Below are 57,671 nucleotides of genomic sequence, written 5' to 3' on the forward strand. Positions count from 1 at the left end.
GAATTTAAGTTGGATACAAAATTGAATTTTAGATAAAAAATTAACTATCATGTCTTCACCCTCTGCTTGTTTCAATATGTATATTGGAGGCGTGTCACTTCTGGCATTATTCAGCCCAAATATACTTTGTCAGGGGTGCTGAACTGTCAGCAACCCCATGACATTCAGTCAGGTCAATTTAGCTCAACCAAAAAAAATATTCCGACTTTTAGAGGCTGCTACAGCGTAAACGCCCAATTAACCCCACATACCCGATGAATTAATCTTTTGTCATAGTGTGTTTTCTTCTGATAAAGGAAAAAACACCATGACACTGACTGAAAAACAACAACATTGGATAACCGTTATCGCAGCCCAGAAACAAAGTGGGATGACCGTGACAGCCTATTGTCAGCACCATGAGATTAACCTGGCCACATTTTACTATTGGGCAAAAAAACTTCGTCAACAGCAGGCGCCTCAACGCCTACATCCTGTGGTGGTTGACGAACATGCCGAGGCTGAGCAGACCGTCACGCTCTTTTTACCCGGCGGACTTCGGGCTGAGTTGCCGGTTGAGTTATCCACCGCACAGATACGCCACTGGATTGAGGCGCTACAATGATACCCGTCAGTACCCTTTATCTGGTTTCCGGTCAGACCGACAACTGCTTGGCATACGTGACTTCCCCCTGAAAACTGGGGCCAAATGCCACATCCCGGACCAGCCGGCTACGTAATGAGCTGAGTGCACATAATCGGACAATCGGGTATTCCGTTGTTTTTGTCGCACTGTATTAATCCGGCCAAAATGGTGGTCAAGCTCGTCTGTATCGGCGGTTCTGAACTGTGTCCCATCGACAGCATACAGCCTTAAACCGTGCCAGATATCGTGACTGTCTTCCTGCTTAACCCAGTGCGAGGCCGTAATGTCAAACAGTTTAGCTAAGGGTTCGTGAGTCAGTCTCTGACGCGCCTGAGGGATTGCGCTGGGCGCGACGGTTTCACCGGCACTATTTTGTACACTGAGATCCAATTTCGTGACCACTTCGGTGATGGAATGGTCACGAAAAAAGCCCATGGCAACGACAAGCCAAACCACGAGTTCAGCCGGTAACTTACGTCGTCGAACGCTGAATTTTTGTGTGGATTCTAGATTCTGTCGTCATGAAACATTCAGCCAAAGAACAAGACAACGAATTTGTACTGCGGCAAGAAAAGATGCGCGATTTTTTGCATAGCGCGTCGCGATACCCCGCCAGCGCTTAAGATGAAGAAACGCATTTTCAACTAAATGACGGAGTCGATAGAGTTCACGGTCGTATTCTCTGGCAACCTTTCGATTTTTCCGACTGGGGATCTGAACTTGCATGCCTTGTTGTGCCGCTTTTTCTACTATTGCGTTGCTATCATAGCCTCTATCTGCCAAGAGGTGCTCGGCATCAAATCCGTCAATCAAGGCCTCAGCTTGTGAACAATCCGCTGTGGTACCGCTTGTAATAACAACTCTGACCGGCATACCATGCGCATCCACGGCCAAATGTATCTTTGTATTGAGCCCCCTTTTGTGAGTCCCATCGCCTGATTACCGCCTTTTGCTCCCGCGGCATCGGGATGCACTTTAATATGGCTAGCATCAATCATTAACCACTCGAAATCAGGGGCATTCACTAACTGTTCGAGCAGTTTTTCCCATATCCCTTTATCTCTCCAGCGGCAAAACCGACGATGGGTATTTTTCCAGTCACCATAATCAGGGGGCAAATCCCGCCAGGGAGCGCCTGTCCGTAAAATCCAAAATACCCCATTGATAAAACGGCGATTATCTTCAGCAACACGTCCCCAAGCGCCCTGACGTCCAGGTAGATGAGGTTCAAGCAGAACCCAAATATGATCTGAAATATCGTGACGGCGGTGTGCAGGTATACTCATGGTTAATCAGCTCTTTTGATGGAAGAAGAAATATTATCGCATATCGCACAATTTACCTCATGACGATACTGTCTAGGGCCTGTTCAATCCATTCAAGCGGTATAGATTGCTGAAACGTCGATAATGACTTAGGTGCAGCAAATGTCTCCATATCGAGTAACCAATGATTAAGCAAAAAATACCCTCATGACCTAATAGTGATGAGGGTATTTTGAATTAACCTGAGGATCAGTCAATTGCTCTAAGCAGGTAATCCCTTAACTGAATGGTGTTACGCTTTATCGTGACTTTTGTCAGGTGGGTATTGTCTGGCGAAGAGCGGCGCCTACCATCAAAAGGCCTGATCCGGAGTATGACGAAAAAATGGCAAAAATCACCGAAGCCTTAGCCAACGCATCAGAGCAACAGCTTGTTTTTTATGAAGACGAAGTCGATATCGATCTGAATCCTAAAATCGGGGTAGACTGGTGTCTAAAAGGACAACAAAAACGCGTGATGACGCCGGGGAAAAACCAAAAGCACTACCTTGCAGGCTGCCTTGATGCCCGAACAGGTCAAGTGACCTATATCGGTGGTATAAAGAAAAACGCTGATTTATTTATCAACATGTTAGAGAAAATTAATCGTCAGTATCGTCAAGCCAAAAGTATCACGTTGATTTTGGATAATTATGGTATTCACAAAAGCCATAAAGTCAGGGAATGGCTAAAACAAAATCCTCAATTTAACCTGTTATTTTTACCGGTTTATTCACCATGGCTAAATAAGATTGAACGCCTGTGGCAATCCTTGCATGAAACCGTCACCCGAAATCATTGCTGTCAGTATATGTGGCAACTCTTAGCGTGCGTTGAAGAATTTATGATTGCATTTTCATTAGGGCAACAACCGGGAATGAAAAAAATGAGTGTATCGTTATTATGAAAGCTTATTTATTACCTAAACAAGATGTCAATATTGGCCGAATCGCTCTTTGAGGGCATCTATAAAGCAACGAATCTTCGCAACTGGGCGTTGGGTGGATGGTGTTAGAACGTGCATGGGACGCGCTGGGGTCTGATAATCCGTTAAGATTTGAGCTAAGCGACCACTATTGATTTCATTTTGTAATATATCTCTTGGACCAAGAGTAATTCCATAGCCTTCAATAGCTGCATGTAATAGTGCTTTCCAATCGTTAGAACGAAATCTTCCCTGTGGTTTCACTTCTTCCGCTTGACCCTCTTTGATAAATATCCATCTGCAAGGCATAGAAACTGTCCAAATACCGTAAATCAGGCACGAGTGCATGGACAATTCAGACGGTGAATTAGGTGTCCCGAATCGATTTAGGTAGTCCTGGGACGCGCAGGCTATCAATTGGTATGGCCTTAATCGATGAGCAATCAAGGAACTGTCCTCCAATTCCCCGATTCGAATCGTAACTTCATACCCTTCTTGTATCGGGTCAACTATGCGATCGCTTAATGTAAGCTCGATTTCTGTGTCAGTGTAACGTCCAAGATAGTCTGTGATAAAAGGTGTTAGTGATATTGAACCGAATGTCACCGGAGCATTAACTTTTAAAATACCTGATGGTGTAGATTTTAAATCATGGACAAGAGAGTCTGCCATCTCAACTTCCGCAAGAATTAACTGACATTGAGCATAATAGCGTTGACCTATATCGGTTAAATGCTGGCGACGAGTCGTTCTGTTGAGCAATGTCACTCCCAATCTCGATTCTAACCAAGCAATGTGTTTTGACACCATCTGTGCTGACATATTTAAAACCTCTGAGGTTGCTGTGAAAGAGCCTAGCTCAGCAGCTTTTACAAATACGGCCATACTGGTGAGTCGATCCATCATTCACTCCTGTTTGTTGATTAATATTGTGGGAAATGACGATTTATCTATTATTTGTTGTTTATTATGCTCCTTTCACACACAAAAGTGAAAGGAGAAGAACATGAAAATAGGTATCGTTGGGGCTGGTTTTGTGGGTAGAGCAATCGCTAAACTTGCACTAAGCGCAGGGCATGAAGTGATGCTAAGTAATTCGCGGTCCCCCAATACACTATTCAGTTTAAAACCGATGATAGGTTGTGAGATTGGTTCTCCGGAAGATGCAGCAAGTTTCGGTGATGTCGTCGTATTGGCTATACCTATGTCAGCGATTAATGACTTGCCTGCCAAGGCATTGCAATATAAGCAAGTCATTGATGCAATGAATTATTATCCTGAACGAGATGGGATCATTGAAGAGCTCGAATCGAACACATTAACCACGAGCGAACTCATCTCTCGGGTTATTCCAACTTCACATATAACAAAGGCATTTAATGCTATTCCGATGACGGAATTAGAGCAGGATGGTTTACCTAAGGGTGAAAATAATCGACGAGCTTTACCTTTTGCTGGTAATGATGAAAAAGGAAAGAAAATTGTTACTCAGTTATATGAGGAGTTCGGTTTTGATCCGCTTGATGTTGGTTCGTTATCTGAAAGCTGGAAGTTTGAAAGAGGGCGTCCCGTTTACTGTGTACGCATGAATAAAACAACGTTAGAAGAAGCTATTAAAAATACAATGCGTTAACATCTGGCCAAGTAATTATTGCTTGTTAATTCACCACAGTTTGGTACAGAAATGATTCAGCCAGAAATGGCTGAATCAAAGTGGATTTACCCCTATATTTACATACACTTTTTATCAATTAATCCATTATTGGTTCGACACAGTAGGTATTCTCATGGCGACCCCGGTAATTGTGCATCATTACTTTTAAGTAGTAGAGCAGATTGTCGACATGACGGTGAATAATGGGGAATTCGAAACACCGCTCAAGTCCTGAAAGTCGCCACAGCCACCGTCATGAAAACGTTAAAAACCTCACGTCCCGAAACGTAACGACACTATCCCTGAATGGAAATAATATTCAAATTATCTGTGAAATAGATAAGCAATGGTCGTTTATGGTCTTGCTTAAATTGAGTGGAATAAGTTCTATTATTACGTTTTGTCATTTTACAACTCAATAATGGGATTATATTCCGTTATTAAAGTATCTTGTTTAATTAAAGTAGATCAGAGTACATCGTGCTATTTTTAATGGACAAAACTATTAAGCTATGACCAATAGAAACCAAACAGGCTTCTATTATCGAAATCATTACACTCAACGAAATTGATCGTGATGCTCACAACTGTTGTTGACTTTACTATCCCAAACTTTCATTAGTTGCGTAATGGATGACTCGAGAACACTCAGAGGAACTCCATCCCTAGCTAAAGTTGAAAATCCTGACAGGAAGCTGTCAAACATTGCAGCCATTACGGCTGGGTCCTTTTCACTTGTCAATTCACCGTTGTCTATAGCTCGCTGAATGCAGGCAGCGAATCCTTGCCGTACTTGTCCTCTGGCATCAGCCAACAGTTTTTGGATATGGTCATGCTCCGGTGAGCAAACGCTCGCTGACAGTACCAACAAACATCCAGGAGGATGGCTACATTCTGTCTGCATTTTTGCTGAGCGACGTAGAGTTAACTCAATAGCCTCTTTGGGAGAAAGCGTTTGATCCCAAAGGCTCATTCTTACTTGTCCATACGTATCGGTATAACGGATTACCACCTCTTTAAATAATGCCTCTTTGGAACCAAAGGCCGCATAGAAACTGGGAGCGGAGATACCACCCATCCCAGCTTTGAGTAGGCTTAGAGACGTTGATTCATAGCCATACTCCCAGAACAATAACATTGCTTGATTGATTGCTTCATCACGATCGAAAGTACGGGGGCGACCCATCTTAGCCATAACCATTTCCTTATTAAAAATAAACTTAAATACTATTCAATATAAAAATCATTGACAAGATAGCTTCATCATCATTACATTTTATATCAATTGGTATATAAATAATAAGGAGCCGCTTTGATGCACGAAAACACCTCTACATTTCCAGGAACAGAAAGTGAACGCCTGCCAATTCCTGGATTACCTGCACTAATGACGACGGGTTTTGCGAGCCACAGGAGCACATACCTTCCAGTCATTGAGATTTACTTGTAAATGACCTTTCATCTTTAACCATTATAGGAGTTTTAATCATGAGCTCACTCGCAGGAAAAGTCGCTCTCGTCACCGGTGGTAGCCGCGGTATTGGTGCCGCCATTGCGCGCATGCTAGCCGCACATGGTGCAGACGTTGCCATTACCTACAGTGCTTCCAAAGACAAAGCAGAGGCTGTCGCGACAGAGATTCGCGCACTTGGCCAACGTGCCGAAATCATCGCCGCCGATGCGTCCGATGCCACCCAAGTTATCGCCGCCGTGGACACAACCATCGCCAGGCTCGGGCAACTTAATATTCTGGTCAACAATGCTGGCAATTTCCTGACTGGAACCATCGATCAGCTCACGATTGACGATTTCGAGCGCACCATATCGGTCAATCTACGGGCCGTATTCGCGGCCATGATGCAAGCAGTCAAATATTTGCCCGATGGCGGACGCATCATCTCTCTAGGGAGCTGCCTCGCCCCACGTGCGGGGCGAGCCGGTATCAGCCTGTATGCCACTAGTAAATCTGCTTTGGTCGGTTTGACTAAGAGTGTCGCGCATGACTTGGGTAAACGCGGCATCACAGTCAACCTGCTCCAGCCGGGTCCAATCGACACCGATATGAACCCAGCCGATGGGCCGGGCGCGCCTTCAAATTTGGCCAAATTGGCTCTGCCTGCCTACGGCCAACCCGAAGACATTGCCGCTACCGTACTCTACTTAGCTAGCGACAGCGGACGTTATATCACCGGTGCAGTGATCGACGTGGACGGCGGTTTCAACGCTTGAATCGATCCAATCCAAACGGAAGAATACCATAATGAAGAAATCCGATACTGGCATGCGCCGTTGGTTCCTACTCCTCACTGTCTGCCTAACTGGCATCTTGACACCACTCTGTTTTACCGGTCCGGCAGTAGTATTACCATCGATTCAGCAGATATTGGGCGGTACACCTAATCAGCTTAGCTGGGTGATGAACGGCTATATCCTGACCTATGGCAGCCTGATGATGGCAGGGGGAAGTCTGGCTGACACTTATGGGCGCAAGCGGATCTGGTTGCTCGGGCTGACGCTATTCATCGTAGTCACATTTATCATTCCCTACGCGCCGTCAGTACTGTGGATAGGTGTGTTGCGTCTGTTCCAAGGCGCAGCGGGAGCCGTAGCATGTGCTGGGGGTATTTCAACCCTAGCTCAAGTCTTCCACGGCTCAACTCGCACCCGTGCATTCAGTATCCTCGGTACATGCTTCGGTGTTGCTCTGGCTTTTGGCCCATTGGCCGCAGGTTGGTTGGTTGATACTGCGGGTTGGCGCTGGGTATTTTTGGCAACCGCACTGCTCAGTATCATTAGCCTGATTTTGGCACTCTTCACCGCTGACGAGTCACGCGACCCACAGGCTAGGGGTTTAGACTGGCCTGGAGCAATTAGTTTCACCGGCTTCCTGACACTGCTGACTTACGGGCTGCTACGTGTACCGGAGCACGGTTGGAGAGATACTGGCGTAGTGGCGTCTCTGGTGGCAACCATGATATTGTTCGTCGCCTTTATCATTATAGAGAAACGACAGACTCGCCCTATGCTCGATCTATCGTTGTTCGCTAACACCCGCTTTGTAGGCGTACAACTGCTAGGTGCTTCGCCCGCGTTTTTCTATATCACGCTGATTGTGATCCTGCCAGCACGTTTCATCAGCGTAGATGGTTACAGCGCACTGGAAGCTGGACAAATTATGATCGCTTTATCAGCGCCGCTGCTGGTGGTACCTTTCATCGCTGGAGTGCTGGCTCGTTGGATATCGGCGGGTGTATTGTCGGGTATTGGCCTGTTGATCCTGGCACTGGGCTTGGCTCTATTGGGTCATAACCTAGCCGGAGGTGCTGCTAATGGCGTATTACACTGGCCAATGCTGCTGATCGGCGTAGGCATCGGCTTACCGTGGGGTCTGATGGACAGCCTCGCGGTCAGCGTGGTGGAGAAGGAACGAGCGGGTATGGCCACAGGCATCTTCAATGCGATCCGTGTATCGGCTGATGGTTTAGCACTGGCTGTATTTGGTGTGTTATTGGTGATATTGATCCAGTCTGGTTTATCCGACATCGCTTCCAACACAACATTGGGTCAAGCAGCCAGCCGTGCTGCTATTGGCGACTTGGCTGGTGCCAACACCTTGCTACCTGGATTAGAGGACGCGGTGCTACGCAGCTACGATGCAGCGTTTCGCACTACCTTGTTCATTCTATCAGGAGCTTCCGTGCTGACGGCGTTGATGATCTTGGCTCTGCTAGGCCGGGTCAATGGGCATAACGAAGGTGTGCCCGCTTAGGCAAGTCATGGTTGATGCAACTGTCTTTGTCTACTCGCTAAAAGAATTTTCCAATTTGAAATCGAGAAATCCCACCTTTATAACATGAGAAAGGCCGTGCAAATTTGCGCGGCCTTAAATTTAGAGTATGAATTTGAGCAATTTATTCATCAACCTGAACATGGATATCAACTCCTCCGTCAGGGGCAGTGATTGAACCAGACCAATTTACACACGCAGGGCTATGACCATGCATTGCCACTTCAGCTTCCGCTAACCCAGAGTACCAAATCTAGTTCGGGAAGGATGCGACGATACAGTGCGGTGTATTCTTCATCGCGTTGCTCGCTTTCACCCACACCCGGCAAATCAACAATCATCAGGCTGTGATTGCCATTACGGAGGCGAAAACGCAGCACGTCCCGGGTACAGGCCTCAACATTGCTGATAGGTGTAACTTCTCCCTGGAAGAGAGCATTGCAGAGACTACTTTTACCCGCACCGGTTTTACCCATGATGCCGATTACCGGTTCGTACTGCGTAAGGCAATGAAGACGTTCAAGGATGAGGCTGCGCAGGGTATGAGGCAGCGAAGCCAGCGGTTGTTCAAAGGCCTGAAGGCCGTCAGATTTTTGCATAGGGAGATCTCAGCGTGAAAAACAAAAAGCCCCGCGATCCGGTAAGGGATGCGGGGGATTCGCGGAGATAATATCTGTCTGAAATTATTTGGAGTGCTAGCCAAATACCAATGGCTTCGATTGTGACGATTTTAGAATGCCTAGCTGACAGATTGCTCTGTACAAAAAATGGACGTCACTAGTTCATCCCTCGACATATGCTCATACTGAATAGCGGACATCATCTTACTGAACGGAGACCCTCTATTATGCTTCGTCTGTAGAATAACCTTCCCGTCAGTATGAGCATGTCTATCGTTAATGCCTCTATCTGGTCCGGACAGAAGGCTTCGAAGCGAAGCCCCTCTTCTTTTCAGATGAGACACCGAATAAGGTCCTCAAAGTCTGCGGATGAAAGATTTCTGAAGTCGTAACTCATATAGCGACTCCGTCCGCAATATTTGGGTTACTAGCACTCGAAGCTATCTGATGGATATGAATACGCTTGTGAATATGTTGGTGATTCACGTAATACCTGTGCAAATTGCGCGTCTTGTTGGACCGATAATGAAAACCACGCTCCCCCCACATAAGCCATACCAATACCTTACTGGATTGCATCAAGTAGCGGTCAAGTAGATCACGACGTAGATAGCTGACAGAGCCACTGACGTCCGAACCATATTCGCCAACTTTGCGGTAAAGTGATGCCACACCTGCAGCATCATGCAAATCCCATTTGTTTGCACGGTACCTGAGATTCAAAGCCTCACAAAGTTGCTTTGAGGGCAGGCTCGCACCGCTGCTTTGGTTCTCCACGCTATGGTAACTCTCCCAGTTGTAGTCCTGCACGGTGATATCTACCGCAACGCCACTGCCTGACCATCTGTCTGCGGACACCAAATTTTCATCGCTATCATCCTCTTGTTCATTTGCGACTAGCAGCCCCGGAATCGACGAGAAAGGCATCTCACCCGCATAGGTGTAATAGTAGCCAGGAGCATCAGGGATGGCGCTATTGCCAGGGTATTCAAGATTAGTGAACAACCTACATAGATTGTCAACTTCTTGGCTATCTACGAATACTCCTCGCAGGAAAGTGAAAATCTGTCGGTCATCCGAGGTAGCATTTTGCTCAATAAAACCGTCAAGAAGGATCCACGGTCCTGCCATACCATCAACTTCTGTGAGTTCAAGGATGCTTAGATAGTCAGATTGCGGACCTCTTACAATCCAATCGCCAGCATCTGTCAACTGATCGTTGAATAAGGCCGGTAGTGGCAAATCAATGCTCTCAGCCTCTAGTGGGAACGTTGGATCGATATCTGCATCTGATGGGCGAGAGCTGCGGTCCTCGGAAAGAAGACCTTGCGCGTATCGTATTCCCCACATCTCGAAGTAAGCTATCCAGCTGTACTTTTTCCCATATCGATCGATTTTGTGTTTGTCTTCTCCCATGCGGGGGCCGGAGTTCATTTGCCGGTCAACGGCTTCGAACTGCTCGGGATCATATCCAAGCATCAACATTCGCGAAACAATTGCCGACAGCACCCGTTGATATTCTGGGTTGCTATCATCGTAGTTCCAGCGATCTGGAATTAGTCTCCCTATCGTGTAGTTGCCGAAGTCCATTTGAATCGCTGCGTCTTTTGCACGTTCGATCACTGCCAAGTCGTAATGCGGCAAGACATCAAACGGATTAGGCAAATGGCTAAACGGAGGAAGCAGGTGCTTTGCCTCGTCCTCAGACAAGCAAGCCGGATCAACCATCCTTGCGATGGCAATGGTTCCCAGGCAGTACTGCTGATATAGGGCATGCCAAGTAGGATGTGACCCGCCAGGTGCGAACATCGATTCATAAATCTCACGAGCAACTTGGGGTAGTGCTTCACGCATCTCCACAGCATTCATATCCGACCAAGTGGTCAAAGCCGCACCGTAGGCTGCGGCGAACATTCTCTCGGTGACATATTGGTCTGAAACGGCAATCGACTCGACAGCCAGCCCGAAAAACTCTCTTGGCCGCTTGACTGCGAATTCATACAAGGTCTTGGTGGCCAAGTCGCGCAGGCTTCTGATCGTTGACGTCAACGTCCACATCACCCATCGTGCCCGACGAGTATCTCGCTCGTCTAGAACACTCGATTTCCATCGGGACGACAGGAAATTAAAGTCATCTTCAATTTCCTTAGGTCTCTCTCTAACCCACTCAGACCAGAACAGGTCTCGCTGCGTATTTGGCATGGCCAAGAGCACGCCATGTGTGAAATCCATGTCAAACGGATGCGCTCTTGCTGCCCTGGTGCTACGAAGTCTCTTGAAAGCTAATCGTGCAAACGGCTTTGATTCCTGCATCGCGCATGCAAACTGTTCAACCGTTTCTCGACTGATGTGACGTGGGTCTGATTGCGCCGTCAACAACAGGGCGTTCATGATTAGATTCTCGTCTAGCAAGTCTTGCCAAAGCGAGCGGCGGCCACGATGTTGCGGATACAGGCCAACCAGAGCCCGAAATACATCATAGGCAAAAGTGTGCGACCCAGACTCACGGAATTGAAACTGCGCGAGTCCCTCGTTGCTTTGCAGCCAATGCACCAAGTCAAGTTTAGCAAGCAGGTGATGCGCTATCATATGTCCGGCCATCAGGTCGTATGAAAACGCGATGCCCTGGACGCCTTCTCCAGAAGTCGTTCGAACGAGTACGCCTTCGGACTCCAGCGCGCGAATGATGCTGACGTCCCAACGGCCTACGTCTCCAACTGCCGCCCGTGCCGTTTGGAACTTCACGCTTCTCGCGTTGCCATCCCAAAGGAGCCCCGCTATCGTCAGTAGTACATCTTGCACCTCTTCCTGATAGATACGATGCGCCGCCGGTGAAAGCTCAGCAATTCGTGCAGCGACCTTGTCGAAGTGAGCATCGAATAGGCTTGTAAGCGAACTGGGCAGCGCCTCCACCCCGACAAGGTGCTGGCGCCGAGGGTTCGCCACCTCACAGAAGATTTTCAGCGTCAATGGGTGCTGCAAGAACTCGATTGGTAGATCCGCGTCAGTGGCATCGATCCTGTAGTACTCAAAGTACTTCTCAATGGCCTGCTGCGGGGCTTCTTGGAATCCGTTGTGCTCAACTAGAGAAAAGTCCTCTGGCAGGCACATCGGCGCGAACTCATTACGTAGAGTGACAACCAGCAGAACATAAGGAAAGCCCTCCAGAAACTCCTGCGCTCGGGCGAGTTCATCTCTCCAGTTTCTTGGGTCTTCTGCTTCATTCAGACCGTCAATGACTATAGGGATGCGCTTGCCCGCGCGTTGACCTGCCGCATCAACGGCCTCAACCAATCGGTCGAAGCTTTCCGCAGGTCTCCCAGATATTTTGAAAGCAGACACAAGATCGTCAAGACCCTGGCCTGCGTGAAGGTTCTTGCCCAGTAGCAAGATACCACCGGGGAAATCTCCATCTGGCTCCGTCACCTTAACGGCAAGCTCGGATTTTCCTTCTCCTGCAGCTGCAAGAACGGCTACGGCTCGAACGCTGATCGATTGTTCCAGACTGAGCATCACCGATGAAAGTGCATGGATATCCGCAACCAGATTTGCGGTTAACGGTGCTCCATCTGAACGAGCCCCTCGCAACTTCGAGAGTAGCCTGTCATAGCGCACCGGTTGAGGAGGATTAGCAGCCAGCATATTTTTTATGGCGTCGAAGTCACCGCTGCCGAGTGCTGTGTGCAGGTCATCTAACAGATCAGCCGATTCGTTGGCTCTAGCCAAGAGTGAGTCAACTTCGACTTTGAGTTCAGCTTTGAGTTGACCTGTTAATGAAACAATATCCGAGCAATTTATCTTAAGGGAACTGGCGAGCGTCTCTAACGATTTCCATACACTTTGGGCACCCAAATGCCTAAGAACCTTCTCCTCGGCTGCAACGGCAACATGAACTTCTGGTTGGTAACGGCGTTTGAACGGAGCCGCAGCGAGCTTATGCTGCTCAGCAAGTAGCGCTGGTGTCAGAACAAGCTCACCGAAGTAAGTCTCTCGAAATAGAGCTCCAGGTCCGACGAGAAGTTCCTCTATATCCTCAGCAGTCAGCAGCTCCAACTTAAGTTCAGGGAAACTATCTTTCTCCAGTGCGAAAAACCACTCTTGGTCATCTTTTGTCAGGGTGTGGCGTGTCCAAAGTTTCCAATTAGTTACACCTGGGACATATTTGCGCGTCTTCTCGATACCCTCGACGATTATCTTGCGGCGTTGGGCTCCCAAACCTTGTCCATTTGCCAGTTCATACCATTTGCATTGCCAGCCAATCCAGCGCGGTGGTGTTCCGAGAGCACAAGATTCGGTCAACTCAAGGTGGAATTCTACGCCTGGCTGGTTTGCGAGTTGCTTGAAGCGCCCGAAACATCCGTAATGTCGACGCACCAAAGCACGGCAAAGCTTCTCAAAATTTTCATCTGCTGCACCGGGTAGGTTGCTGAATACATCCCAATTTGCTTCAGGCATCGGCATTCCCCTATTAGTTTGCGTCGTCGGAATCGGACGGATAGTCATGCGCTGAGAAAACTTCAACCTTTGCCCCAGCTTCGATAAACAGTTTCACGAACGCGGATACCTCTGCCTCATCAGTCGTTATTGTTATTCTATCTCCTTCACGACTTAGATGATGATCCGACACGAATTGGCCAAGATCAGTTGGTCCTAAAGTGTTGAGTTTTAAACTGCAAAGTAACGAGAGCATCTCGTCTGAAAACCGTTGATTCTTTGGCTCATCAAAAGAGATGGAGTAACAATCATCTTTCTCAGCTTGAGTTCTGAGCTTGCTAATATCCTTCTCGACCTTCTCTGCATCTTGCTCTAGCTTGAATTTTCCGATGAGAACTAAGTTCATCGAATGCTCAGAACCATATCCGCTCCAAATTTTCATTACTGTACCCCTTATTTAATATCTAAGGTATTTCGAAGTCGCTTAAGCGCTGACAGAACACCGGTTTCGCCAATATCCATACCTGTGGTTGAATAAGAATTCATACGCAATATGCCGGAAGCCTCTATGTGCGCGTAGGCTCGAAGGCCAGTCTCATTAGGAAGAGGATCGCATATGGGTAGTCCTGACGCTCCCACCTCACTTACTGCAAGTCGAACCTCTCCTCTATAGTTGGAGACCCAGTTCTTAAGCTCTCGGCCGACCACTTCATCCATACTTGCGACCGCGTTAGTTGCTTGCTGAGGCAACAACAGCAATTCACTAGCTCCAAACTGTTGCGCCAGCTCAGTTACTGCATCAAGCTCAAAGACTGTACGTTCGTTTATCACGACGTTGATTCCAAAGGACGACAATGTTGCAATTGATTCAATTCCCTTAAGTAAGTTGGTAAACGGTTTTCCGCGCAGTTTTTCATAGGTACGGCCTGTCCCGTCAACGCTAATACGCGCGAAGTGAATCGAACCTTTGAGGTGTTTAACTAATTGTTGCGACAAACGGTGACCATGAGTCGTGAATGTCACGGCAAGCTGAGTTTCCCCCGCAGCCCGTTTGCATATTTCGACGAAATCTGGATGGAGAGTTGGTTCCCCTCCGCCAAATCCGATGCCGAGGCATCCTTCAGTATCCAACTCCTTCAACCAGTCAAGAACTTGGTTAGTATGCAGCAATGCCTTGTGCTTGGGTGCAAAACAATGCGTACAGTGGAGATCACAAAGGTTGGTGAGTGCCACTGAAACTTGACGGGGAGACATCGACCAAACCGTCTCCTGAGGGTGCAGTTCGTCTAAGAGGACATTCAGACCTGTATTTCGATCGAAGAAATGCACTCCGTTTGGCCCGATTCTGGACTTCATAACACAAAGTTCCCCGCTGACTAAAATCCACAAAAGTAATAGTATTTAACATCATAGCGAGAAATCCTTTTAAAAGGATTGCGTAAGGTCCACTTTTCGCTCTCGCAGACCTTCAGCGTCACGCGCTTATCTGCTGTATGCCAGAAGCAGGCATGGTTAATACTAGAGTTTCTTAATCACTGGCCAGCTTAAGTGACACGAATAATCCTCTATAGCCAATACCGGCAAACTTAACGAGCAAAATACAGACAGTGTGTTCCTCGCATATGCCACAAAATTGGGGGTAGATCAAGAAACGAGCAGGTAAAACAGTAAGGTAGGAATCCCTGTTTAGATCCTTGTTCATTGAGAGCGTAATATATTTTTTGCGCTGTAGATTTTCTTCATGGATGTCTTTTGTGATCACGCTGCAGATGAAGAAAATAAGAATTAAGGAGCAGATCCGTGACCAGAATTTGCAAAGCCGAGATCCAGAATTTCCGAACTATCCGCTTATTGAGCTGGCAACCTTAACCAAGCCTCAACTGCCTGATTGGCCCAGGAGACAGCGGTAAGACCACTATTCTCGATGCGATTGACCTTTGCCTTGGTGCCCGCCGCAATATCAGTTTCGCCGATACTGATTTTTATGGGCTGGATGTCACCCAGCCCATCAGCATCACGCTGACACTTGGCTCGTTGCCCGATGCTCTGATGCGCTTAGATTCGTACGGAAATTATTTACAGGCCTTCAACCGCGCAAACGGGTTGGTCACCGAAGAACCTGAACAGGGTCTGGAAACGGTTCTTTGCTTACGTTTGGCGGTGGATAGCGAGCTGGAGCCTGTCTGGTCGTTGGTATCACAGCGCGCTCAGGCACAAGGGCAGGAGCGCAATATTGCCTGGAAGGATCGGTTGCTGTTAGCCCCAGCCCGGCTCGGGGCTTATGCTAGTTCCAACCTGTCATGGACACGCGGTTCTGTACTCAATCGCCTGACAGCGGAGCGGCCAAATCTTGGTGCTGAATTGGCCAATGCGGCACGCCAGGTCCGAAATGGTTTCGGAGATCAGGCCGGTGTACAGCTGGCAGCAACACTGCAAATTGTGACCCAGAAAGCCAATGAACTTGGCGTGCCTGTAGGTGGTGGCACCCAGGCATTGCTGGACGCGCACGCCGTATCGATCGGAGACGGAGCCATTGCGCTACACGATGCTACAGGGGTGCCCTTGCGCTCACTGGGAACAGGCTCATCCCGTCTACTGGTCGCAGGTATGCAGCGTGCAGCAGCGCAGCAGGCGTCTGTCGTTCTGGTCGACGAAGAAAAGAGCTCACTGGAGAGCTATCTTACCTCATGCCATTGCGAATAAGTTGGCAGCGTCCGCACTTAACAGTATTCCCGTTGCTCAACTTAGGGCGACTTTTGAAGCTCCGGATTGTGAGCGTTTATTAGGTTGTGTCCCTTAATTATATAATCTCCGGTAAAAGAGCCGAATGCAGCCTAATTTCACCATGGACAGGTCGTTCCGCGCTGTCTTTTCATAACGTGTTGCGATACGCCGATTTCCTTTGAGAAAGCCAAAACAACGTTCGACAACATTCCCGTTATGATAAGCCTGTTTATCAAATTGAACACGACCATCACTATTTCCTTTTTCATTGATTTTATAAGGAATAATGCTCTTTATTCTCAATTTTCGCAGGTAGCCGCGGAATTTTCCTTCCGAATAACCTTTATCTGTCAATACGGCTTTGCCACGCCGTTTCATAAAGCCATTTTTGCGTTGTACGCCAATGCCGTCGAGCAAGGGGATTGCAGTTTGGCTTTCATGGGCTTGGCCCGCCGTCAACATCAGGTTGATGTGGGAACCCTTTTCCGTCAGTAGCCAAGTGGATTTTGGTGCCATAACCACCGCGTGAGCGACCCAACGCATGATCCGCAGCGATATCGGGATGTTTTTTTTCGCCCCGGCGGCGTCTTTACTGGCTCGCACGTTGCTGCCATCCAGACAAATTTCAGACCAGTCTATCAAGCCTTTTTCATCCAAAATGGACAGTAATCGGTTAAAGATCTTGTTGATAATGCCTGATTTTGACCAACGGTTAAATCGGTTATAAACCGTTTTCCAGGGACCGTAGCGGTCAGGCAAATCGCGCCAGGGCGCACCTGAACATAAACCAGAACATCCCATTCATCCCACGACGGTGTTCAACATGTGGACGTCCTGCCTGCGCTGAACGGACAGGCGGTAAACAAGGTTCTATCACTCTCCAGGCGTCATCAGAAATGTCGTAGCGTGCCATCTTTTTGTCCCAGTATTAAAATCAACTGGATAATAATACTATCAATTTATATTAAGGGGCACAGCCTAGCGCTATCAGTCGCGTCCCTTTAAGAGAATAACTTCAGAGTGATTTCTACGCTTTATCAAGTTGTTATGTTTCTCATGACCCCAGGTGTGCTGCGGGTTTCGCTGTTGTGAGTGGAGTTATTATCCGTATTGATTAGTCGGTATATGTAATATATACCAATCGTCATTGAAGATGCTTGATTTTTTATCCTAATCCGATCATGCTTGCGACCATGAAAATTCATCTGACACCAGAACAAAAACGCGCCCTTGAATTGATGCATGACACCACTCGAGACAGTCGAGTCTGTGATCGCATCAAGGCCGTGCTTTTGGCTTCAGAGGGCTGGACAGCTCAGATGATTGCACAGGCTCTACGTATTCATGAGAGTACGGTAAGCCGTCACCTAAAAGATTTTATCGCACAGGAAAAGCTCACGCCGGAAAATGGTGGCTCGGAAAGCCATCTCTCTGCCGAACAAACTGCCGCTCTGATTGATTATTTGACGACAAATTTGATGCATACGACCACCCAAATTGTGGCCTATGTCCAAGTGCGTTGGCAGGTTTCTTTCAGTGTGGCTGGCATGACGAAATGGCTTCACCGCCAGGGTTTCAGCTACAAAAAACCCAAGGGCGTGCCGCATAAATTCGATGCAGATAAACAGCAACAATTTATTGATGACTACCAATCGCTGAAAAGTAGAGCGGGTCAGAATGAGCCGATCTTATTTATTGATGCGGTGCATCCTTCCCAGTCCACAACGCTCAGTTATGGCTGGATGAAAGCCGGAGAAAATCAGGTAAAAGTCGTCGAAACCACTGGTAGTCGTACTCGTCTCAATATTCTGGGTGCCCTCAATTTACAACGCATTGAAGACACGGTGATCCGTGAATATCCGAGTATCAATGCTGAAAACATCGCGTATTTTTTCGGGGTGCTCAGGGAAACTTACCCGCTTTCGCAAAAAATCCATCTTATTCTGGATGGTGCGGGTTACCACCGCGCCGAGTTGGTGAAAGAGATGGCGTATGTCCTAAATATTGAGTTGCATTACCTCCCGCCTTATAGCCCAAACCTCAATCCGATAGAGCGATTGTGGAAGTATATGAATGAGCAAGTGCGTAACAATGTTTATTTTCCGGATACGAAAACATTTCGTGAAACCCTTCGTCACTTTTTTCATGTCACTTTGCCAGAAAAAGCAAAAGAATTGACGACTCGACTGACTGATAATTTCCAGATTTTAAAACCATCATCTTGAAGTGAGATTGGTATATAATGTAATGGCAATTATAATAAAAAATAGAGTAACTCTTTTTACAGATGCCAGAGTTTCATAAGCTAACCATTTTATCCAAGCAGTAAAATCGTCGGAAGTTTCATTTTTTATTAATGTAAAGCTTTTGAGTAGGGTAATTTGCTCTGTAAATGTAAACAGTTTAATGATTGATTTCCTAATTTTTTTGTCATGAGTTAATCGCATAGCTATCCCAAATTTATCAGATTAAATCGTAATTTGTTTTTAATTCAGCATAATAAATAGCGTTTCAAAATGATAGGAGTATTCCTTACCCCGCGCGGAGCGCGGGGTAAGGAACGCCAACATCTGATACTCTCAGTATTATGAAAACCTATTTATAATAGAATGAATAGTAGTAGTTACTCAAGTATCACAATTAGATGAACTTAAAAACAGGATTTGGTCACGCATTAAATCCATTGATTAGCATACTGACCTCATTTCATCCCTGTGGGGCATCAAGAGATTTATTCGTCTTGTTTTTAAATAAAACTTATTAAGAATTGATAGAAAATAAATTAATGTTAAGTTATCGCTTTTTTTGCAGTGTCTCTATATCGCGACAATGATGTTTTTGGGTGTGTCAAAAAAGAGACACTTAATTCATTGATATAATTTATAAAATTTTTTTCTATAGTGAAGTGTCATAAATAGGCGACACTAATGTTTATTAAATTATGAATAAATACCGATAAGAAAATGCAATAAGTCTATATTTTTATTTATTTTCAATAATATCAATTGGTTAAAAATTACTTTTCAAATTGGCATGTAATATGCATAATACAGAGCAGTTGCTCATTCAACTTTGTTATGTCGGCCCGCAATTGGGTGGAAACATGCCACATAAGCCTCAGAATGATGCCAAAGTAAGGTGCCTACCGTCCAACTTAATGATACTCGCCTTCGGGCCTTATCAAACACAGGGCGACACGTGGAGTGAGGCACCGCCTACATGTTCACATGAAGGATCCTCACTGGCGGGATGGTAAAAAAAAGTTACTGTCCCGCCGTCATTATGGCAACCCACCGTGTTTATGTATGCATCCGCATCGCTTTCAATGACTGATTGTTTCAATTATCCGCCGTTTTCAACTATTATTCTGACCATTTTCAATAAAAGAAAAGTCACTGTAGCATCAATGTCATTACAGGTTATGAGATGATTTCTTTGAAAAAATGGCGTTTATTTCCACGCTCATTGCGCCAGTTGGTTGTTATGGCTTTCTGGTTAGTATTATTGCCACTATTAGTTTTGGCTTATCAGGCTTATCAAAGTCTTGATCAGCTTAGTACCCAAGCTGCTGAGATTAATCGTTCAACGCTGGTGGATGCCCGCCGTAGCGAAGCGATGGTTGGCGTTGCCCTTGAGATGGAACGTAGTTACCGTCAATACTGTGTATTAGGCGATAGTCGGCTAGAAAAACTTTATCAACGCCAATATCGGCAGTATATGAATATGCTTGGTAATCAGATGGCGATGTTAGCTAATACAGAGTATACGAAGAAATTCAATGAATTACTGTCGGGCTTGAGCCAAATCTCTTGTAGTAATGGGGCGCCAGAAGCAACTTCATCTAAATTACTTGAAGAATTCTCCAGGGCTAATAATCTTTTGGTACAGGAAACCCGTAATATTATTTTTAGCCGTGGCGAACAACTGCAAAAAGACATTGCCGATAAAGGACAATTTTTCGGTTGGCAGAGCCTTATTTTATTCTTGTTAAGTGCCTTCTTGGTAACCTTGTTTACGCGTATGATCATTGGGCCAGTAAAAGGCATTGAGCGGATGATCAATCGGCTTGGAGAAGGGCAATCATTGGAAAATCAGATTGATTCCTTTAAAGGACCACGGGAATTACGATCATTGGCCCAACGCATTATTTGGCTGAGTGAGCGTTTATCTTGGCTTGAGTCTCAGCGCCATGAGTTTTTACGCCATATTTCCCATGAACTGAAAACCCCTTTGGCAAGTATGCGTGAAGGAACGGAGTTATTGGCTGACGAAATTGCAGGGCCTCTGACGGCAGACCAAAGAGAAGTTGTCAGTATCTTGGATAGCAGTAGCAGGCATTTACAGCAGCTCATTGAGCAATTATTGGAATATAACCGCAAATTAGCCGATGGCGCTGCCGAACATCAGATTGTTTCTCTAAAAGAAATTGTGGATAGTGTCGTACTTTCACATCAATTGCCGGCACGGGCAAAAAATATTTATACGGAAATTCAATTGGATATGGATTATTGTTGGGCGGAGCCTGGCTTATTAACACGAGTGATTGATAATCTCTATTCCAATGCAGTGCACTATGGCGCTGAATCCGGTAACATTTGGATTTCGAGTCGGCAAGTGGGGAAAAACCTTCAAATTGACATTGCCAATACAGGAACGCCCATCCCAGAGTTAGAGAAAAGTATGATCTTTGAGCCATTTTACCAAGGAAAACTTCAGCGAAAAGGTGCCGTTAAAGGAAGTGGTCTTGGCTTGAGCATCGCGCAAGATTGCATTAAACAAATGCAGGGGGAGCTTTGCCTGGTAGAATCCGAATTTGCTGATGTATGTTTTCGAATTGAACTGCCATTAACCGCAGAGAATGACTAAATAATATGTATAACAGGTTTACTTACCGCTTTATGACGGAGACGGAACAGCAAAATATTGTGGCTAACCCAATGAAAAAAACGGCTATCAGGCCATCTATCTTGGCACGTGCTCCGACCCTGCGCTTACGGACCATATTGCTATTGTTCGTTCCCTATTTGCTGGCAGGATGCGTTAAAACGAGTGGCTCAGACAATTTGACAACCCTGGCACAGTCTATCTTGCCAGAGCAGAGTGTCACGGATTATCGTCTTAAGGATTGTGATTCAATCTGGGACATCGCGAAGCCAGCGGCGATGGAAAACGGGCTTTATTGGTTGAGGTTTATTGATTGCACGGATCGATTGTCTTCGGCAGAAGCGCGTGAGACGGCGAAACGTTTTACCTCAGAGACGCCGACTGATTGGCATCAAGTGCTTAAGCAAAGTATTTTAATTGGCAGGGCGACTTCTGTATTAGCTGAACGCCGTAAAACGGTGGAAAACTTTAATCGGTATAGTGCACAATTTCCTATCGTTTTGCGGCCATTATTCCAATTGTGGCGTGAGCAGCAATATCTGAAAATTAATCTTGCTGAAGAAAGAGCCAAATTTCAGCGCTTCCAGTTTGACAGTGATAATAAAATTGATCGTCTGAAAGAAACACGAGCACGTTTAGAATATGAGCTTCATTTAATGTCCCGCAAACTAGAAAATCTGACTGATATTGAACGCCAACTTTCCTCCCGTAAACAAGAACAAAGTAGTGTTGTTACTCCTAACGCGAACCCTTCATCGGATAATAAAGCAGAACCGAAAGACAAACCCGCAACAAACGCGAAAGCCAATCCTTTAGAAGAAAAATCAGAAGAAAAAGGAGCCGAATAATAATGACAATTCGCAATTCCGCCCATCTTCTTTTAGTTGATGATGATCCTGGCTTGCTCAAACTATTGGGAATGCGTTTGACCAGTGAAGGCTTTCGTGTCATGACCGCAGAGAGTGGTCATGAAGCGTTACGCATACTGGCGAGAGAAAAAGTAGATTTAGTGATCAGTGACTTACGCATGGATGAAATGGATGGCATGGCACTGTTTGCCGAGATTCAGAAACAGCACCCCGGTATGCCTGTCATTATTCTGACTGCACATGGCTCTATTCCTGATGCGGTGGCAGCAACGCAGCAAGGTGTATTTAGTTTTCTGACCAAGCCTGTTGATCGTGACGCACTTTATAAAGCTATTGATAATGCGCTGGAACTATCAACGCCAGCCATCGATGGACAATGGTGCGAGAAAATCGTCACCCGAAGCCCTTTAATGTTGCGTTTATTGGAACAGGCAAAGATGGTGGCTCAATCCGGTGTGAGTGTTCTGATTAACGGGCAAAGTGGAACCGGTAAAGAGGTATTGGCTCAGGCTATTCATCGGGCAAGTCCCAGAGTGAAGAAGCCTTTTATTGCTATTAACTGTGGTGCCTTACCTGAGCAATTACTTGAATCTGAATTATTTGGTCATGCCAAAGGCGCGTTTACGGGGGCCGTCAGTAGCCGGGAAGGGCTATTTTTAGCGGCGCAGGGAGGAACATTGTTCCTTGATGAGATTGGCGATATGCCGATGGCGTTGCAAGTTAAGCTTTTGCGAGTGCTACAGGAGCGTAAGATTCGCCCATTGGGGAGTAATCGGGATATCGACATTGATGTCAGAATTATTTCTGCCACTCACCGTGACCTGCCTAAGGCCATGCAGTGTAATGAGTTTCGGGAAGATCTCTACTATCGATTGAACGTTGTTAATTTGAAAATTCCTGCCTTGAACGAACGCGCAGAAGATATTCCTCTATTGGCTAATCATCTGTTACGTGACGCTGCCAAACGCCATAAACCTTTTGTTCGCAGTTTTTCCACCACGGCTATGAAATGCCTGATGGCAGCAAGTTGGCCGGGCAATGTTCGTCAATTAGTTAATGTCATCGAACAGTGTGTGGCATTGACGATGGCGCCGGTCATTAGTGATGCTCTGGTCACTCAGGCATTGGAAGGGGAAAATACGGCATTGCCGACATTCGTGGAAGCCCGTGGGCAGTTTGAACTGAATTACCTGCGTAAATTGTTGCAGATAACCAAAGGTAATGTGACCCATGCTGCCCGTATGGCAGGGCGTAACCGGACAGAATTTTATAAATTGCTGGCACGCCACGCGCTGGATGCTAACGATTTTAAGGAATAACTTTTCTGCTACCCCAGAAATTTTTACACTGAATAGAAATGAATTGCTTTGCTGCTGAAACTCAGTAAAGCAGATAGATGATTTATGGCCCAGGAGAGCCGCATTCTATGAGTCGTACTCTTAAAATTGCTCTTGCCCAGTTAAATTGGTTGGTAGGAGACATTGAAGGCAACAGCGAACGTATGTTGCAGACAGTTCAGGAGCAGCAGGCAAAAGGCGCTGATCTGATCATGTTTTCTGAGCTGGCGCTGTCTGGCTATTTTCCTGAAGATTTGTTATTCCGCTCTGATTTACATCAGCGTTGTTGTGAACAATTGGTACGTTTGCAACAAGCAAGCGCTCAGGTTGGTATTTTGGTGGGGCATCCGTGGCAACAGGATGGCAAACTCTATAACGCGCTTTCCCTGTTTTGGCGAGGGAAAATTGAGGCACGTTACTTCAAACAGTTACTGCCAAATTATGGCGTTTTTGATGAAGAGCGTTATTTCAAAGCGGGGGATCAACACTGTGTTATACCATTCAAGGGTTATAACCTCGGTTTATTGATTTGTGAAGATTTGTGGTTTGACGCTCCAATTGATGCCTTGAAACAGGCGGGGGCAGACATCATCTTGTCGATTAACGCCTCTCCTTTTAATCGTGAAAAACCGAATATCCGCAGTACATTAATGAAGTCCCACTGCCAGCGTACTCATTTGCCAATTATCTATCTTAATCAGGTGGGTGGGCAAGATCAGCTTATCTTTGATGGCTGTTCTAAGGTCTTTGATGCCAATGGTGAAATAACCCATCGCATGGCGGCATTTGAGGAACAGATTGAGCAATGTTGTTTCAATGAGATGAACATTGAACCAATGGCAAATCCTATCCCTCAATTACCCCCTCTGGCGCAAATTTATAAGGCGCTGGTGCTGTCCGTACGTGATTATGTGCAAAAAAACGGTTTTAAAGGCGCTTTGCTTGGTTTATCAGGTGGGATTGATTCAGGGTTGACATTGGCGATTGCTGTGGATGCTTTGGGCAAAGATCACGTGCAGGCGGTCATGATGCCATTCCGCTATACCTCAGAAATGAGTATTCACGATGCCAGAGAACAAGCAGAGTTGCTGGGGGTTGAATTTGATGTTGTCTCCATCGAACCCATGTTTGATGCATTTATGGCACAGCTTGAACCGATGTTCGCGGGAACAGAAAAAGATACGACAGAAGAGAATTTGCAGGCACGTTGCCGCGCAGTCATTTTGATGGCAATGTCTAATAAACGCCGCCGTTTGGTATTGACCACCAGCAACAAAAGTGAATCGGCAGTAGGGTACTCGACCCTGTACGGCGATATGGCAGGTGGCTTTAATGCTTTGAAAGATGTCCCTAAAACAATGGTATTTGCATTGGCTAAATATCGTAATACCGTATCCCCAGCTATTCCTCAGCGTGTGATTGATCGTCCACCGTCAGCGGAGTTGTCACCCAATCAACTGGATCAGGACAGCCTTCCTCCCTATGACATTTTGGATGCGATCCTCGAAGGGTATGTTGAAAAAGATAAATCAGTGGCTGATCTGGTATCTGAAGGTTTTGATGAAGCCATTGTGCGTAAGGTGATCCGACTGGTTGATATCAATGAATATAAACGTCGTCAGGCACCTATTGGTCCACGCATTACGCAGCGTGATTTTGGTAAAGATCGGCGCTACCCGATTACTTCTGGTTTCGGGCGTAACAACTGGTAATTACAGGAAAACTTCATGAAAAAGATTGATGCAATTATCAAACCTTTCAAGCTGGATGATGTGCGTGAAGCTCTGGCAGAAGTGGGTATCACGGGTATGACCGTGACAGAAGTGAAAGGGTTTGGCCGTCAGAAAGGGCATACTGAACTGTATCGCGGCGCAGAATATATGGTGGATTTTTTGCCAAAGGTAAAAATAGAAATTGTCGTACCGGATGATATTGTTGATACCTGCGTCGAAACAATCATGCAGGTTGCACAAACAGGCAAAATTGGCGATGGCAAAATTTTTGTTTTCGATGTTGCCCGTGTTGTGCGTATCCGTACTGGTGAGCAGGACGAAGAAGCGATTTAATCAAGTCACTAAAATCACCTGAAAAAAGTGATAACGGGAATATTATCGGTTAGCCCACCCCCCAATGGGAGATGATGTGCGGGGGAGCCGGTTTTCAATCCGTTATCACTTATCTTGTTCTTGTATTGTACAGAACTTATTATTTCTTATCTGCTACGATACGATCACGAACGTGTTGAGCACGTTCCTGTGAAGGTGGGTGTGAATCAAACATGCTGGTTTCACCACTGCCCAGTTTAGCCAGTTTCTCGAAGCTGGTTGCTAGACCTTCAGTTTTGATATTGCGTTTTTTCATCAGATCATAAGAGAAGTCATCAGCCTGACTTTCCTGATGCTGCGAGAACTGCGAGTTGATCAGTTTTTCACCCAGTGCTGCAAGCTGAGAATCGCTCAGTTGTGCGGCGACCCCACCGGCTGATGCAGCTGCGGTACGTGCAGCCACTGTAGCATAAGCAACCTGCATTGCTTTACGGGTGTGGCCTAGTGCAACGTGACCCATTTCATGACCCAGAACGCCTTCGACTTCATTGTTGTTCATCATGTCCATCAGGCCGCTGTATACACGCACACAACCGTTAGCCATTGCCCATGCATTCACATCCTTAGTCAGATAAACTTTATAGTTAACCGATGTACCGTTAACTTCACTACCTAATGCTTTGGCGATTTTGTTCAGACGCTTAGTGTATTGGCTGGATGCCGGTGCAATTTTATTCTGTGCATCCATATCCTTACATGCTTGGTCAGATAACTGTTTGACATCAGAATCACTTAGTGTTGCCGCTTGGAATAATTGCATTCCAGAGTGAGCCAGCATTCCCTGATCAATATTCTTACAACCTGTCAGAATTGCAGCAGAAACAGCTACTGCAACAAGAGCTTTAATTTTCATAATATTGTTTTTCCTTTGTAATACATGCAACTATAGTTTTTTAAAAGCGTTAAAAGACTATGAGTTTTGCTAAAAATAACAATAGGAATAAACTCTAATATTTATGATTATGTGAGTGCAGTAACATTTTTAAAAAATAATCAAATCATAAGTAGAATAATTTAGTTTATACGCATTAAACTTCAAGTTGTAATTTACAACACGCTATGAAACCGGATTTCCCCCGCTTAGCAGAGAGAAATCACACGCATCTTGAAATTAGATTGGTATAAATTACTTTTAACGCGATGCTCGACTTTAACATCCTTATAACGTTGGCTTGTTGAAGCCAGTCGCGTTGACTTTTACCTTGTTTAAAATTGGCAAAAATACCCAACGTGTGAGAAAGCAGTTTTCTGGCAATTCGATTACCCAAATGCCACAAATCCCGCGCCCAGCACTTCTCGATAGCAAATTGCCCGGCGAGTTGACCAATCACGGTTTCAATTAAACGGCGTTTGTCATTAATACGCTTTCTGATTTCCCTGGGGATCGGATTATCCATATTGGCACGCACCGGCGTAATCATCTCAATGCCCTGCTTTTTCATTTCCTGTTTAAAACTCAACGCCTAAATACCCTTTATCGCCCAGCAAATAGCCTTTTATCGGACGCGACAAATCCCAGGCCGCTTCACGCTCACTGACGCTCGCAGGTGTTAACGTGAGCCCCGTGACTACGCCGGTTTCATCTATCATCAGATGCCCCTTAAAGCCGTAGTATGTTTCGTTCTTGGCGGCACAATATCCATAATCCGCTTGCCCTTTAAAGGGTTGGCGCTGCCTTTCGCTTTTTTGAATCCCACAGACGGGCAGGGGAAATCCGTCGATAATATGCACCGGTCTGTCGAGCGCGCCCAATAACGTCGCCAGCTGCTCTTGCAGCTTTTGTTTGACAACCCAAAGATTTGCCGCCTGTTTAGCAAAATTGGCGCGTGAGCCCAGTCCCGGAAACCACTCGCGCCAGTGGTCAAAAAAGTATTTCCAAATCCCTTTATCTGTTGAAAACCCTAAGAATTCACCAATCACTTCCATCGTGATGACTTCGGCATCGCTCATCTTAGGTGGCTTGCCCCCGGCTTCGTAATCGTGTGCCTTGCTGTAACGCCGTTAAATTATCGTCTACCCACAAAACACCCAAATGATAAAATCTTGCTGTGACATAGCCTTTTGTTCCTTTATTTCTCTATTTTTGGCGATTTAAAGTTATAAAGGAGCGGCTATGTCATTTCAACTCACTATGTCATCTCATCTAGAAAGTCGAGCATCGCGTAAAGTTAGTAGTAACAGCCCGACAAAACCAATAAATGCTTACTACTACCACATAGAACACTTACTACTACGGTTAGAGGTGCATGATGCCAAAAAAGATAACGCCGCTTTCCCCTACAACGGTATCTAATGCCAAAGCCAAACTTGATAGCAAAACGGGTAAGCCCAAAGATACGATCTATCGTGATGGGGATAATCTAGAACTCCTCGTAAAAGCATCAGGCATTAAGCTCTGGTATTTCCGATACTACAAACCACTCACCCAAAAGCGCACCATGATTGCGTTCGGTGAATACCCCTCTATTAAGCTGGCAGATGCGCGCCGACTCAAAGACGAAGCAAAAGCGCTACTGGCTAACAATATTGATCCGGTTGACCAGCGTAAACAGCAAGCAGCGGCAATACAGGAAGAGAACAGCAACACCTTAAAGAATATTGCTATTCGCTGGTTCGAGGTGAAGAAAACTACAGTTAGTGAGGATTACGCCAAAGACATCTGGCGCTCACTGGAAAAAGATATATTCCCTAAACTCGGTGATGTACCGATATCAAGCCTCAAAGCGCCTATGCTGGTGGAAGTGCTCAAGCCGATTGAAGCACGGGGCAATCTGGAAACGATTAAACGCCTGACGCAAAGAACCGTGGAGATCATCGACTACGCCATGAACTTAGGCGTTATTGATGCCAATCCTTTTACCACTGTCAGCAAAGCCTTTCCTAAGCCAAAGAAAAAGCATAACCCGACCATTCGACCCGAAGAACTCCCCGGATTAATGCAAGCACTCTCCATTGCAAAGGTAGAACGGCAAACCCGTTTAGTTATTGAGTGGCAACTATTAACCGCTATGCGCCCGGGGGAAGCGGTAAAAGCTCGTTGGTCTGAAATAGACTTTGATAACAGACTCTGGAATGCGCCCGCGGAAACGATGAAGATGGATCGCCCTCACACAGTGCCTTTATGCCAACCGGCTTTAGATATTCTTGAAGTGATGAAGCCTATCAGCGGGCATAGAGAATTTGTCTTTCCCCACAGATCTACCCCCAATACGCACATGAGTAGCCAGACGGCAAATATGGCACTAAAGCGCATGGGATACCAAGATATCCTCACTGCTCATGGTATCCGCTCAATCATCAGCACAGCATTAAATGAACAAGGCTTTATGCCCGATGCTATAGAAGCTGTGTTGGCTCATGGGGGAAAAGAACTCTGTCCGGGCAGCGTATAACAGAGCCACCTATTTAGAACAGCGCAGGGTTATGATGGACTGGTGGGGGCTGTATGTAAAAGGTGCAGCAATGGGTGATTTAACAGTAGCTGGAAGCGTCAAAGGATTACGTGTCGTAGGAAGTGATTATGTCGGATGAGCTTTTTATTATTGAGAATGTCAACGCAGCACTCGATTACTACAATATGGGGCGAGGGATGGAGGACGGGCTATATCCTCACTCCCCGGCTTATTGGTGTGCTGGCCAAGTTGCTAACTTAACCGATGCTGAACGAGAAGCATCATTATCCAGATTAGACATATGGGATATGCTATATGGGCCTGTTAGCTATATAAAAGAACTGTGTCAGCCCGGTAGCGATGTTTGGCGTTACTTTATAGTCGATACATCTATAAACAGTACCAAGAATGACTTACTGGTCAGTGCGTGTGCTATATGGGGATGGGGGTTAACCGAGGACTCTAATAGTGTATCATGCTATTTAGCAGCCTCTAACCTCGTCTTTGCAATCTTGGCTCAAGAGCAATATGACAACGAGATTATTAACGACTTTGAAAACCTAGACATTAAATATAAGCGCAGAAAAGCAGCAAAAGCGAGACATGACAACTACTATGGCCCACTTAAAATTTCGATTAGAAAATGGGCACAAGAAACTATCAATACTACAAGTAGAAACATAACTAAAGCCGCGCTAGCTACCGCCGCGGACTCTTGTTACCGCGATTGGATAAAAGAAAATCCACCAGCAACCCCAGCTTATAATAGGCTGCACCCTTTAAATAATAACGGACAACGATTGAATGAACCAACATACCGTACTATTTACGGATGGGTAAAAACGCTACTCGACAAATAGAAGAGCCAGTAAAAAGAAATAAGCCGGATTGCTCCGGCTCTTTTATTACTCAAATAGCTTTTCTTCATCTATTCGGTAAAATCTACGCTGGTCTGGATACCCAAGTGGGGCACGTTTCTTAGGATTATAAACAGTGCGTGATTTACCGTTCTTGCCTGTCTCCTCCGTTACCCCAATAAGCACTCCTTTCTTGTGTAACGCGGCAATTGTTATATCAAAATTACAGCCATCCAGCGCACGATCTTTCAATGCGTCTGACGTAATCCAATAAATACGGGATAGAGGGGTATCATCAGCAGATACTGATTCGTTGCTGAAATCAGCCAAGCCAACACTCTTCCCATTGGACAAAGTAATATACCCATCGGATATAGGCATACTCCCAGTGTCATTAGAGGAAGAACGAAAGCGCGATTCACTATATGTACTGAGATATGAACGCAACCGCTCAATGCCGTTTACCGCTTCCAAATCGCCAGTAGTCCCCCTATCATCTATATAGGCGTTGAAGCACTCACCTACGCAGCGTAGCGATTCCTCGGTATCCCATCCAGTAATACCCCATTCCGTCGCTAGCTCTCCCGCAGCAGCACATAGAGCAAACCGCTCTAATACTCGGTCTAACTGTGCTCCTGCATCGTCTGGCCTATAGCTTGACTTAAACTCAGTGATTAACTCTCGCAAGCGATCAACCAACTCCGAACGGGTAGAAGCGGTAAGCTTTTCAAGCCATGAGATACCGGCACAACCATAATATTTCGTTGTTAAAGCATTCAGCGAATCAGCAAATTCTTTTGCTGTGCCTGAACCGTGGAGGGTATCAAAAACGCCATTTTCATCGCTTACTATTGCTGGGATATCCACAAACCGTGCTTGCTGACCAGCGGCAACTCTCTCACCCGAAGCCTTAAGATAACTCTCGAAAGCGTCTTCACTGGATGCCAGTACCAGAGTCCGCCATTGTAGCGTCTCACGCAAAGTAACATCCTTTGTGCCTCGTGCCTTTCCCTGCCCAAGAGCCAGCATATAAGCAATCTGCCCCACCAGCTTAGGGTTAACGCTTTTCAGTTCATCCAGGATTAACGGCAGGTCATTATGAGCTGTGGCCAATACCTCGATCCCGACTAAAGTGGTATTGCAACTATGAGAATAACCGCCTGTCGTTGCACCGCTACCCCATACAGAGGCGGCGATATGCTGAGCGGTACTCTTACCTTTGGTTGATGCCCCTTTCAGGCTGAATACCCCGCCATCAACGCCCAATACATTGAGCAAAGGCGCAGCAAAAGCAACGCAGAGAGAAAATACTAACCGGGTATTACCGGCGCATTTCGTGCTGATATTTTTCTGCCATTCTTCAAGAGAACCAGACTGCGTTAATTGACTGCTTTCACTCTTTTTACGCCCGGATAATTGGTACATCACTTTGCTGGTGGAACTACCTATCGTACTTTCTGGCAATACAAACAAGTGATCATTAAACCAGCCCGTTGAAGTGGCTAAGGTTATGCGCTCCCTTGCCGTTGAGATATTAAGATATTCCAATAGACCACGGCTCATATTGGTACTGATATATAACCCCAACTTAGACAAAGTAGGGATAATATCACTACTGGATTTATGTAATTGCTCATCCGGTACAATGAATTGCTTAGTTTCCCGATCCCGGTCTTTAAATGAAATCAGCTTTCCCCAGTTATCGCTATACATATCACGAGTTAATCCCAGCACTGAGAACGGTGCAGATATCTTCCGGGCTACAATGTTTTTTGCCTTCCCTTTTCCCTCTTCAACATTCTTCATTAGACCGTCCTCGGTCATATAAAAACCGTGCTTTTCTAATTCTAAATAAGGTCGAAGAATTTGGGGGTTTTCCCACCCAAGCGAGGCAGCGTGCGAAAATATCCATTTATAACTGGTGAGATCAGCACGGGAAGTATCCCAAGTTGATTCAAAGTGAACAGCATCAAATGCCGCTCCACCCGCCTCAGACCATTCCAGCGCCAATTGGTATGCATTGTCTTCATAGGGTGTGTTTTTCAAACTACCAAGAGCAGCGATTACCCTTTGCCAATTTTGTCTGCCTCCCTCTGATATTGCCAACATCGCAGGGGAAAACAGAGCAGCCTGTAAATCATCTAATGTATGTTCGTCTATCTCATACCAGCGGTCTAAATCAGAGTCACTATCATAGTGTTGTCTTACAGGCCCGGGAGGTGTCTTCGACACAAGCGGAGTCATAGCAAGATAGTTCGCTACGTCTGCCAGCTCACCGTCTAAATGGTGGATAATGGCATCAGTCACATCCTCCCCGGTTTTGGTTTTCCGGCGTACAGCATTCACTATGGGTAAATAGCATTGTTGTTCGGCACGATAGACAGATTCATCCCACCCAATGACAGGCTTCCACTCGCTGATCAAATCCTCTTCGGCGATTTGTTGAATGGCTGTTTCTATTTTACTGGCTATCATCTGGCAAACATGAATGCCCTCAGTGCGATCTACCTCCGAATTTAGGAGTATTACAAAACGACAACGCGGAGCATCTTCGGTATAATTGAAAGTCGTATAAAGCACACCTTTGAACGTCTTTTTTAAGTAACTGACCATCGCATCAAATGTTTGGGGGCTGTCAAAACTATCGCAGTCAAACGATACAAAGCGGCGTTTAGCCGCTAATGCTGAAAGCCTCCAATTTTTTATACCCTGAAACTTCTCAGGGTATTTTTCTTTCGGGGTATTGCCTCTTGGGTGTTCCCCCTGTTCCATTGCTGCACAAAAATATTGTTTCTTTTTAGCTGTCGCAGTATCAGTTATTAATTGCTCAATGAACTGATCTGCATTTTCGGCACATCGTTGTTCAGGGGTAATATCGTATACATCCCGTCCACGGGAATAATAAATTTTATCGGCCATTATTACGGTTTCCTTTCTTTCTGTTCTCCCGGCGTTCTATGGCAGCAGCACGACGGCATAGAGCACGGTTAACATAATTCTCAGCAACAAGTACCAATTCATCGTAATTTCGCGGATTAACTAAATCGGGAATGCGTGTGTTACTTTTAATGGAATAGCTGCGTTGCATAACAGCGATGTGATCATTTTGAGAGCGCAGATGTCTATTGTTAGCCATATTATCTATTCTCCTGTCCACGGGTATTAAGACGAGACTCAATATATTTATTAACCTCACTTGCTGCCCAACCAATGCGCCGTAATCCCAATTTCACGGACTTAGGGAATTCAGGTGTTCTTTTTAAAAACTCATGGAAGCCACTATCGGATTTATAGTGCAGCGCCGCTTTCACTTCTTTTTTAGTCAGCATCGATTCACTAATACTCATTACGTATTCTCCTGCGTTAAACGGCCATAAACGAAAATAAACGCGAGAAAAATAGCCATTAACGAAATAACAAAGAAGCCCTTTACACGTGCAGGCTGTAATAAGAAATACACTCTGCATATGCAGGCTGTAATAGCGAAACATAGAAAGCCAATACGTAGGAAATTACATATTGGCTATTATTCCGGGGAGGGGATATATTTATCCCTGCCTTAATTTATATACGGCATCTTTTATCGTTCGCGTTTATTTCCGATACAGCTCGTTAGCGTCCCCCTTTCTTTTTCTGCTTACGCTTACATTTCTTCGATTTGGTTCCGATATGTTTTGAGCCGCCACTAAATTTAATCGCGTTTGAGGATTTAAATACCTGACTGTAGGGGGCATTTCTGGTCGCATTCTTCGTGAGCTTACGGCTGCGTGATTTGCTTACGTTTTCCTCAAACACCGTCAGTATCGGAACAACTCTTGGTTCTCGAAAATCTTCGCCAAAATCAATTTCTTTAGCTGTATTTATCGCTTCCTCGGCATTACCGTTCTGCTCATTCATAGCATCGTTAACTGTCTCAGAGACAACGCTGGTGGATTTAGATTTGTTCATCAGTGCATCACCCTCGGCTTGTTGCCCGCCATCTGCGGTAAGCCCTCTTCAATAAAGCCGCGATGCAGATCGAACATGACTTCTCGACCAAAATCAGACAGCGCCGCGCCTTGACCAGGGAACCCCGTTAGCATTTGCCAATAGAAACTGACAGCGTTCTTTAACCCTTTCTCGTGGCCAAATCGCTCAATCAACGCACCTTCAATATTGTTCTCCAGTGCTGAGCATTCAGTAGATAAGAATAATGGAAGTATTACCGGGGAATTTTTCAGCTTAAAAATGGCGTTGCTGTTGTGTTTTTCCCTTTGTTCCAGAATCCAAACATGCGCCACCAGCCAACGAAAGAAACGAATATCACCGACCGCTTGCCCTTCGGGGTGTGTGGTTAGCCATGCCATCATTAGCTCTAAAGCGACATCGGTTTGGTAGTCCCATTCGCCACCATTAACCCGGTCTAAAATAGAAGTCGCAGGCAGAGAAGCCACTATCATCTCAGGCCTGTTTTCCTCGGACTGGCTGTACAGCGTCACAATGCCGTTTTCGATAACCGTTCTGTAATCACGCATATTGCACCTCATTAGCCTGGTTAACGTGGGGTTCAGTCTCAGCCGTCCAGTAAGCGCGCTTGCCCTCTTCGGTATGCAGTTGTAACAGTTGCTGGGCGTACTCCAGTAAATCGGCTTCGATATCCCTTGCTTCGGGGTCTAGGCGCAAATACTCCACGGCTTTAAGGAATGCGGCCACTGGCTCTAACACATCAGCGGGGTGAGCATAGATAGTTGTTAAGGAACGATCAGACATGGCGCACCTCCTGTACTGGCAGGCGACCAGCAAAGAGCAGGACGAAATCACGGGAAAGCGTAGAACGGGCATTGTGCTCGTCAGGGGCAATAGTCTCTACACGGCTGGGTATAGCGTTTAAATCTGCGCGCTTGACGCTCAGAAACACGAATTTGAAATGAGTGGGGGTAGGGATAGTCGCCATAGTTGCGATCTCCTTGATGTAATATAAGGAGTCACCACCAGAGTTCTCACACTCGGAAAGGGCGGTGACACTAGCAGAGGTGAGAATACTGGACATCAAGGAAACCAGCCTACCTTTCGGTAGCTCCGCTAGCGGCACCATTGAATACGTATAGGCGAATACCGCCTCAAATGAAAGGTGCTGCGATGCAGTGACACAAAAAAAGACGCTAGGCGCGTCATGTGTCGCCAAGATGTTAATCAGGTTCTCACGCCTGACACCAGATTTTGCTGGTGCGCAGTCAATATAGCCAATGTTGGATAACAAAGTAAAGAGACAATGATCACTATTTTTGTGATGGCTCTCTCTTATAGCGCTAAAAAACTCAATAGGTTGCGTAGTGTTGCACGTTGTCATTACTTGGCCTCCATGCGCTGCGCTAACCATTTCTGAGATAAGCCCATTAACTTGTCTTTACGGGTAGAGTAGTCCATGCCTAGCTCAATCAGCGTTGTGTTGGTCTGCTCCAGATAGGAAAGGTGCTCAAGCTGTAATTCGCTCATTGCATCACGAGGATTGCCAATAATGCTATGCTGCTGCGCCCACTGTTTGGCAGTCATGCCCGCCAATACAATACGGTTCAGCATGTTTGATTCATTGGTGTAATGACGTGGCAATGTGGTTTTGCCCTGCTCCATACGCGCCATTTCCAACGCTGCACACATCGGCTTGTGGTAGCTTTGTGCCTTTAAGCGTGCTTTCAGCTCACTACGTAGTTCTTTAGTCACTACTGGAGCAACTTTGTGTAACGCTTCCTCGCACTTGATAAAGTACTGGCGGATTAAGCGCCCTTGGTCGGTACGCTCAACCATTGCCAGCTCTTTCGCCATGTTAATAGTGACGTGATAGTCTTTTGTTAATTGTTGTCTGGATTTTGCGCTGTCCGAATTTGGATAGCGCAAATTTTCGACGACAGAATAATCTTGATTCTCAATAAAACTGTATTGGTTAATCCTGTCACCAATCCAGGCAGCGAAAGCACGCTTAACACCTAATGCCTCATGTAATGCTTTTGCACTCGCGCCATTAATTAATTGACCGTTAATCGTGCCTTGAATAACCGGTAACATTTCAGCGAAAGATAGTTCGCTAGTATCGTGCTGGCTGAATTTAGAGCGAGTTTGTCCGGTGGCATTTAAGCCACTTTTTAAATGTTCCACGTTTATGACTCCGTTATTTGGTAGGGTACGGTGATAAAAGTACTTCGGCTTGCGATGTTAGACATGCCCTTAGATCCACCAGCAAAGATAAGCCTGTGAGTTGCCGGGCAATGGATACAATATTAGCCATTACGCGCTGCCTCCAAGCGTTCATCTAAACGAGCGGCAATAATGCGCTGGTTAATCCACGCATCAACTTCACTTTCGATAAACGCAGAAGCGCGAGCGCCGGTCTTTATTTGCTTGGGGAACTTCCCTTCGGAAATGTATTTGTACACCGTGGACTTGCCTAAACCAGTACGGCGACATACTTCGGGTAATCTGATAAGAGAGTGTTTCATAAATAATAGCCTTTCTCGGTTGTTAGTAATTGGTATTGGAGGAACGAGAGAAAGACTAAGGCATTTGAATTTGGAATATTCGAATGTTCCGGGAATATTCCAAATATTCCAAAAAAGTAAGATGAGGGACTATTTATCATTCACCATTTTGATATCCACGCTTTCAAGAAATGGCGTTATCTCGATAGCTGCTTCACGTAAGTAGTCTTGTATTTTTCTTCCATCTAAGTGAGCTACGCCACGATCTCGCAAATCTTGGCGTATTCCACTATCGGGGTTATCTAATTCTCGGCGGGGGTATTCAGCGGTATCAGAGTCATACGCTGCGTAAAGTACCGCCTTTGTAAACCGGGCGAGAGTATTAAACTTCTTGGCGGATATTTTGTTATCTTTTAATTGTGACTCCGGTTTATTTTTTTTCGTTGGTTTATTTTCAGATAAGGGGATATTGTGAATAATCGCGTATAGCTTCTCTAACTCAAAACGCGGAATAACAGGCTCTGGCATGGGGAACGTTGCTGATTCAATGTATTCTGTGCCCTGATTTTCATCATATGCAGCGCCAGATTTCTTTTTTTTATTCTTGTTCTTACTGCTCGCATAAAGCTCTGTAGCATCGTCAATCATGTAACGACGATAACTACGCATCTTGCTTTTTTTTCCTGCTTTTTCCTTGTTTATTTCTCCGGTTGATAAATCGATACCACTCAGAACGGCTGTATTCCACTCCGAATCGCCAAAGCGTACAGCAAGGTATTTATGTTTTTCGGCTTCTCCAAAATGTAAGCTGAATAAGTACCCTAGACCTTCTTTAAACCATAGATCCCGTATATCGTCTGTAAGTCTATACCTACCTATAACCCCCTCTTTAAACCATAGTTCAAGGTGTTTTGCTGTTACTTTAAAGGGTGGTTCGGTTGCGTTGAGTAAGTCTAACGCAACGCTCATGGGGGGATTTTCAAATACACATGCCAGAGGTTTTGGTTTTGGATCTTTCATCACGCCCGCCTTATAAACGTTATGCCTTAACAATGGAGGTGATGAGGCAGGCGGTAAGGCGTACCGCTTTTCTCTCCGTCGAGATAGCCCCATCGAATAACATTGTGCTATAGCTGGTGGATTTTGTCCAAAGTCTAATCGTGCTGTTTTGGAACAATTAAGCGTAATCAAATGGTTATGATTAGGTGGGATATATAAATTGTTGATTGATATTAACTTCCTGCATTGGAGGAAGTTGACCGGGTAGTGTATCTAACTCGTTGAATTGACTTAATTCCGGTGGGTAGCCGGAATCACTTTGCTGGTGGAGCCGTTCGCGCGGGTTATCGGGCAAGGGATAGGCTTTTTACCGTTGAGCGTTTAATGCTGAACTGGACAAATTCGCCCTGTTACCGTGGAAGCCATAGATTAGGTCTATTTCTAATGGCTCGTCCAAAACCTCCAGGCAACCTAAGATAAAACTTTCAGCCACTAGCATACGCTTTCTGACTTCGCTTTCACTGAGCTTGAACTTGCGACCAATTGCGCGTTTAGACATGCCGCTAACATAGTGGTGCTCGATAAAATCGCATTCCTGAGCCATACCCACATTACGCAGCTTGGCAACGCAGCCATCTATAATCATGCCGTCCTCGTCACTGCACGATAATTTGTTGTTGCTGGTATAAGTCACCGCGTCTTTAAACCCGGCTGATACCGACTTCCACCCAATGTTAACCCTGCCTTGCACTACCCACCCGCCCCAGTGCGTTAATATCTTCGGTATATCTCTGTGCATGATTTTTTATCCGCCCCGAACGTACTAGTTAGAAAGTACAGTTTAGCATTGGCAGTCGATAGAGGGAACGTGATAAATAGATGGTACAACTTTTGGACTATCCTGATTTTAAAGGGTTTTTACTTACTATCAGCTTTATGATGTGATCCAAAGTTGGATAATAATGATTTCAAAGGGTTTTTCAATTCTAGCGAATCGCGAGAATTAAGCCTTATCAAGAAGTTACAGGGAAGTGCTCACTTGATTGGCTAACGGGCAAGAGATGACGCAAATCTGCGTCATTAAAAGAATCAAAGAGTTATCTATAACCAAGATGATCGGTTTTTCGATCATCAATATAACTACCTGATTCAACTTAATTATACCGATTCGTTAGAATCAAAAGCCCCTTGCTCTTAACTGGCGAGATATTGGTAAGCAGTGCTACTTGCAATATTTTACCAGTTTAACCACCTTGCATGGCTTCTGCTTTAAGATGCAAATTTTTACACGTTGCCTAACTCGTTGATATTACCCGTAAAGCATATTTGCGCTACAGGTAACTGTTTGATTCTAATCATGATGTAGGTTTTGAATCATGGTCAAGACGTTGATCATCAATGTTATCTCAAAAAGACTTGAAGTATAGCCGTCCAGTACCGCCCACCGCCTCTTCGCTCTTCTCGTCAACACCATTACAAACAAAAACCAGCGCACCGTTAAAACCTAGATACCTATACCGCTCCAAAATATCGATGCCAGTAACCAATGGCACCCCCAAGACAATTGGTTCACTATTAGGGTGCATGATATCTAATATCCAACCTGCAATTTCCCTGTACTGTATTTTCATCCGGTATTCTATGCCGCCTAGCTGAATATCAAACAATTGGTTTTCATTCAATAAAGGGATCTCAACAACGCTCATTTTCAACCTCCTGTGATTCTCTTGCTAGCCCTGGTCAACGCTCCGCCGAATAATTTATCTGCTGCGTCAAACCCCTCTTGTAACAAACTCTTATTAGTGTCGACTGTTATTGGCGTCACCCTTCCACGGTCAACCGCTGGTCTTATATCTAACGGTGCTTTCATTGATACCCGTGGAACTTTCACACCCTCGACCGTTGCAATATCGACAATAATCACTTCGCGCAAGGTCAACGTGACCATAAGCACATTCTCAGAGGTCTTATCCGTCTTGACCTCAATTGCCCTGATCAGCATGTTTCTGTACCGCCGTTTGCCCGTGATGACGTCGAACGGCTCCTTAGAGGCTCTGAGTTTGAGCAATTGCTCATAAACTTCTTTAGGGTTTTTACCCAATATTTCTTCGGTATCAAAATCAAATATCTTAGTAGGCGTATCAAAACCATCAATCAATGAACCACCACCGGCAAAGCCAATTTCCATTGTCACTTCTGCGGGCTTGTCATAAGCATGATCGCTAATAGCCGCGCCATACTGTACCGGGTGCTCGGTAATTTCAGTTGCGTCAATGTGCTTTTCCGATATCACCACACTCGGCACTATCAGCCCTATTTTTCGGGTATTTTGAAAGAATAACGTTGATAAAATATCCATCGGTTATCCTACCTGTTTAAAAGTTTATGTTGATAAAATATACCAAAGTAACCCAATAAGACCACAAAGTTTGGGTAAATGGAAATTTTCACGATGCCTTTAATACCAAGCCATAACAAGTAAGCAAGCACTCACAAATCTAATTAATAATCTAAAACTACATAAAAATACAGAATAAAAAAGCAGCAGTCAGATCGGGTTATTAACACGTGGTGTTGTGGAGGGGAAAACGGGATAGCAAGGCGGGTGGGGTAATCGCGATAAATAACCGTTTCATTTTAATCATGGTCAATGTTAGCCGTTCTGCTTGTAGTATTTCACCCTCAAAGACAGGCTTGATAAACTATCCCCTCACCTTTTTATAAACTAAATAGTATCGATTACAAACTATGCAAAACGGACTTGTTAAATTAGCGGCTGACACCCGAACAGTATTTGAAAAAGAGCACCAGAAAATAAATGATATGGGCATTCCTTTCTTTTATAGCTTCCCGATTAATTCTTGTCAGGGGGCTTCTGTATTCCTCGGTATGGTAGCTCAACAATTTTTCCCCAATGCCGATATTAAAATTGTATTAGGCAGTGATAGGAAAAAGAGAGAGCATCATTACTGGTTAGAAATTGACAAGAAAGTTTATGACCTGACAGTAGACCAATTTATATCTTGGATGGACGAGCAATATAATTGCCCTGACAAACCTATCTACGCTGAAAAGAAACATCCACTGGCAAGGTACTTTTTCTATAAACAACATTTTTCTCCAGTGAGCGCATACGCTATTTTCTGTACTCAATACGCAAAGAATACTAAGTCGGCAATTATTGCCTATGACTTTATGAGAGCAGAACTAAGAAAGCTGGGCTGGGATTAAGCCGGGGAGCTGAATATATAAGGCGGAACTCCGCCTTAACTCTTTGATTAATTTTAATTGCTTCGTTTCGGAGGAATCAACGGCCGTGCCCGTAACTCAAATCTGAGGTACGGTTAACTACATGATTCTGCTTATGATCCAAAAGTTACACCATCTTTGAGAGCAAAGCACGTTGCCGAACGGTTCAATGAAGCTATGCGCCTGTAAGGAAGCGAGCCCCCATCATTCAAAATTTTTCACTTAGCTATACATAAAACTACAGAAAAATATTAACGATTCCGAAACCACATCAAACTACGGGATTGGAAAGCCAGCCTTTATAGAAATATTTCCGCTCCAGAGCTAAGCAGAAATTACTGCTTTGACCTAAGCGAAGATCCCCACTCAGCTCTACCGACAAATTTGGCGTTAGCCATACACGTATTTACAATAGCCAAAAAGATGTTGCTCATTTCCGGGGAAAGCTTTATTAAAGGGACGGGACACATAAAATAGATACTGTCCCGCCCTTGTCCCGTTAGTTTACTGAATATGAATTATTAAAATAAGCATAACTATATAATATATATAATATTTTTATATTTATATAAATAAGTAAGGGACACAGGGACACAGGGACACAGGGACAGCGGGACACATAAAAATACTGTATTATAAATATGAACATACATCGCTACCCCCTCCTCGGTTAAAAAGCACTCACAAATATTTTTGGTAGTAAGTTTGGTAGTAACAAACCAATACAAAAATAATAAATACCTTATTTATTAACCAGTTATATAACCAGTTCAAATTCCGCCAGCCGGTGATTACCAGAGTCATCCGATGAAGTCCTAAGAGCCCGCACGGCGCAAGCCCTGCGGGCTTTTTTGTGCCCTCAATTTGTCCCGCGAAGTCCGAAGAGAACTAATTAAATCCGAACCTTTTAGGCCCATTGATAGGCCCAACGAAAAGCTCTATTGTTTTCGTTGGGCCTAAACGCATGGAGACTCCCCATGGCAAGAAAAACCAAGCCGTTAACCGATACGGAAATCAAAGCCGCCAAACCTAAAGATGCCGATTATCAGCTGTATGACGGCGACGGGCTTACTCTGCTAATCAAATCCAGCGGTAGTAAGCTCTGGCAGTTCCGTTACTATCGGCCTCTGACCAAGCAGCGAACCAAACAAAGCTTCGGAGCCTATCCTGCCGTCTCGCTTTCTGATGCGCGTAAACTCAGAGCTGAATCTCGAGTTTTATTGGCAAAAGACATTGATCCTCAGGAACATCAGAAGGAACAGGTGAGGAATTCTCAAGAGGCCAAAACTAACACTTTCCTGTTAGTTGCCGAACGTTGGTGGAATGTGAAGAAAGCCAGCGTGACGGAGGACTATGCCGACGATATCTGGCGCTCGCTTGAAAGAGATGTTTTTCCAGCAATCGGTGATATCAGTGTCACTGAGATTAAGGCTCATACTCTGGTTAAAGCAGTGCAGCCGGTTCAGGCCAGAGGTGCATTAGAGACTGTTCGCCGCCTTTGTCAGCGTATTAACGAAGTCATGATTTATGCGCAGAACACAGGCCTGATTGATGCTGTTCCTAGTGTAAACATCGGAAAAGCTTTCGAGAAACCGCAGAAGAAAAACATGCCTAGTATCCGCCCGGATCAACTTCCACAATTAATGCAAACTATGCGTACGGCTAGCATCAGTCTGTCTACGCGGTGCTTGTTCATGTGGCAACTTCTCACCATCACTCGCCCTGCCGAAGCTGCTGAGGCTCGATGGGATGAGATCGATTTTGATGCCAGAGAATGGAAAATTCCTGCAGCTCGAATGAAGATGAACCGGGACCATACGGTTCCACTCTCCGATGAGGCTCTCTCTATTCTGGAAATGATGAAGTCACCCAATGGTGGCCGAGAATTTATCTTTCCCAGCCGCATTAAGCCTGCCCAGCCGATGAACAGCCAGACAGTGAATGCAGCCCTTAAGCGTGCTAGCTTAGGAGGCGTTCTCGTATCACACGGTTTACGTTCTATCGCCAGTACGGCACTCAATGAGGAAGGATTTCCGCCTGATGTCATTGAAGCAGCACTGGCTCATGTAGACAAAAATGAGGTACGTCGCGCTTATAACCGCAGTGATTACCTTGAGCAACGTCGTCCTATGATGCAATGGTGGGCTAATTTTGTTAGCAAGGCCGACAGCGGGAGCATTGTTGAAACTGGGAAAACGGGGTTAAAACTTGTGGACTGAATTTTGAGCTGAACTGGTGTTCTCCCAGCAAAGTTGCATTGGTTCAAACCTGTCCTGGAGGAATCGTAGATAGATCGCAATCGAATCTGACAGTCTGGTTTGTGCCAGGAGCGGACGTTAGTAAATCCGCACTGTATCGACGGTAAGGGAGCAGATCAGCACATTACCCTTGGCATTGTCCTGTACTGCTTTGAAGGGGGCTGTTTGGTTGAATTAAAAATACGAACTAAAACCAACAAGAGTCGGAAAAAATTTCAAAATGCTGCTTATGGATAATAGTCATCTTAAAAAGGTATGGGAAAAGAGACTAAAATCAGAAAAACTTCTGTTTTACATTGACTTAAAGTTATCATCTCCGCTATTAGTCCTCAATCCAAGTTGAAAAACGTTTAGCCAGGAGTTCCCGTGAACGAGCATCTCTCTCATATGGATGTACTTACCTTGTTTGAAGAAATGGACGAGCAGGCTGATGGAATAACGCTTGAATGCTCATTTGATGACATAGCAAAGAGCAACGCATTGGTTGTCACTGAGTTTGTCAATTTTGAGCGTGACAGCACAGTAGCTTTACTCGCCAGCCTTCTTACTCTCCCGGCACACCAATCTCAGTGTTTGCGCTTCGAACTCCTGGCGAGCCTTGCACTAATTCACTGCAAAGGTCAGCAGATAGCAAATATCGATGACGTGAAACGCTGGTATGTAGCTATTGGGGAGTCGAGTAGTATCGTTGGAGAAGATCCTGCTGAGGACGTCTTCGTCGCCCTTGTTGATAATAAAAAAGGTGATTACCGTGTGCTAGAGGGGGTTTGGGAGGCAGCAGGTTTTTATACACAATTAATGGTCGAAATTGTATCCGACATGCCGGATACGCACCGCTATCGCTCGCTGAAACTCGCTATACAGGCAATTCTCCGTCTCTCAGATGCCATTTGTGCTCGCTCTGGCCTTCATCGTTTTCAGGAAGGCGCAGACGAATTCCCTGACTCTCTTGACACCGCTGGTCTTGATGAGAAAACGCTCTGTTCAAGGGTAACGTTGTCCGAGCGTTCTCTTCGAGCTGAGGGGATCAAACTCGCTGACTTAGCACCTTTCATTCTTGAACCCTCTCATATAAGCACGCTTGGAAATCAGGTCCCTGGGGAGGGAATGCTTGAACAACGGCCATTGCTCCGCACACGCGATGGTATTGTGGTTGTACTTCCTACCGCCATGACCATTGCAATTCGCCAGGCAGTGATAACATTTGCAAAGCGCACAGAAGAATTGAGCGAGCTAGACAAAGCGTTAGCTAACGTCTATAGCCGTACCTTCTCCGAGATGCCAGTCTTCGGCAATGGCAGAAGGTTAAGAAGACTGACATGGCAGAAGTACAAAATGAGCCGAACAACGATGGTAACCTCCGTCGTGGATGCTGGTCATTTGATGGTACTTCAGTTCGTCTTGCCTTCCATACAGCAATACGCCGATACCAGTTTCAACAACTTGCTACAGCTTGATGAGGAGACCACGCAATTTCTAGATAACTCTGTTGAACAAATTACAGTTGACCTCGCCAAACAACCCGGCTTTCAGCGTGGCATAGTCGTGCGCGTAGAATGTGGGTGGGGGGCGGGTCTTGTGGGTGTGCCTCCCCAACTGCCAGATGGTTGGCAATTTGAATGGATGTCTGGTGCGGACTTTGTCCGGTTCGGGGCATTACCCGATATGTCACCAATTGCCTTCTGGCGTGTGCAAGACGCAGTCGAAACGATCAGGCAAGCTGGTGTTCGGTTCATCAATATGAGCGGAACTCTCAATCTTCTTGGGTGGATACGCGCCAATGATGGCCATATGGTTCCTCATGGCCAGTTACCAGATGACCGTATCACGCCGGAACACCCGCTAATGTTAATGATTCCCACGAATTTACTCCGTGATATACGAATAGCGGCAGACACAGGATATGACCGGCATCGCATTAGTGACAACAATGGTAAATGGCATCGAGTGATGAGGCCTTCGGCAGAAGATTTCTTTCCCACCGAGCGTGAGAGCAAGTGCTACGCATCAATTGATGATCTTGAAGCGCAACGGCTGACCTGTGTATATGAGGGGCAGGGTAATCTTTGGGTAACGCTCGAAGCCCCAGAAATGGAAGATTGGATGCTCCTCGTTGAGCTTGCCAAAATGGTTCGAACATGGATTGGGCGGATTGGCGAGGCACTGGAGGTCTTGAGTAAACAACCAATAAAAAAATCATTAAAGGTGTATCTGCATTTTGATGGTAACGACAATATCGACCGATTTGATGGTGAGAAATTTCCTGATGATATGAATACATTTTGGCGACTTGAACGAATCCATGAGCATGGGGCGATTCGCGTGGTTCTTCAAGATGGGTATCTTGCAGGTTTTCGTCTACCGGATAACCGTGCAGAACGAGCTCTGGTGCGCGCACTCGGTACGGCGTTTGCCACACTTCTTCGGATGAAAGAGCCAGTGGACAAAGGAGTCGCTGTTGAGCAGATAGCGGTGCCCAATGACAGAGCGCGCAGCTTCCACATAATGCAGGCATATGACTTCAACCAGTATTTAGGCCGTTCACTAACTAAACGCCTTTTAGCTATTGAAGATATCGACTCAGCCGCAGCCCGAATTGAGCTAGCATGGCGTGCTGTTTCGGCAGATGCACCATCACGATATCAGGGTAAAAAGGCAGTTGGAAAGCTCCTTAATGATGTGGTTGATGTGCTGATCCAAGACTTACAAAGCGAACTTTCAAGATTTGACCGTAAACAGACAGTAATGCGATTACTTGAAAACGTTGTAAAGGCACGTTGTGAAGAGGCGTACTGGCGTAGTACTGCAGCAGCGGTCCTTGGCTTGCATGCAGGAGAAGAGGCTGTCGAAGAGATGATAGCTCAAGAAATGAGTCGTTATGCGGGCGCAGCGTTAACTTCCCGGCTAATCATTGAACTGGCCATCTGTGTGTGCCCGACAAGCGGCGGAATTGAACCTTCTGATATGGCACTCAGCAAACTTCTTGCACGGGCATCACTGCTTTTTCGCATAGGTGGTATGTCAGATGCCGTACGTTTCGGTGCTTTGCCTGCTGATATTCGCATCTCCCCCTTAGGTGATCTCCTCTTTCGCGATGAACTCGGCAAAATGGTGCTTGAACCGATGCTTTCAAAAGTTACTAACGAACGGTTTGAGGAACAAGCGGCACAATTCGAGCAACACTATGTGAAAACTGCCGGAGGGGATGATGAGAATAACAAACAAGATAGTGTTGCGGCTGAAACGACCGAGGACGAAACCGATATTTTCCTTGCATTCTGGAAAGCAGAAATGGGCTTTACTCTCGATGATGGAATGCGATTTATCCAGTTCCTTGAGTCCATCGGAATAGAGCAAGAATCAGCGATCTTCGAGATGAGAAGAAGCCAATTAGCGGATGCTGCTAAATCGGCTGGGCTCGCAGATGAAATTATTGATGCGTTCCTCAACCAGTTTATCCTCAGCGCGCGTCCGAAATGGGATGTGGTGCCCGATGGATTTGACCTTTCTGATATATATCCCTGGAGGTTTGGCCGACGCCTTTCAGTTGCTGTACGTCCCTTGTTACAGATTGAAGAGAGTCACGATCCACTAATTGTTATCGCACCAGGACTCTTGAACCTGTCCCTTAAATACGTTTTCGATGGTGCATACACTGGGCAATTTAAGCGTGACTTCTTTCGCACAGAGGGCATGAGAGACACTTGGTTAGGTGGAGCGCGGGAAGGACACACATTCGAAAAAACTTTGGAGAGAGAACTTCGTGAAACAGGCTGGACAGTTCGACGTGGCATAGGCTTCCCTGAAATTCTTCGCAGGAATCTACCCGGTGATCCGGGGGATATTGATCTTCTTGCCTGGCGCTCAGACCGCAATCAAATTCTCGTTATCGAATGTAAGGACCTCTCACTTGCTCGTAATTACTCAGAAGTTGCCTCGCAACTATCTGAATATCAAGGTGATGACATAAAGGGCAAACCAGATAAACTCAAGAAACACCTCAAACGCGTATTACTAGCCAAAGAAAACATCGATAATTTTGCCCAGTTCACTTCGATAGCGAATCCCGAGATTGTATCGTGGCTCGTTTTAAGTGGAGCATCTCCTATTGCCTATGCTCAATCCAAGATTGAGGCTTTAGCAGGAACTAATGTTGGCCGCCCAAGTGATCTTCTGAACTTTTGATACAAATGCTGTGCGATAAGACGCCCTGGCAACTGAGTTAATCGTTCCTACTACTGATAGTTTTAAATCAAGGATGATTTTACATACTCAAAATGATTTTTTTTTGCACTGAGAGGAAAACAGACAAAATTGCTGAATTCACGGCGGTCAGCGCGTTCAAAAAAATAAATCCCGTTTTCGATTTCAAGGGGTATAAAAAATCATGGCACAAATTACTCATTATGGAGGGGGAACTCCGGGAGGTATAGATACTTTCAGAGGCACAGTGTGCCCCCACCTTAAACGGTTGCCAGCAGATGTGGAGCTGCCCGCGTAGCCAGTGGTGATGAATTGCCAGCGCTGGACAGAATAATCTGAACGTCCAGGCGAGCGATTGCATCGACACTGGCATGGCGTCAATGAAAGTTCGCTCTGTGCCAAAAGCCGAAGTTGATGGCCATAATCATTGACTAAAGCATTCCCAGAAGTGAATTCACTGGTATCATCGTCTAACTGGTCAAGACACCAGATACTAAATAACTTTTTGAAATCTGGAAATGCGGGATTGTGCTAACTTAAGCGCTTTTCTATATAGCCGAGTGGTGTAGGCTCACCAGCCCTGCCAGAACGCTTGTGTTCTTCCCGTAACTGGCTTTTAAGGGATTCTATAGCCCGAGTGATGGCTTTCTCATCATCTTTCTGAAAGCATGTCGGCATATCTGGCTCATCTGGCACATGGGACTGAGCAAACCTAAGATCAGTGCGTAGAGCGAATACTCGGTTATAGTTTTCCAGATAATTAGATATCACGGCAAGCGATCGACGAAGCATATAGCGTGATATCCGTGAATCATATTTCTCTTCAGCTTTTTGCTGCAGAGCCCCAAACTCTTTTTCAGTTAAATCATGAGGTAATTTCATAATAATATCTTTAAGTAAATTTTATTAGATAATGGGTAACAAGCAGCTACCCATGCAATCAGGCGTACAGGCTCCCATGCAGGAATCTATTATCCCTGCACATATACAGGTCTGATTATTAAGCTGGCTTATACCAATAATCGGTATATTGGTATAAGGGTATTTACCAGTAATGATATATACGCAATTAACTTGAAGATGCAGGTTTTAGGATTTGGAAATTATCAGTCAACAGGGTAATAAGCTCACTGGCTTTTTTTGGCAACGTGACATGAAAAAAATGATGAAGGGTTTCACGGAAGGTTTTGGCATCCGGGAAATAGACGTTATTTCGCACTTGTTCGTTCACGTATTTCCCATTCGCTCAATAGGATTGAGATTCGGGCTATAAGGCGGTAGATAGTGCAACTCAATATTTAACACTTCGGCAAAAAATTGAACTATTTCAGAACGGTGATAACCCGCACCATCCAGAACAAGGTGGATTTTTTGTGAAAGCGGGTAAGTTTTCCGAATTTCGCCGAAAAACAGGACGACATTTTTCGCATTAATCGTCGGATATTCACGAATAATGGTGTCTTCAATTCGTTGCAAATTGAGTGCCCCCATGATGTTAAGCCGGGTACGACTGCCGGCTGTCTCTTATACACAACTTTGTATCCTGCTGTTTTATATGAATTATTTTAAACTTATAGAGACAGCATTGGAAAATATTTCCTTTAAAATCAGTTGGGTATATTCTACAAATTGCGGTCATTTGCTCGTAATTTGAGATGTGACTAAAAGACAGGGTACGACTGCCGGTGGTTTTGACTATTTTAACCTGCCTCCCTGCCGCGCTTCATCCAGCCGGAACTTAATTTTGTGGACTGGGGTAGGATGCACGGCATCAATAAACAAAATCGGCTCATTTTTTTGGCCACAGGTGTCCTTTCAGCGCGTTGTAGGTCTTAATAAATTGTTGCTGTCTATCTTCATCGAATTTATGAGGCGTCCCCATCGGCTTTTTGTCGCTGAACCCCTGACGGTGAAGCCATTTCGTCATCCCGGCCACCGTAAAAGCAACCTGCCAGCGAGTCCAGACATAAGCCACAATTTGCGCGGTGGTATGCATCAAATTTATCGTCAGATGTTCAACTAACGCTGTTGTTTGTTCGGCAGATAAACGGCTTTCAGAACCGCCGTTTTCAGGAGACAGTTTTTCCTCAGCGAAGTAATCCTTCAGATGGCGGCTGACCGTGCCTTCATGGATACGCAGGGCTTGCGCAATCATCTGGCAGTCCAGCCCTCCGACGCCAACAGGACAGCCTTGATGCGATCACGTACACGCCCATCACGGGTCGTATCATGCATCAATTCGAGGGCTTCTTTTTGAGTATCCTGTCAGCGTAATTTTCATGGTAATATTGATCTGATGAGAATCAAAAATCAAGCATCTTCAATTACGATGGGTATAGATGGTTCCCTCCAAAGCACATTGGATCAATTACCTTTTCTTTATCTACTTAGCCTCCTCCTTTTGGGCAATATTAAATCAAGCTAAAAACATCGGATGCAGTTATGCTATAGGGATAAAACTGTTTTTTTTTGCTTTCACCAACAGAATATTTTTCGAACCTAGTTCAGAGCATCACTCTAGTCAACCGATAAATAAAAAAAGAAAAAAAATCCATATCGAGAAAGACACTAAACTCAGAAAATTAATTATAAAAACATTTACATTTAAAGAACAATTAACTTTAATTAGACATTTCTCATTTGAAAGAGAAAAAACTGATGGGGATTTTCTTGCTTGGATAATGAAAACATCCGATGATTCTTTTTCATCATTAAGAGCAATGTTAATCTGTATGTTTATTGTTTTTATAGCCACCGTAATACAACATCCTGATGCATTATATTATATTGTTATTGTTTTCTTGATATTTATGTTACCTATTAGTATTTTGATTTTTATATTTTCCAACTATTATTTTACAGGTTATAAACTTATTACATGCGTAAAATTATCTTACTTTCAAATTAAGATAAAAACCCTTTGAAACTATAGGCCATTTTTATAGTGGCCTATTTTAAAATTTTCAAATGCTATTCCTTAGGCCATTATTCACGCACTCAACTTGACGCTAATTATCCGACATTCCGCACCGCATTCGTAATTTATTGTTTTAATTAAAAATAAAAATATGCATGAAATTCATGCAATCATTTAAAAATCAGTATATTACAGGCATAGCTGCGGAATGACGAATTATAACTCACATTGAAAGTAAAAAACCGCCTTCATAGAAGGCGGTTTTTTACTTCTTTACGATATCTAAATAGTTTTTCTATATACATAAAGGCCCTGATGCATTTTCAGGGCCTTTGCCATTAACCTAATTGTTTGCGTGCATTACGGAAAATGCGCATCCACGGACTATCTTCTCCCCATTTTTTAGGATGCCAGGAGTTGCTAACAGTGCGGAATACCCTTTCAGGATGAGGCATCATCACGGTGACTCTTCCGTCAAGGCTGGTCACAGAAGTAATGCCGTTCACAGAACCATTCGGGTTTGCCGGATAGTTTTCTGTCACTGAACCGTAGTTATCCACAAAACGCAATGCGACTTGCTGATGCTTTTCAAGCTCCATCAAACTCAGGTCGTTTCTAAACTCCACCTGCCCTTCACCATGAGCCACGGCGATCGGCAAGCGAGAACCTGCCATATCTTTCAGGAACAATGAAGGGCTGTTTGCCACTTCCACTAAGCTAAAGCGGGCTTCATAGCGTTCTGAACGGTTACGGACAAAGCGCGGCCAGTGTTCTGTGCCAGGGATCAACTCATGCAGGTTAGATATCATCTGACATCCGTTACATACGCCAAGAGCTAGGGTATCCGGCCTTGCGAAGAAATTCGCAAAATCATCACGTACCCGTGAATTAAACAGAATGGATTTTGCCCAACCTTCACCCGCACCAAGCACATCTCCATATGAGAAGCCACCACAAGCAACCAATGTTTGGAATTGATCTAATGTGATCCGCCCCTCCAATAAGTCACTCATATGAACATCCACCGCCTCAAAGCCTGCCCGGTGGAATGCCGCCGCCATCTCAACATGGGAGTTAACGCCCTGCTCACGCAATACAGCAACGCGCGGACGCACTTGTTTTGCAATATAACAAGCAGCAATATCTTCCGCAGGATTGAAGGTTAACTCCACATTCAAGCCCGGATCATTCACATCTTGTTTTGCCTGATGTTCTTGATCTGCGCACTCTGGATTATCACGCAGACGCTGCATTTGCCACGTTGTTTCTGCCCACCATAAGCGCAATGTGCTGCGTTTCTGACGATAAACGTCCATATTGCCACTGGAAATCACAAAATCATCGCCTGCCCGGGCCTTACCCAGATAGTGCACACATTCATTTAATCCATAATCTGCCAACAGGTTTTCAATTTGCTCCCTGTCAGTCTCACGAATTTGAATCACCGCTCCCAGTTCTTCATTAAATAATGCGGCCAAGATATCTTCATCAAATGCACTGATATCGACATGCAAGCCGCAATAGCCGGCAAAAGCCATTTCAGCTAATGTCACCAATAACCCACCATCCGAACGGTCATGGTAAGCCAGCAATTTTTGTTCTGAAATCAAGTGCTGGATCGCATTAAAGAAACCGGCTAATTGCTCGACGCTGCGAACATCTGCGGTTTTATCTCCCAGTTGGCGATAAACCTGCGCCAATGCTGTTCCACCCAGCGCATTTTGCCCTTTACCCAGATCGATCAGCAGCAACGCATTGTCATCTTCAGTAGATAACTCCGGCGTCACGGTACAGCGCACATCTTCTACTCGCGCAAACGCACTGATAACCAATGAAAGTGGTGACGTCATTTCACGCACTTCCTCATTTTGACGCCAGCGGGTTTTCATTGACATCGAATCCTTGCCAACCGGAATGGTTAATCCCAAGGCTGGGCACAACTCCTCACCCACTGCCTTGACGGCGGCATACAAACCCGCATCTTCACCTGCATGGCCTGATGCCGACATCCAGTTAGCTGATAACTTCACGCGTTTCAGATCCTGGACATAAGCGGAGGCAATATTGGTCAGTGCTTCACCGACCGCCATACGCGCTGATGCCGCAAAATCCAATAATGCAATCGGCGCTCGCTCGCCCATTGACATGGCTTCGCCATAATAGCTGTCCAAACTGGCGGTAGTCACTGCACAATCTGCGACTGGAATTTGCCAAGGACCAACCATCTGGTCACGGGCAACCATACCGGTTATGGAGCGATCCCCTATCGTAATCAGGAATGTTTTTTCCGCCACAGCGGGCAAATGCAAGACACGTTTAACCGCTTCTGCTAGCTCTATACCCTTGCGCTCCAAACTTTGCCCTTGAGCTTGCAAAACCTGCACATTTTTCAGCATCTTTGGCGTCTTACCGAGCAACACATCCAGCGGCATATCGATTGGCTGATTATCAAAATGGTTGTCATTTAGCAGCAAGTGCTGTTCTTCCGTTGCTTCTCCAACCACCGCATAAGGAGTACGTTCACGACGGCATATTTCTTCAAACAGGGCTAACTGCTCTGGTGCTACCGCCAAAACATAACGTTCCTGGGATTCATTGCACCATAACTGCAATGGACTCATGCCGGGTTCATCATTAAGAATCTTACGTAACTCAAAACGCCCGCCTCGACCGCCATCACTGACTAATTCAGGCATGGCATTTGACAAACCGCCCGCTCCTACATCATGAATAAATAAAATCGGATTTTTATCCCCCAATTGCCAGCAACTGTCGATCACTTCCTGACAACGACGTTCCATTTCCGCATTGTCACGCTGTACAGAGGCAAAATCCAGGTCAGCATCAGACTGACCGGATGTCATTGAAGATGCCGCACCACCCCCTAAACCGATATTCATGCTTGGCCCACCCAGCACAATCAATTTTGCGCCGACCGGAATATCCCCTTTCTGGATATGTTCTTCACGGATATTGCCGATCCCGCCTGCCAACATGATGGGCTTGTGATAACCACGCAATTCTGTACCGTTATGGGAACCAATTTTTTCTTCATAGGTTCTGAAATACCCGAGCAATGCCGGACGCCCAAATTCATTATTAAACGCTGCGCCGCCTAATGGACCCTCCAGCATGATGTCCAATGCACTGACAATGCGATCAGGTTTACCAAAATCCTCTTCCCACGGCTGTTCAAACCCAGGAATTCTCAAGTTTGAAACTGAAAAACCGACCAGCCCGGCTTTCGGTTTGGCGCCTCGTCCGGTTGCACCTTCATCACGAATTTCACCACCGGAACCCGTCGCTGCGCCAGGCCAAGGCGAAATCGCGGTTGGATGGTTATGGGTTTCCACTTTCATCAAGATATGGGCGGGTTCCTGGTGGTAATCATAAATTCCGGTTGCAGAATCAGGGAAAAAACGGCCAACATGAGAACCTTCCATAACCGCCGCGTTATCTTTATAAGCAGAAAATACGTAATCCGGCGTCTGTTCAAAGGTATTTTTAATCATTTTGAACAAAGATTTAGGCTGGGTCTGACCATCAATAACCCAATCTGCATTGAAGATTTTATGGCGACAATGCTCAGAATTTGCCTGAGCAAACATGTACAGCTCAACATCCGTTGGATTACGTCCCAACGCCTGAAAAGCTTTCATCAGGTAATCAATTTCATCGGTAGCCAGAGCCAATCCCAGCTCAATATTTGCTGATTCCAGTGCAGCCCACCCTGATTGCAAAATATCAATCTGTTTCAACGGCGCTGGTTGCTGGTGAGAAAACAGGACTTCGACTTGTTCAAACTGAGTGAACACACGTTCCATCATGCGATCGTGCAGTAATGCCGACAACGTTTGCCATTGCCCGTCATCCATGTCAATACTTTGAATATAATAGGCAATCCCCCGCTCTAAACGGACAATCTGGTTCAGCCCACAATTGTGGGCAATATCTGTCGCTTTCGATGACCAAGGGGATATCGTACCCGGACGAGGTGTGACTAATATGAGTTGTCCTTTAGGCTCAACTTTGGCCAAAGAGGGGCCATATTTTAATAGGTTATTTAATTTCTCTCGCTCATCTTCCGTGATTGGGGCATTAACTTCTGCAAAATGTACATATTCTGCATAAATGTCGGTAACAGGGAGATGTTGATCTTGACACTGGGAAAGGAGCTTAGTGATACGAAATGCCGATAAAGCGGGTGAGCCACGCAGAATTTCCATAATAATAGGTTCTCTCATCTTAGAAGCAAAGCCTGACTAATGCCTCAGGGAAACAGCAAGCATTATAGAGGAATGTTTCCTCTGACGAAACCGTTTGCGTGGTGATTTATCCACCCAATAATAGACTCAATAAAACGCCAAAATGGGTTTAATAGGGTTGCACATCCCCCTTTTGTTGCGCAAAATTCTCGATTACTGGAAATTTAACCATGCTATTATCTTGCACTTCGCACGGTTCTCAATCGTTCTGGAAAGAGATAACTATTTGAATAACATAAAGATAAATTATTTTGTTATCGTAATTATCACGCTCCTCTCCGCTGCCATCATCGGCCTTAATATCAATTGGCCCAATAAACAGCAGGAGCAGATAAACAAAATTCTGGCACGAGGAGAGCTGCGGGTTAGTACCATCAGCTCTCCTCTATCTCTCTTAACAACAAAAATGAACCAATGGGATTCGACTATGAGTTAATCAAGCGGTTTGCCGATTATCTGGGAGTTAAACTTGTGATTAAGTTTCGTCCCAACATTAAGCAACTTTTTGACGACTTGGAAAACGATAAAGCCGATTTCCTGGCTGCCGGGCTTATCTACAATAAAGATAGGCTGGACCAAACACGCACTGGCCCAGCCTATGCTTCAGTCATACAACAACTGGTTTATCGCAAGGGGGCGACACGTCCACATTCGTTTGGCGATTTAAAAGGTAAACTCATCGTCACGGCAGGCTCAACCCATGTAAGCGAACTGAAAAAGTGGAAAGAAAAGTCTTATCCTGAGTTAACTTGGGAAGAAACACCACACGAGAATACACAGAAATTGCTCGAACAACTCTCCGAGGGAAAAATCAACTATACCATCAGTGACTCTCTCAGTTTAGCCTTGCAACAGCGTATTCATCCCAATTTAGCCGTGGCTTTTGATATCAGTGAAGAAAGCCCTTTAACTTGGTATTTAAAACGCAATGGCGATTATAGTCTCTACTCCGCTATGCTCGATTTCTTCAGTATGTTGACTGAAAACAGTATTATATCGCGGCTACAAGAAAAATATTTCAGCCATGTCGGTTCGTTCGATTATTTCGATACCCTTTCATTTATTCGTGCCATCAATACGCTCTTACCAACCTATCAACCCATTTTTCAACAATACGCGGGTTCACTTGATTGGCAATTGGTGGCAGCCATTGCATGGCAAGAGTCACATTGGGACCCACAAGCCACGTCACCCACTGGCGTGCGTGGTTTGATGATGCTCACTCGCCCGACAGCAGAATGGGCTGGAATTCACGATCGGCTGGACCCAGAAGAGAGTGTAAAAGGGGGAATGGCTTATCTGCACTACCTGATGGCGCGTTTGCCAAAAACCATTCCTGAAGATGAGCGCATTTGGTTTGCCCTTGCAGCTTACAACATGGGGTACGGGCACCTTCTTGATGCCTGTAAATTAACTGCTACGCAAAAAGGTAATCCAGACAGTTGGCTAGATGTTAAAACGCGTCTTCCCCTGCTCAGCAAGAAAAAATATTACGCCAATACAACCTATGGTTATGCCCGTGGCTATGAAGCTTATCGCTACGTTGAAAATATTCGGCGTTACTATTTGAGCCTGGAAGGATACCTTAGAGCGAAAGCCAACCGCGAAAAAGCGGAAGAGAGTGAAGTGGCAACGGATACCACCATAATCAGCACTCCCCAAGCTGAAAATGCTAAAATAACAGGCAATAATGTTGAATCTCACGAAAAAGCGTCGGAGAATAAAACACCGACGCAATCTGAAACAACCATTAAGCCCTAACTGACTATGGCATTTCCTGTTGCTGAGTTTTCATTTTTTTCAATGCCTTATGCTGTTCCCTGCGTTGTTTGAAAAAAGCACTCAACATAGTGGAGCACTCTTCTGCCAGCACACCGCCGGTAATTTCAATTTGGTGATTCATGCCTGGATGGCGCAAGATATCAAGCAATGAACCTGCCGCTCCCGTTTTCATATCGCTGGCACCATAAACTAACCGTTGTATCCGGCTGTGTACCATCGCTCCTGCGCACATGACACAAGGCTCTAAAGTGACATACAGCGTCGTATTCAATAGACGATAATTCTGCAATTGCCTCCCGCCCCGCCGTAACGCAATAATTTCTGCATGGGCGGTAGGATCATGGTCAGTGATTGGATGGTTAAATCCCTCAGCAATCACCTTATTATCTGCAACCAATACCGCACCAACCGGAATTTCACCCTTTGCTTGTGCTTGCATGGCTAAATCTATCGCCCGACGCATCCAATATTCATCACTAAAATTTTCGTTGTCACTGCCCATTCTCTTACTTATGAAAATTCTGCCTATTATACTCAATCGCCTCAATCTGCTGGTTCAACCTGAATCTCATCAGGAAAAGCATCAAGGAACAATTTTATGCGCGCTGTCCTTTCACTGGCCATTTTAGAAACTTTACGAAAAGCACTTAACCAAGAAGTTGGAATGGTATTAATATCCACTACTGGATTGCTGTTGCCATAAATGTGCCCCCACCAACGCTTTCCAGGGAGAAAAATCTGCCAGCCATTTTTCTGCCTGTTCCGCACTCACTTTATCGTCCTGGTTGAGCAAATATTGGAGATTACGCCTGACGGCAACATCGCCATGTAGTGAACCATCCAGGTAACTGAATCCTCGTAGCAAGGCATAATTAACGGTCCACATGCCAATGCCCTTGATAGCAAGTAAGCTGTCCGCCAACCGTTTCACTCCATTTTCTCCTTCTGGAATATTTAGTTCCAATAATCCAGAGTCAATAAGTTGACAAACATTCAATAAAGCATTCGCTTTACTCACAGAAAAACCACACTGACGGAGATCATGCTGAGAATATTGCATCACCTGCTTATCATTCGGAAAACACAGTAACCCAGAAGAGTGCTGAAGCCCTACCGCCTGAATAAAACGCCGCCTGATGGAAATGGCTGCGCTTAAACTAATTTGTTGCCCGATAATCGCCCAACTAAGCGCTTCAAAAGGTGTCGCGGATTGATAAATGCGCAAGCCTGTTTGTCTGTTAACCAATTCTCCAATAACGGGATGATATTGATAGACAGATTCAAATACATCAACCGGTTGTTTCAAACCAAGCATATGGGAGGCTAGCGTCGATAACGCTTCACGTTGTGAAGAACACTCTTTATCACCATCAATATCAAGCTGTATTTTCGCCCTATTTTTTTCCATTGTGATGGTCAAAAGGGCCGGATTTTCATACCAAATAATCCCTTTTTTAATTTGATTATGTTGTACGATCTCAGAAATACCCATTTCATCCCTCTGATGAAAAGCAAAAAAATCCCTCGTATGATAATTATTGGGTAATATAATTTCCGTTAAGCAGCTTGATTTCATTGGGGTAGCTCCAGAAGACACACAGAATTAATCTCACTATTCACTATCTAACAGACTTTAAGTTTAGATACAATGGCAATTCAACCAACACAGCCTACAAAGTAACATAATCAATTTTATATTTAATTAACTCCTTATTTAATTTTCGGATTTGATATTTTGACGGGCTTAACATTAATAGATAAATACCAATCCCCATAAGTAAAATCATACTTAACATGACTAAAAAGAAATCTAAAGCACTCCCGATAGTATGACTCAAGGCATCAACTTTGAATAAAAACACAACCAATACAACAAATGCTAAAGTAAAAAAATAAGTTGAAAATATTTTTTCAAAACAATAAGTAAAATAGTAGTAAGAACTGACATTGATTTGAACCACACCAGAGTTTAAGACAATATATACTTTCAACTTTTTAAGAATATCTATATATTCAGGACTCAATCCATC

The 57,671-nt window shown here is 45.2% G+C and carries 44 protein-coding genes and 8 pseudogenes (1 of these 52 only partly in view); 20 read left to right on the plus strand and 32 right to left on the minus strand.

Translation table 11 applies throughout. The features are described from left to right. Window positions 1–307: 307 nt before the first annotated feature. Window positions 308–604, plus strand: a complete 297-nt coding sequence (tnpA, locus tag ACSJJG_RS04805; RefSeq protein WP_189761483.1) for an IS66 family insertion sequence element accessory protein TnpA — start codon at window positions 308–310, stop codon at window positions 602–604. Window positions 605–641: 37 nt separating this feature from the next. Here the strand turns inward: tnpA and ACSJJG_RS04810 are convergent. Then, a pseudogene (locus ACSJJG_RS04810) lies at window positions 642–1,141 on the minus strand (transposase domain-containing protein); the annotation flags it as partial. A 3-nt stretch (window positions 1,142–1,144) separates the two neighbouring features. Beyond that, window positions 1,145–1,911 (minus strand): IS5 family transposase gene (locus tag ACSJJG_RS04815; RefSeq protein WP_282885503.1). Its coding sequence is split into 2 segments (ribosomal slippage): window positions 1,145–1,536 and window positions 1,536–1,911, totalling 768 coding nucleotides; the frame shifts between segments, so codons are not numbered across the junction. Between the two features lie 273 nt (window positions 1,912–2,184). Between ACSJJG_RS04815 and ACSJJG_RS04820 the strand changes: the two are divergent. Further along, window positions 2,185–2,835 (plus strand): annotated as a pseudogene (locus ACSJJG_RS04820) (IS630 family transposase); the annotation flags it as partial. A 27-nt stretch (window positions 2,836–2,862) separates the two neighbouring features. On the opposite strand, the gene ACSJJG_RS04825 reads toward ACSJJG_RS04820, so the two are convergent. Continuing rightward, the gene (locus ACSJJG_RS04825) at window positions 2,863–3,756 is read right to left on the minus strand and encodes a LysR family transcriptional regulator (RefSeq protein WP_189760764.1); all 894 of its coding nucleotides are present in this window, start codon (window positions 3,754–3,756) and stop codon (window positions 2,863–2,865) included. Window positions 3,757–3,859: 103 nt separating this feature from the next. Between ACSJJG_RS04825 and ACSJJG_RS04830 the strand changes: the two genes are divergently transcribed. Then, entirely contained in the window at window positions 3,860–4,486 is a 627-nt protein-coding gene (locus ACSJJG_RS04830; protein ID WP_189760765.1) for an NADPH-dependent F420 reductase, read from the plus strand. Between the two features lie 580 nt (window positions 4,487–5,066). On the opposite strand, the gene ACSJJG_RS04835 is transcribed toward ACSJJG_RS04830, so the two are convergent. Next, window positions 5,067–5,702: a TetR/AcrR family transcriptional regulator gene (locus ACSJJG_RS04835; RefSeq protein WP_189760766.1), complete on the minus strand. Its 636-nt coding sequence runs from the start codon at window positions 5,700–5,702 to the stop codon at window positions 5,067–5,069. A 290-nt stretch (window positions 5,703–5,992) separates the two neighbouring features. Here ACSJJG_RS04835 and ACSJJG_RS04840 point away from each other — a divergent pair, with 290 nt between their 5' ends. Together ACSJJG_RS04840 and ACSJJG_RS04845 are read left to right on the plus strand one after the other, a co-directional pair. After that, on the plus strand, window positions 5,993–6,736 hold the full coding sequence (locus ACSJJG_RS04840) for an SDR family NAD(P)-dependent oxidoreductase (protein WP_282885646.1): 744 nt from the start codon (window positions 5,993–5,995) through the stop codon (window positions 6,734–6,736). 31 nt (window positions 6,737–6,767) lie between these two features. Then, a complete protein-coding gene (locus tag ACSJJG_RS04845) occupies window positions 6,768–8,276 on the plus strand; it encodes an MFS transporter (RefSeq protein ID WP_223281819.1) in 1,509 nt (502 codons plus the stop codon). A 254-nt stretch (window positions 8,277–8,530) separates the two neighbouring features. Here the strand turns inward: ACSJJG_RS04845 and ACSJJG_RS04850 are convergent. From ACSJJG_RS04850 to ACSJJG_RS04865, 4 genes and pseudogenes are all read right to left on the minus strand, one after another. Further along, window positions 8,531–8,893 (minus strand): annotated as a pseudogene (locus ACSJJG_RS04850) (YfjP family GTPase); the annotation flags it as partial. A gap of 414 nt (window positions 8,894–9,307) precedes the next feature. After that, window positions 9,308–13,369 carry an NACHT domain-containing protein gene (locus ACSJJG_RS04855; protein ID WP_189760768.1) on the minus strand — a complete coding sequence of 1,354 codons (4,062 nt, stop codon included), beginning with the start codon at window positions 13,367–13,369 and terminating at the stop codon, window positions 9,308–9,310. A gap of 13 nt (window positions 13,370–13,382) precedes the next feature. Continuing rightward, window positions 13,383–13,790 (minus strand): DUF6375 family protein, encoded by a 408-nt coding sequence (locus ACSJJG_RS04860; protein ID WP_189760769.1) that lies wholly within the window; start codon window positions 13,788–13,790, stop codon window positions 13,383–13,385. A gap of 11 nt (window positions 13,791–13,801) precedes the next feature. Continuing rightward, entirely contained in the window at window positions 13,802–14,704 is a 903-nt protein-coding gene (locus ACSJJG_RS04865) for a radical SAM protein (RefSeq protein ID WP_189760770.1), read from the minus strand. A gap of 398 nt (window positions 14,705–15,102) precedes the next feature. Between ACSJJG_RS04865 and ACSJJG_RS04870 the strand changes: the two genes are divergently transcribed. Then, window positions 15,103–15,258 carry a hypothetical protein gene (locus ACSJJG_RS04870; RefSeq protein ID WP_189760771.1) on the plus strand — a complete coding sequence of 52 codons (156 nt, stop codon included), beginning with the start codon at window positions 15,103–15,105 and terminating at the stop codon, window positions 15,256–15,258. A 19-nt stretch (window positions 15,259–15,277) separates the two neighbouring features. After that, a complete protein-coding gene (locus ACSJJG_RS04875; protein ID WP_399478412.1) occupies window positions 15,278–16,051 on the plus strand; it encodes a hypothetical protein in 774 nt (257 codons plus the stop codon). 93 nt (window positions 16,052–16,144) lie between these two features. Here the strand turns inward: ACSJJG_RS04875 and ACSJJG_RS04880 are convergent, their stop codons facing one another. Then, entirely contained in the window at window positions 16,145–16,831 is a 687-nt protein-coding gene (locus ACSJJG_RS04880) for an IS5 family transposase (RefSeq protein WP_481088697.1), read from the minus strand. After that, window positions 16,824–16,985, minus strand: a complete 162-nt coding sequence (locus ACSJJG_RS04885) for a hypothetical protein (RefSeq protein WP_481088698.1) — start codon at window positions 16,983–16,985, stop codon at window positions 16,824–16,826. Before ACSJJG_RS04885 ends, ACSJJG_RS04880 begins: the two co-directional genes overlap by 8 nt. 280 nt (window positions 16,986–17,265) lie before the next feature. On the opposite strand from ACSJJG_RS04885, the gene ACSJJG_RS04890 reads away from it, so the two are divergent. The 6 genes from ACSJJG_RS04890 to glnB all read left to right on the plus strand — a co-directional run bounded on the left by ACSJJG_RS04890 (window position 17,266) and on the right by glnB (window position 25,228). Continuing rightward, window positions 17,266–18,297: an IS630 family transposase gene (locus ACSJJG_RS04890; RefSeq protein WP_282885471.1), complete on the plus strand. Its 1,032-nt coding sequence runs from the start codon at window positions 17,266–17,268 to the stop codon at window positions 18,295–18,297. A 1,201-nt stretch (window positions 18,298–19,498) separates the two neighbouring features. Further along, window positions 19,499–20,938, plus strand: a complete 1,440-nt coding sequence (locus tag ACSJJG_RS04895; RefSeq protein WP_481088699.1) for a sensor histidine kinase — start codon at window positions 19,499–19,501, stop codon at window positions 20,936–20,938. A gap of 5 nt (window positions 20,939–20,943) precedes the next feature. Continuing rightward, window positions 20,944–21,804: a two-component system QseEF-associated lipoprotein QseG gene (qseG, locus tag ACSJJG_RS04900; protein ID WP_481088700.1), complete on the plus strand. Its 861-nt coding sequence runs from the start codon at window positions 20,944–20,946 to the stop codon at window positions 21,802–21,804. A 2-nt stretch (window positions 21,805–21,806) separates the two neighbouring features. Continuing rightward, the gene (gene glrR / locus ACSJJG_RS04905; RefSeq protein ID WP_481088701.1) at window positions 21,807–23,144 is read left to right on the plus strand and encodes a two-component system response regulator GlrR; all 1,338 of its coding nucleotides are present in this window, start codon (window positions 21,807–21,809) and stop codon (window positions 23,142–23,144) included. Between the two features lie 107 nt (window positions 23,145–23,251). Then, entirely contained in the window at window positions 23,252–24,874 is a 1,623-nt protein-coding gene (locus ACSJJG_RS04910; RefSeq protein WP_481088702.1) for an NAD+ synthase, read from the plus strand. Window positions 24,875–24,889: 15 nt separating this feature from the next. Further along, window positions 24,890–25,228: a nitrogen regulatory protein P-II gene (gene glnB, locus ACSJJG_RS04915; RefSeq protein ID WP_045971762.1), complete on the plus strand. Its 339-nt coding sequence runs from the start codon at window positions 24,890–24,892 to the stop codon at window positions 25,226–25,228. A gap of 139 nt (window positions 25,229–25,367) precedes the next feature. Here glnB and loiP read toward each other — a convergent pair whose 3' ends face one another. Further along, window positions 25,368–26,120, minus strand: coding sequence for a metalloprotease LoiP (gene loiP / locus ACSJJG_RS04920; RefSeq protein ID WP_481088703.1), 753 nt, complete (start codon window positions 26,118–26,120; stop codon window positions 25,368–25,370). Between the two features lie 358 nt (window positions 26,121–26,478). Next, window positions 26,479–27,322 (minus strand): annotated as a pseudogene (locus tag ACSJJG_RS04925) (IS982 family transposase); the annotation flags it as partial. Between the two features lie 194 nt (window positions 27,323–27,516). Here ACSJJG_RS04925 and ACSJJG_RS04930 point away from each other — a divergent pair. Both ACSJJG_RS04930 and ACSJJG_RS04935 read left to right on the plus strand, forming a co-directional pair. Continuing rightward, window positions 27,517–28,798, plus strand: a pseudogene (locus ACSJJG_RS04930) (integrase domain-containing protein). Next, entirely contained in the window at window positions 28,788–29,519 is a 732-nt protein-coding gene (locus ACSJJG_RS04935) for a hypothetical protein (protein ID WP_189760439.1), read from the plus strand. Before ACSJJG_RS04930 ends, ACSJJG_RS04935 begins: the two are co-directional and overlap by 11 nt. 45 nt (window positions 29,520–29,564) lie before the next feature. Here the strand turns inward: ACSJJG_RS04935 and ACSJJG_RS04940 are convergent, their stop codons facing one another. The 13 genes from ACSJJG_RS04940 to ACSJJG_RS05000 form a co-directional block, all read right to left on the minus strand. Then, window positions 29,565–32,435, minus strand: a complete 2,871-nt coding sequence (locus ACSJJG_RS04940; RefSeq protein WP_189760438.1) for a DUF927 domain-containing protein — start codon at window positions 32,433–32,435, stop codon at window positions 29,565–29,567. Beyond that, a complete protein-coding gene (locus tag ACSJJG_RS04945; protein ID WP_189760437.1) occupies window positions 32,425–32,652 on the minus strand; it encodes a hypothetical protein in 228 nt (75 codons plus the stop codon). The genes ACSJJG_RS04940 and ACSJJG_RS04945 overlap by 11 nt, the downstream gene beginning before the upstream one ends. 1 nt (window position 32,653) lies before the next feature. Continuing rightward, window positions 32,654–32,863 (minus strand): helix-turn-helix transcriptional regulator, encoded by a 210-nt coding sequence (locus ACSJJG_RS04950; protein WP_189760436.1) that lies wholly within the window; start codon window positions 32,861–32,863, stop codon window positions 32,654–32,656. 265 nt (window positions 32,864–33,128) lie between these two features. Further along, window positions 33,129–33,464 (minus strand): hypothetical protein, encoded by a 336-nt coding sequence (locus ACSJJG_RS04955; protein ID WP_189760435.1) that lies wholly within the window; start codon window positions 33,462–33,464, stop codon window positions 33,129–33,131. Beyond that, window positions 33,464–34,030, minus strand: a complete 567-nt coding sequence (locus tag ACSJJG_RS04960; protein WP_189760434.1) for a hypothetical protein — start codon at window positions 34,028–34,030, stop codon at window positions 33,464–33,466. Before ACSJJG_RS04960 ends, ACSJJG_RS04955 begins: the two co-directional genes overlap by 1 nt. Continuing rightward, window positions 34,023–34,265, minus strand: coding sequence for a hypothetical protein (locus tag ACSJJG_RS04965; protein ID WP_189760433.1), 243 nt, complete (start codon window positions 34,263–34,265; stop codon window positions 34,023–34,025). The genes ACSJJG_RS04960 and ACSJJG_RS04965 overlap by 8 nt, the downstream gene beginning before the upstream one ends. Continuing rightward, window positions 34,258–34,845 carry a host cell division inhibitor Icd-like protein gene (locus ACSJJG_RS04970; RefSeq protein WP_189760432.1) on the minus strand — a complete coding sequence of 196 codons (588 nt, stop codon included), beginning with the start codon at window positions 34,843–34,845 and terminating at the stop codon, window positions 34,258–34,260. The genes ACSJJG_RS04965 and ACSJJG_RS04970 overlap by 8 nt, the downstream gene beginning before the upstream one ends. Further along, the gene (locus ACSJJG_RS04975; protein WP_282885502.1) at window positions 34,845–35,648 is read right to left on the minus strand and encodes an antA/AntB antirepressor family protein; all 804 of its coding nucleotides are present in this window, start codon (window positions 35,646–35,648) and stop codon (window positions 34,845–34,847) included. The genes ACSJJG_RS04970 and ACSJJG_RS04975 overlap by 1 nt, the downstream gene beginning before the upstream one ends. 122 nt (window positions 35,649–35,770) lie before the next feature. Next, window positions 35,771–35,989, minus strand: coding sequence for a helix-turn-helix transcriptional regulator (locus ACSJJG_RS04980; RefSeq protein ID WP_189760431.1), 219 nt, complete (start codon window positions 35,987–35,989; stop codon window positions 35,771–35,773). Between the two features lie 129 nt (window positions 35,990–36,118). Then, window positions 36,119–36,988 carry a hypothetical protein gene (locus ACSJJG_RS04985; protein WP_189760441.1) on the minus strand — a complete coding sequence of 290 codons (870 nt, stop codon included), beginning with the start codon at window positions 36,986–36,988 and terminating at the stop codon, window positions 36,119–36,121. A gap of 346 nt (window positions 36,989–37,334) precedes the next feature. Next, entirely contained in the window at window positions 37,335–37,766 is a 432-nt protein-coding gene (locus ACSJJG_RS04990; RefSeq protein WP_189760430.1) for an antiterminator Q family protein, read from the minus strand. A gap of 607 nt (window positions 37,767–38,373) precedes the next feature. Beyond that, a complete protein-coding gene (locus ACSJJG_RS04995) occupies window positions 38,374–38,673 on the minus strand; it encodes a phage baseplate plug family protein (RefSeq protein WP_189760429.1) in 300 nt (99 codons plus the stop codon). A gap of 2 nt (window positions 38,674–38,675) precedes the next feature. After that, on the minus strand, window positions 38,676–39,326 hold the full coding sequence (locus ACSJJG_RS05000) for a phage baseplate protein (RefSeq protein ID WP_189760428.1): 651 nt from the start codon (window positions 39,324–39,326) through the stop codon (window positions 38,676–38,678). Between the two features lie 389 nt (window positions 39,327–39,715). Here ACSJJG_RS05000 and ACSJJG_RS05005 point away from each other — a divergent pair, with 389 nt between their 5' ends. The 3 genes from ACSJJG_RS05005 to upx all read left to right on the plus strand — a co-directional run bounded on the left by ACSJJG_RS05005 (window position 39,716) and on the right by upx (window position 46,659). Then, complete coding sequence (locus ACSJJG_RS05005; RefSeq protein ID WP_189760427.1) at window positions 39,716–40,198, plus strand: hypothetical protein; 483 nt, start codon at window positions 39,716–39,718, stop codon at window positions 40,196–40,198. A 995-nt stretch (window positions 40,199–41,193) separates the two neighbouring features. Further along, complete coding sequence (locus ACSJJG_RS05010) at window positions 41,194–42,435, plus strand: integrase (protein WP_189760426.1); 1,242 nt, start codon at window positions 41,194–41,196, stop codon at window positions 42,433–42,435. Window positions 42,436–42,840: 405 nt separating this feature from the next. Beyond that, complete coding sequence (gene upx, locus ACSJJG_RS05015) at window positions 42,841–46,659, plus strand: anti-phage protein Upx (protein ID WP_189760425.1); 3,819 nt, start codon at window positions 42,841–42,843, stop codon at window positions 46,657–46,659. Between the two features lie 549 nt (window positions 46,660–47,208). Here the strand turns inward: upx and ACSJJG_RS05020 are convergent. From ACSJJG_RS05020 to ACSJJG_RS05030, 3 genes and pseudogenes are all read right to left on the minus strand, one after another. Further along, window positions 47,209–47,559, minus strand: a complete 351-nt coding sequence (locus ACSJJG_RS05020; RefSeq protein WP_223281772.1) for a YagK/YfjJ domain-containing protein — start codon at window positions 47,557–47,559, stop codon at window positions 47,209–47,211. A 187-nt stretch (window positions 47,560–47,746) separates the two neighbouring features. Beyond that, window positions 47,747–48,198, minus strand: a pseudogene (locus tag ACSJJG_RS05025) (IS630 family transposase); the annotation flags it as partial. A gap of 151 nt (window positions 48,199–48,349) precedes the next feature. Further along, window positions 48,350–48,958: pseudogene (locus ACSJJG_RS05030) on the minus strand (winged helix-turn-helix domain-containing protein); the annotation flags it as partial. Between the two features lie 58 nt (window positions 48,959–49,016). On the opposite strand from ACSJJG_RS05030, the gene ACSJJG_RS05035 reads away from it, so the two are divergent. Further along, window positions 49,017–49,601 carry a hypothetical protein gene (locus tag ACSJJG_RS05035; RefSeq protein ID WP_189760421.1) on the plus strand — a complete coding sequence of 195 codons (585 nt, stop codon included), beginning with the start codon at window positions 49,017–49,019 and terminating at the stop codon, window positions 49,599–49,601. Between the two features lie 331 nt (window positions 49,602–49,932). Here ACSJJG_RS05035 and purL read toward each other — a convergent pair whose 3' ends face one another. Then, window positions 49,933–53,820, minus strand: coding sequence for a phosphoribosylformylglycinamidine synthase (gene purL / locus ACSJJG_RS05040; RefSeq protein WP_481090382.1), 3,888 nt, complete (start codon window positions 53,818–53,820; stop codon window positions 49,933–49,935). A gap of 265 nt (window positions 53,821–54,085) precedes the next feature. On the opposite strand from purL, the pseudogene mltF reads away from it, so the two are divergent. Next, window positions 54,086–55,620 (plus strand): annotated as a pseudogene (gene mltF, locus ACSJJG_RS05045) (membrane-bound lytic murein transglycosylase MltF). Window positions 55,621–55,624: 4 nt separating this feature from the next. On the opposite strand, the gene tadA reads toward mltF, so the two are convergent. From tadA to ACSJJG_RS05060, 3 genes are all read right to left on the minus strand, one after another. Beyond that, window positions 55,625–56,143: a tRNA adenosine(34) deaminase TadA gene (tadA, locus tag ACSJJG_RS05050; protein WP_481088704.1), complete on the minus strand. Its 519-nt coding sequence runs from the start codon at window positions 56,141–56,143 to the stop codon at window positions 55,625–55,627. Between the two features lie 168 nt (window positions 56,144–56,311). Continuing rightward, on the minus strand, window positions 56,312–57,133 hold the full coding sequence (locus ACSJJG_RS05055) for a DNA-3-methyladenine glycosylase family protein (protein WP_481088705.1): 822 nt from the start codon (window positions 57,131–57,133) through the stop codon (window positions 56,312–56,314). 178 nt (window positions 57,134–57,311) lie between these two features. Next, window positions 57,312–57,671, minus strand: the 3' portion of a protein-coding gene (locus ACSJJG_RS05060) for a hypothetical protein (RefSeq protein WP_481088706.1). 288 nt of this gene lie beyond the right edge of the window; only the last 360 of its 648 coding nucleotides appear in the window; its start codon lies beyond the right edge, outside the window; the stop codon is at window positions 57,312–57,314.

Source organism: Xenorhabdus sp. SGI 60, assembly GCF_056632175.1.

Bases quoted from the DNA above. Each gene is read 5' to 3' on its own strand.
- tnpA (WP_189761483.1), top strand. From the start codon at position 308: ATGACACTGACTGAAAAACAACAACATTGGATAACCGTTATCGCAGCC.
- ACSJJG_RS04825 (WP_189760764.1), bottom strand. From the start codon at position 3,756: ATGGATCGACTCACCAGTATGGCCGTATTTGTAAAAGCTGCTGAGCTA.
- ACSJJG_RS04830 (WP_189760765.1), top strand. From the start codon at position 3,860: ATGAAAATAGGTATCGTTGGGGCTGGTTTTGTGGGTAGAGCAATCGCT.
- ACSJJG_RS04835 (WP_189760766.1), bottom strand. From the start codon at position 5,702: ATGGCTAAGATGGGTCGCCCCCGTACTTTCGATCGTGATGAAGCAATC.
- ACSJJG_RS04845 (WP_223281819.1), top strand. From the start codon at position 6,768: ATGAAGAAATCCGATACTGGCATGCGCCGTTGGTTCCTACTCCTCACT.
- ACSJJG_RS04855 (WP_189760768.1), bottom strand. From the start codon at position 13,369: ATGCCTGAAGCAAATTGGGATGTATTCAGCAACCTACCCGGTGCAGCA.
- ACSJJG_RS04860 (WP_189760769.1), bottom strand. From the start codon at position 13,790: ATGAAAATTTGGAGCGGATATGGTTCTGAGCATTCGATGAACTTAGTT.
- ACSJJG_RS04865 (WP_189760770.1), bottom strand. From the start codon at position 14,704: ATGAAGTCCAGAATCGGGCCAAACGGAGTGCATTTCTTCGATCGAAAT.
- ACSJJG_RS04885 (WP_481088698.1), bottom strand. From the start codon at position 16,985: ATGGCACGCTACGACATTTCTGATGACGCCTGGAGAGTGATAGAACCT.
- ACSJJG_RS04890 (WP_282885471.1), top strand. From the start codon at position 17,266: ATGAAAATTCATCTGACACCAGAACAAAAACGCGCCCTTGAATTGATG.
- ACSJJG_RS04895 (WP_481088699.1), top strand. From the start codon at position 19,499: ATGATTTCTTTGAAAAAATGGCGTTTATTTCCACGCTCATTGCGCCAG.
- qseG (WP_481088700.1), top strand. From the start codon at position 20,944: ATGTATAACAGGTTTACTTACCGCTTTATGACGGAGACGGAACAGCAA.
- glrR (WP_481088701.1), top strand. From the start codon at position 21,807: ATGACAATTCGCAATTCCGCCCATCTTCTTTTAGTTGATGATGATCCT.
- ACSJJG_RS04910 (WP_481088702.1), top strand. From the start codon at position 23,252: ATGAGTCGTACTCTTAAAATTGCTCTTGCCCAGTTAAATTGGTTGGTA.
- glnB (WP_045971762.1), top strand. From the start codon at position 24,890: ATGAAAAAGATTGATGCAATTATCAAACCTTTCAAGCTGGATGATGTG.
- loiP (WP_481088703.1), bottom strand. From the start codon at position 26,120: ATGAAAATTAAAGCTCTTGTTGCAGTAGCTGTTTCTGCTGCAATTCTG.
- ACSJJG_RS04935 (WP_189760439.1), top strand. From the start codon at position 28,788: ATGTCGGATGAGCTTTTTATTATTGAGAATGTCAACGCAGCACTCGAT.
- ACSJJG_RS04940 (WP_189760438.1), bottom strand. From the start codon at position 32,435: ATGGCCGATAAAATTTATTATTCCCGTGGACGGGATGTATACGATATT.
- ACSJJG_RS04945 (WP_189760437.1), bottom strand. From the start codon at position 32,652: ATGGCTAACAATAGACATCTGCGCTCTCAAAATGATCACATCGCTGTT.
- ACSJJG_RS04950 (WP_189760436.1), bottom strand. From the start codon at position 32,863: ATGAGTATTAGTGAATCGATGCTGACTAAAAAAGAAGTGAAAGCGGCG.
- ACSJJG_RS04955 (WP_189760435.1), bottom strand. From the start codon at position 33,464: ATGAACAAATCTAAATCCACCAGCGTTGTCTCTGAGACAGTTAACGAT.
- ACSJJG_RS04960 (WP_189760434.1), bottom strand. From the start codon at position 34,030: ATGCGTGATTACAGAACGGTTATCGAAAACGGCATTGTGACGCTGTAC.
- ACSJJG_RS04965 (WP_189760433.1), bottom strand. From the start codon at position 34,265: ATGTCTGATCGTTCCTTAACAACTATCTATGCTCACCCCGCTGATGTG.
- ACSJJG_RS04970 (WP_189760432.1), bottom strand. From the start codon at position 34,845: ATGACAACGTGCAACACTACGCAACCTATTGAGTTTTTTAGCGCTATA.
- ACSJJG_RS04980 (WP_189760431.1), bottom strand. From the start codon at position 35,989: ATGAAACACTCTCTTATCAGATTACCCGAAGTATGTCGCCGTACTGGT.
- ACSJJG_RS04985 (WP_189760441.1), bottom strand. From the start codon at position 36,988: ATGAAAGATCCAAAACCAAAACCTCTGGCATGTGTATTTGAAAATCCC.
- ACSJJG_RS04990 (WP_189760430.1), bottom strand. From the start codon at position 37,766: ATGCACAGAGATATACCGAAGATATTAACGCACTGGGGCGGGTGGGTA.
- ACSJJG_RS04995 (WP_189760429.1), bottom strand. From the start codon at position 38,673: ATGAGCGTTGTTGAGATCCCTTTATTGAATGAAAACCAATTGTTTGAT.
- ACSJJG_RS05000 (WP_189760428.1), bottom strand. From the start codon at position 39,326: ATGGATATTTTATCAACGTTATTCTTTCAAAATACCCGAAAAATAGGG.
- ACSJJG_RS05005 (WP_189760427.1), top strand. From the start codon at position 39,716: ATGCAAAACGGACTTGTTAAATTAGCGGCTGACACCCGAACAGTATTT.
- ACSJJG_RS05010 (WP_189760426.1), top strand. From the start codon at position 41,194: ATGGCAAGAAAAACCAAGCCGTTAACCGATACGGAAATCAAAGCCGCC.
- ACSJJG_RS05020 (WP_223281772.1), bottom strand. From the start codon at position 47,559: ATGAAATTACCTCATGATTTAACTGAAAAAGAGTTTGGGGCTCTGCAG.
- ACSJJG_RS05035 (WP_189760421.1), top strand. From the start codon at position 49,017: ATGGTTCCCTCCAAAGCACATTGGATCAATTACCTTTTCTTTATCTAC.
- purL (WP_481090382.1), bottom strand. From the start codon at position 53,820: ATGGAAATTCTGCGTGGCTCACCCGCTTTATCGGCATTTCGTATCACT.
- tadA (WP_481088704.1), bottom strand. From the start codon at position 56,143: ATGGGCAGTGACAACGAAAATTTTAGTGATGAATATTGGATGCGTCGG.
- ACSJJG_RS05055 (WP_481088705.1), bottom strand. From the start codon at position 57,133: ATGGGTATTTCTGAGATCGTACAACATAATCAAATTAAAAAAGGGATT.